Origin of the sequence: Methanobacterium sp., assembly GCA_039666455.1 — an archaeon.
Classification (GTDB): domain Archaea; phylum Methanobacteriota; class Methanobacteria; order Methanobacteriales; family Methanobacteriaceae; genus Methanobacterium_D.
The window spans coordinates 1-46,692 of sequence record JAVSLW010000005.1 but is presented as its reverse complement, the minus strand read 5'-3'; the positions used below and the strand labels follow the sequence as shown (position 1 = coordinate 46,692).

44 protein-coding genes are annotated in these 46,692 nt (G+C 35.6%); 29 read left to right on the top strand and 15 right to left on the bottom strand.

The features are described from left to right. Positions 1-641: 7-cyano-7-deazaguanine synthase QueC (gene queC, locus PQ963_01465; GenBank protein MEN4028340.1), on the top strand; the 641-nt coding region annotated here is incomplete at its 5' end. Positions 642-646: 5 nt separating this feature from the next. Here queC and PQ963_01460 read toward each other — a convergent pair. Both PQ963_01460 and oadA read right to left on the bottom strand, forming a co-directional pair. Continuing rightward, on the bottom strand, positions 647-1,336 hold the full coding sequence (locus tag PQ963_01460; protein MEN4028339.1) for a class I SAM-dependent methyltransferase: 690 nt from the start codon (positions 1,334-1,336) through the stop codon (positions 647-649). A gap of 84 nt (positions 1,337-1,420) precedes the next feature. Next, a complete protein-coding gene (gene oadA, locus PQ963_01455; protein MEN4028338.1) occupies positions 1,421-3,142 on the bottom strand; it encodes a sodium-extruding oxaloacetate decarboxylase subunit alpha in 1,722 nt (573 codons plus the stop codon). 486 nt (positions 3,143-3,628) lie between these two features. Here oadA and nifH point away from each other — a divergent pair, with 486 nt between their 5' ends. The 10 genes from nifH (at position 3,629) to PQ963_01405 (ending at position 13,716) form a co-directional block, all read left to right on the top strand. Beyond that, positions 3,629-4,456: a nitrogenase iron protein gene (gene nifH, locus PQ963_01450; GenBank protein MEN4028337.1), complete on the top strand. Its 828-nt coding sequence runs from the start codon at positions 3,629-3,631 to the stop codon at positions 4,454-4,456. 14 nt (positions 4,457-4,470) lie between these two features. Beyond that, on the top strand, positions 4,471-4,788 hold the full coding sequence (locus PQ963_01445; protein ID MEN4028336.1) for a P-II family nitrogen regulator: 318 nt from the start codon (positions 4,471-4,473) through the stop codon (positions 4,786-4,788). Between the two features lie 17 nt (positions 4,789-4,805). Continuing rightward, positions 4,806-5,174, top strand: a complete 369-nt coding sequence (locus PQ963_01440) for a P-II family nitrogen regulator (protein ID MEN4028335.1) — start codon at positions 4,806-4,808, stop codon at positions 5,172-5,174. A 26-nt stretch (positions 5,175-5,200) separates the two neighbouring features. After that, positions 5,201-6,637, top strand: coding sequence for a nitrogenase subunit alpha (locus tag PQ963_01435; GenBank protein MEN4028334.1), 1,437 nt, complete (start codon positions 5,201-5,203; stop codon positions 6,635-6,637). Further along, positions 6,634-8,025, top strand: coding sequence for a nitrogenase component 1 (locus PQ963_01430; GenBank protein ID MEN4028333.1), 1,392 nt, complete (start codon positions 6,634-6,636; stop codon positions 8,023-8,025). Before PQ963_01435 ends, PQ963_01430 begins: the two co-directional genes overlap by 4 nt. Before the next feature lie 105 nt (positions 8,026-8,130). Then, a complete protein-coding gene (gene nifE, locus PQ963_01425) occupies positions 8,131-9,705 on the top strand; it encodes a nitrogenase iron-molybdenum cofactor biosynthesis protein NifE (protein MEN4028332.1) in 1,575 nt (524 codons plus the stop codon). Position 9,706: 1 nt separating this feature from the next. Further along, a complete protein-coding gene (gene nifN, locus PQ963_01420) occupies positions 9,707-11,107 on the top strand; it encodes a nitrogenase iron-molybdenum cofactor biosynthesis protein NifN (GenBank protein MEN4028331.1) in 1,401 nt (466 codons plus the stop codon). A 28-nt stretch (positions 11,108-11,135) separates the two neighbouring features. Then, the gene (locus PQ963_01415; GenBank protein ID MEN4028330.1) at positions 11,136-11,447 is read left to right on the top strand and encodes a NifB/NifX family molybdenum-iron cluster-binding protein; all 312 of its coding nucleotides are present in this window, start codon (positions 11,136-11,138) and stop codon (positions 11,445-11,447) included. 55 nt (positions 11,448-11,502) lie between these two features. Further along, entirely contained in the window at positions 11,503-11,691 is a 189-nt protein-coding gene (locus PQ963_01410; GenBank protein ID MEN4028329.1) for a 4Fe-4S binding protein, read from the top strand. Positions 11,692-11,778: 87 nt separating this feature from the next. Continuing rightward, the gene (locus tag PQ963_01405) at positions 11,779-13,716 is read left to right on the top strand and encodes a molybdopterin-dependent oxidoreductase (protein MEN4028328.1); all 1,938 of its coding nucleotides are present in this window, start codon (positions 11,779-11,781) and stop codon (positions 13,714-13,716) included. A gap of 4 nt (positions 13,717-13,720) precedes the next feature. Here the strand turns inward: PQ963_01405 and PQ963_01400 are convergent, their stop codons facing one another. Then, positions 13,721-14,815 carry an inositol-3-phosphate synthase gene (locus PQ963_01400; GenBank protein ID MEN4028327.1) on the bottom strand — a complete coding sequence of 365 codons (1,095 nt, stop codon included), beginning with the start codon at positions 14,813-14,815 and terminating at the stop codon, positions 13,721-13,723. Between the two features lie 761 nt (positions 14,816-15,576). On the opposite strand from PQ963_01400, the gene metG reads away from it, so the two are divergent. The 3 genes from metG (at position 15,577) to PQ963_01385 (ending at position 19,702) form a co-directional block, all read left to right on the top strand. Beyond that, positions 15,577-17,562: a methionine--tRNA ligase gene (gene metG, locus PQ963_01395; protein MEN4028326.1), complete on the top strand. Its 1,986-nt coding sequence runs from the start codon at positions 15,577-15,579 to the stop codon at positions 17,560-17,562. After that, positions 17,543-19,159, top strand: a complete 1,617-nt coding sequence (locus tag PQ963_01390; protein MEN4028325.1) for a DUF530 domain-containing protein — start codon at positions 17,543-17,545, stop codon at positions 19,157-19,159. The genes metG and PQ963_01390 overlap by 20 nt, the downstream gene beginning before the upstream one ends. Positions 19,160-19,243: 84 nt before the next feature. Next, positions 19,244-19,702: a helix-turn-helix domain-containing protein gene (locus PQ963_01385; protein ID MEN4028324.1), complete on the top strand. Its 459-nt coding sequence runs from the start codon at positions 19,244-19,246 to the stop codon at positions 19,700-19,702. A gap of 2 nt (positions 19,703-19,704) precedes the next feature. Here the strand turns inward: PQ963_01385 and PQ963_01380 are convergent, their stop codons facing one another. Both PQ963_01380 and PQ963_01375 read right to left on the bottom strand, forming a co-directional pair. After that, a complete protein-coding gene (locus PQ963_01380; protein ID MEN4028323.1) occupies positions 19,705-20,196 on the bottom strand; it encodes a hypothetical protein in 492 nt (163 codons plus the stop codon). A gap of 57 nt (positions 20,197-20,253) precedes the next feature. Beyond that, positions 20,254-20,694, bottom strand: coding sequence for a hypothetical protein (locus tag PQ963_01375; protein MEN4028322.1), 441 nt, complete (start codon positions 20,692-20,694; stop codon positions 20,254-20,256). Positions 20,695-20,928: 234 nt separating this feature from the next. Between PQ963_01375 and PQ963_01370 the strand changes: the two genes are divergently transcribed. Then, a complete protein-coding gene (locus PQ963_01370) occupies positions 20,929-22,107 on the top strand; it encodes an amidohydrolase family protein (GenBank protein MEN4028321.1) in 1,179 nt (392 codons plus the stop codon). Between the two features lie 26 nt (positions 22,108-22,133). Here the strand turns inward: PQ963_01370 and PQ963_01365 are convergent, their stop codons facing one another. Further along, positions 22,134-23,315 (bottom strand): RNA-guided endonuclease TnpB family protein, encoded by a 1,182-nt coding sequence (locus tag PQ963_01365; protein MEN4028320.1) that lies wholly within the window; start codon positions 23,313-23,315, stop codon positions 22,134-22,136. Between the two features lie 259 nt (positions 23,316-23,574). Here PQ963_01365 and PQ963_01360 point away from each other — a divergent pair, with 259 nt between their 5' ends. After that, positions 23,575-24,129, top strand: coding sequence for a THUMP domain-containing protein (locus tag PQ963_01360; protein MEN4028319.1), 555 nt, complete (start codon positions 23,575-23,577; stop codon positions 24,127-24,129). A 40-nt stretch (positions 24,130-24,169) separates the two neighbouring features. Beyond that, complete coding sequence (locus PQ963_01355) at positions 24,170-24,403, top strand: DUF131 domain-containing protein (GenBank protein MEN4028318.1); 234 nt, start codon at positions 24,170-24,172, stop codon at positions 24,401-24,403. A 6-nt stretch (positions 24,404-24,409) separates the two neighbouring features. Here PQ963_01355 and galE read toward each other — a convergent pair whose 3' ends face one another. The 3 genes from galE to PQ963_01340 all read right to left on the bottom strand — a co-directional run bounded on the left by galE (position 24,410) and on the right by PQ963_01340 (position 26,748). Then, positions 24,410-25,384 carry a UDP-glucose 4-epimerase GalE gene (gene galE / locus PQ963_01350; GenBank protein MEN4028317.1) on the bottom strand — a complete coding sequence of 325 codons (975 nt, stop codon included), beginning with the start codon at positions 25,382-25,384 and terminating at the stop codon, positions 24,410-24,412. Between the two features lie 361 nt (positions 25,385-25,745). Continuing rightward, on the bottom strand, positions 25,746-26,048 hold the full coding sequence (locus tag PQ963_01345) for an Hsp20/alpha crystallin family protein (protein MEN4028316.1): 303 nt from the start codon (positions 26,046-26,048) through the stop codon (positions 25,746-25,748). Between the two features lie 121 nt (positions 26,049-26,169). Then, positions 26,170-26,748 carry a hypothetical protein gene (locus PQ963_01340; GenBank protein MEN4028315.1) on the bottom strand — a complete coding sequence of 193 codons (579 nt, stop codon included), beginning with the start codon at positions 26,746-26,748 and terminating at the stop codon, positions 26,170-26,172. On the opposite strand from PQ963_01340, the gene PQ963_01335 reads away from it, so the two are divergent. The 6 genes from PQ963_01335 to fen all read left to right on the top strand — a co-directional run bounded on the left by PQ963_01335 (position 26,726) and on the right by fen (position 34,006). Then, complete coding sequence (locus PQ963_01335) at positions 26,726-29,284, top strand: ribonucleotide reductase N-terminal alpha domain-containing protein (GenBank protein ID MEN4028314.1); 2,559 nt, start codon at positions 26,726-26,728, stop codon at positions 29,282-29,284. The two genes, PQ963_01340 and PQ963_01335, sit on opposite strands and share 23 nt — an antisense overlap. Positions 29,285-29,355: 71 nt before the next feature. Then, positions 29,356-29,907, top strand: a complete 552-nt coding sequence (gene cyaB / locus PQ963_01330; protein MEN4028313.1) for a class IV adenylate cyclase — start codon at positions 29,356-29,358, stop codon at positions 29,905-29,907. Positions 29,908-30,008: 101 nt separating this feature from the next. Continuing rightward, positions 30,009-31,184 carry a homocitrate synthase family protein gene (locus PQ963_01325; protein ID MEN4028312.1) on the top strand — a complete coding sequence of 392 codons (1,176 nt, stop codon included), beginning with the start codon at positions 30,009-30,011 and terminating at the stop codon, positions 31,182-31,184. A 13-nt stretch (positions 31,185-31,197) separates the two neighbouring features. Beyond that, complete coding sequence (gene hacA, locus PQ963_01320) at positions 31,198-32,445, top strand: homoaconitase large subunit (GenBank protein ID MEN4028311.1); 1,248 nt, start codon at positions 31,198-31,200, stop codon at positions 32,443-32,445. Then, the gene (locus PQ963_01315) at positions 32,442-32,981 is read left to right on the top strand and encodes a chorismate lyase (GenBank protein ID MEN4028310.1); all 540 of its coding nucleotides are present in this window, start codon (positions 32,442-32,444) and stop codon (positions 32,979-32,981) included. The genes hacA and PQ963_01315 overlap by 4 nt, the downstream gene beginning before the upstream one ends. Before the next feature lie 35 nt (positions 32,982-33,016). After that, positions 33,017-34,006 carry a flap endonuclease-1 gene (fen, locus tag PQ963_01310; protein MEN4028309.1) on the top strand — a complete coding sequence of 330 codons (990 nt, stop codon included), beginning with the start codon at positions 33,017-33,019 and terminating at the stop codon, positions 34,004-34,006. A gap of 14 nt (positions 34,007-34,020) precedes the next feature. Here the strand turns inward: fen and PQ963_01305 are convergent, their stop codons facing one another. The 4 genes from PQ963_01305 to thiC form a co-directional block, all read right to left on the bottom strand. Then, the gene (locus PQ963_01305; GenBank protein MEN4028308.1) at positions 34,021-34,632 is read right to left on the bottom strand and encodes a DUF2119 domain-containing protein; all 612 of its coding nucleotides are present in this window, start codon (positions 34,630-34,632) and stop codon (positions 34,021-34,023) included. A 27-nt stretch (positions 34,633-34,659) separates the two neighbouring features. After that, positions 34,660-35,910: an adenosylhomocysteinase gene (ahcY, locus tag PQ963_01300; GenBank protein ID MEN4028307.1), complete on the bottom strand. Its 1,251-nt coding sequence runs from the start codon at positions 35,908-35,910 to the stop codon at positions 34,660-34,662. Between the two features lie 143 nt (positions 35,911-36,053). Then, a complete protein-coding gene (locus PQ963_01295) occupies positions 36,054-36,758 on the bottom strand; it encodes a HEAT repeat domain-containing protein (protein MEN4028306.1) in 705 nt (234 codons plus the stop codon). A 577-nt stretch (positions 36,759-37,335) separates the two neighbouring features. Beyond that, complete coding sequence (gene thiC / locus PQ963_01290) at positions 37,336-38,610, bottom strand: phosphomethylpyrimidine synthase (protein ID MEN4028305.1); 1,275 nt, start codon at positions 38,608-38,610, stop codon at positions 37,336-37,338. Between the two features lie 145 nt (positions 38,611-38,755). Between thiC and PQ963_01285 the strand changes: the two genes are divergently transcribed. Then, positions 38,756-39,133, top strand: coding sequence for a CBS domain-containing protein (locus PQ963_01285; protein ID MEN4028304.1), 378 nt, complete (start codon positions 38,756-38,758; stop codon positions 39,131-39,133). 1 nt (position 39,134) lies between these two features. Here PQ963_01285 and PQ963_01280 read toward each other — a convergent pair whose 3' ends face one another. Beyond that, positions 39,135-39,965 carry a DUF2099 family protein gene (locus PQ963_01280; GenBank protein ID MEN4028303.1) on the bottom strand — a complete coding sequence of 277 codons (831 nt, stop codon included), beginning with the start codon at positions 39,963-39,965 and terminating at the stop codon, positions 39,135-39,137. A gap of 96 nt (positions 39,966-40,061) precedes the next feature. Between PQ963_01280 and gatD the strand changes: the two genes are divergently transcribed. From gatD to pscS, 4 genes are all read left to right on the top strand, one after another. Then, complete coding sequence (gatD, locus tag PQ963_01275) at positions 40,062-41,375, top strand: Glu-tRNA(Gln) amidotransferase subunit GatD (protein ID MEN4028302.1); 1,314 nt, start codon at positions 40,062-40,064, stop codon at positions 41,373-41,375. Positions 41,376-41,379: 4 nt separating this feature from the next. Further along, positions 41,380-43,254 carry a Glu-tRNA(Gln) amidotransferase subunit GatE gene (gatE, locus tag PQ963_01270; GenBank protein ID MEN4028301.1) on the top strand — a complete coding sequence of 625 codons (1,875 nt, stop codon included), beginning with the start codon at positions 41,380-41,382 and terminating at the stop codon, positions 43,252-43,254. Between the two features lie 51 nt (positions 43,255-43,305). Continuing rightward, on the top strand, positions 43,306-44,226 hold the full coding sequence (locus PQ963_01265; GenBank protein MEN4028300.1) for an FAD-dependent oxidoreductase: 921 nt from the start codon (positions 43,306-43,308) through the stop codon (positions 44,224-44,226). Positions 44,227-44,331: 105 nt separating this feature from the next. After that, complete coding sequence (gene pscS / locus PQ963_01260; GenBank protein MEN4028299.1) at positions 44,332-45,462, top strand: O-phospho-L-seryl-tRNA:Cys-tRNA synthase; 1,131 nt, start codon at positions 44,332-44,334, stop codon at positions 45,460-45,462. Positions 45,463-45,559: 97 nt separating this feature from the next. Here pscS and PQ963_01255 read toward each other — a convergent pair whose 3' ends face one another. Next, the gene (locus PQ963_01255; protein ID MEN4028298.1) at positions 45,560-45,700 is read right to left on the bottom strand and encodes a hypothetical protein; all 141 of its coding nucleotides are present in this window, start codon (positions 45,698-45,700) and stop codon (positions 45,560-45,562) included. A gap of 424 nt (positions 45,701-46,124) precedes the next feature. Between PQ963_01255 and PQ963_01250 the strand changes: the two genes are divergently transcribed. Beyond that, positions 46,125-46,475 (top strand): cobalamin-dependent protein, encoded by a 351-nt coding sequence (locus PQ963_01250; GenBank protein MEN4028297.1) that lies wholly within the window; start codon positions 46,125-46,127, stop codon positions 46,473-46,475. Positions 46,476-46,692: the final 217 nt, after the last annotated feature.

The following is a 46,692-nucleotide window of genomic DNA, read 5'->3' as shown; positions in this document are numbered from 1 at the left end:
TATCAGTCCTTTCAGGAGGTCTTGATTCAACAGTTGCAACAGCATATTTCAAGGATAAATATGATATTCATGCAATTACCTTTAACTACGGGCAGCGAAGTGCAGATATGGAAATAAAATCTTCAAAGGCAATATGTGAAAAATTAGGGATTGAACACACAATTGTAGAACTTCCGTGGCTTAAAAAGCTTGGAAAATCAGCGCTAACATCTGATACTGAGGTTCCAGAACTTAAAGCAGATGAACTTGATAATAAAGAAATATGTGATGAAACAGCAAGATGCGTATGGGTTCCAGGACGAAATGTAGTGTTTACGGCCATAGCAACCTCATTTGCAGAAGCAGAAGACGCAGAAATAATTATTGTAGGTTGGGACCTTGAAGAGGCAGTCACATTCCCCGATAATTCAAAAGAATTCTTAAACGCATTTAATGAAGTTTTAAAAATTGGCACACTTGATGGTGTTCAAATTGAAGCTCCTGTTATTGATTTAAATAAAGATGAAATCGTAAAACTCGGTGTTAAAATAAATGCCCCGTTTGATTTAAGTTATTCTTGCTATATAGGCGAAGAAGATCCTTGTGGAATTTGTGAGTCATGTATGAGACGTATAAGGGCATTTAAGAAAGCAGGAAGATAAAAAAATTACCTGTATCCTCCGTAAACTGCACCACCATAATACTTCCAAATTACATCAACATCCCTGAAACCTAAATCACGAAGCCAATCGAGATGATCCATTAATTTTGCCGGGTGATCTTCGTCTTCTGCAGCAGGTATCCATTTTTCATCTATTTCTCTCATGCTGACGCTTAAATTCATGAATTCTTTCCATTTACTTATGTATAGATCTTGAAGATATTCATTTGAGCCTAAAACCACGTCAGCATTATAAAACACGCCTCCATCATTTAAAGCACCATATATCTTTTTGTAGAATTCAATTTTATCGTCATCGGTTACAAGATGATGCAATGCTAAGGAAGAGACAATTGCATCATAATTTTCGGAAAATTCAAGGCTGTAAAAATCTCCAATAACATAATTTATATCATTATACTCATTTAATTTAATTTTAGCCATTTCAATCATGTTTTCAGCTAGATCTAAGCAAGTACACTGAGCATTAGGGAATCTTCCTTTAAGAGTTTTTGTTATATTGCCAGTACCGCACCCAAGATCAAGAACTTTTATTGAATCATCATTATTAAGTGGTATTGAGCTGATTAATGCATTTATCATATCTTTATACTGTGGAATTAATTTCAGGATGATTTCATCAAATTCTCTGGCTTCTTCTTCAAAATGAGCCTTTACTTTATTTGATTTTTTCAAAATAATCACTCCATAATTAAAAACTAAATAATTAAACGTTTTAAAAGAAATAAAATTTAATGAAAATAGAAAAAGCTACAGGTTTTATTTTATTACCATTAAAGTATCACCAGCGTTTACGGTATCACCTTCATTAATGAAGATTTCCTCTACAATTCCAGAGATTGTAGCATGGATATCATTCTCCATTTTCATTGTTTCAAGTACTGCAACCACATTTCCTTCATTTACCTTATCTCCTTTATCTACTTTGAGTTTAAGGATCATTCCCTGCATTGTGGCAGTGACTTCACCTTCAACAGGTCCTGAAGGTGTCTTAACAGCTTCAGCACTTTTAATTTCCATATATCCAACTGGAAGAACCTTAACATTGAAAACTTCACCGTCCACATCAACTGCGTATTCTGCGGGAACCATAGCCGGTGTTTCACAGGTATTTTCATTTGTAGGGGGCTTTAATTCTTCCTCTTCTGCTTCACCTTTTAAGAATTTAGGGGCAACTGCAGGGTAAAGGGCATAAGTTAAAATATCTTCTTCTTTTTTGATGATTCCTAATTTTTCTCCTTCTTCTTTATATTTTTCGAATTCGCCTTCAAGAAGGTCTCCCGGCCTTACAGTTACTGGTTTTTCATCACCAATAATTTTTTTCCGCACATTTTCATTAACTGGAGCAGGGGGCCTTCCATACAAACCTTTCAGATAATCTTTAACTTCCTTTGAAACATTTTTATATCTTTCTCCACCTAATACGTTCATAACTGCCTGAATTCCAACTATCTGGCTTGTTGGAGTTACAAGTGGAGGGTATCCAAGATCCTTTCTTACCTTTGGCACTTCTTCAAGCACTTCTTCATATTTATCAAGCGCATTCTGCTCTTTTAGCTGCGATACAAAGTTTGAAAGCATTCCACCAGGAATTTGATAGATAAGGACTTCAGTATCCACCTTTTCAGAGATGGGGTCAAGTATCCCGCTGTATTTCTGACGTATTTCTTCAAAATACTTTTTAATACGGGTTAAAAGTTTTAAATCAAGCCCTGTATCGTATGGAGTACCTTGAAGTGCAGCTACAATACTTTCTGTTGGGGGCTGTGATGCTCCCCATGATAATGGCGATATTGCAGTATCTAAAAGATCTACACCTGCCTCACAGGCTGCATAGTAACTCATAGGAGTCATACCGCTTGTGCAGTGGCAATGCAGATTAACTATTAAATCAGTTTCTTCTTTAAGAGTTTTAACAAGTTTATAAGTGTCATGAGGTGAAATTAATCCTGCCATATCCTTTATAGCTACTGAATTACATCCTAATTCTTCTAATTCCCGACTAAATTCCACATATTTTTCTAATGTATGGTATGGACTCACTGTATATGATATTACTCCCTGAACATGAGCATCCTGTTCATGTGCGACCTTAATGGCATATTCCATATTTCTAATGTCATTAAGTGCGTCAAATATCCGGAAAACATCAATCCCATTTTCATAGGACTTTTCAACGAATTTTCTTACTATATCATCCGGGTAGTGTTTGTATCCAACTAAATTCTGGCCACGAAGTAGCATCTGAAGTGGAGTCTTCTTTATATGCTCTTTAAGTTCTCTGAGTCTTTCCCATGGGTCTTCATTCAGGTAGCGTATGCATGTATCGAATGTTGCCCCTCCCCATGATTCCAGTGAGAAATATCCTACCTTATCCATCTCTTCAGCAATTGGCAGCATATCTCTTGTCCTCATTCTTGTTGCAAGTAGAGATTGATGTGCGTCCCTGAATGCTGTTTCAATGATCTTTATCTTTTTCATCTATGTCCCTCAAGTAATTGAATTGAAAATTAAATATCTCAATATATTTAGTCTTAACTGCCTTATAAATTATTTCCATTATTAATCGTGATGATTTCCACGTTTTAATTAACTGTACATGCCGTTGTTTAAATTAAAGTTTTAGAATTTCTAAAACTCATTGAAAATATGGTTTTCGGGCCTTAAAACCTCTGATTTTGTATGCAGCGAGAGATTCGCATGTTACATTTTGTAAACGCCAGAAATCTTTAAATTCTTGTGACGCTGTTTTATTAGTGTTTTATGGGTCAATTCATGATTAAAATCCAGAAAAAGTCTTTTTTTATTGAAACGCATATAACTGCGTTTCGTTTAAAAAAAAATCTTTATTTTCAGCAATTTCCATCGAAAAATTTATAAGGAATGAAAACCAAGTTAGTGTTGTCGGAAGCAGGAAGCATATTTCCGATTATGGAGAAAAAAAAACAAGAAATAGGGGGGTCTATTATGGTAAGAAAAGTAGCAATTTATGGAAAAGGTGGAATTGGAAAATCCACAACACAACAAAACACCGCAGCCGCCATGGCACACTTCCATGACCAGAAAGTCATGATTCACGGGTGCGATCCAAAAGCAGACAGTACCCGTCTGATATTAGGGGGTAAAATGCAGACCACCATGATGGACACATTAAGAGAAGAAGGAGAGGAAGCGTGTACTCCTGATAACGTCATGGAAACTGGATTTGAAGGAATAAAATGTGTTGAATCTGGAGGTCCTGAACCTGGTGTTGGGTGTGCTGGAAGAGGTGTAATAACCGCGATTACATTAATGGAAATGTATGGAGAATATGAAAAAGATCTGGACTTTGTATTCTTCGATGTTTTAGGGGATGTTGTCTGTGGAGGTTTTGCAATGCCTGTAAGGGATGGTAAAGCTGAAGAAATTTATATAGTGGCATCTGGAGAGATGATGGCACTTTATGCTGCAAACAACATCTGTATAGGCATGGTAAAATACGCTGAACAAAGTGGAGTAAGACTTGGGGGAATCATCTGTAACAGTCGAAACGTGGATGGTGAAAGAGAGCTTCTTGAAGAATTCTGTGAAAAAATTGGTACTCAAATGATTCACTTCGTTCCAAGGGACAACATAGTCCAGAAAGCTGAATTCAACAAAAAGTCAGTGATAGAATTTGACCCAGAATGCAACCAGGCTAACGAATACAAAACACTGGCTGATAAAATAATAAACAACAAGAGTTTCGTTATTCCAAAACCAATGACCATGGAAGAACTGGAAGAGCTGGTTGTAAAATACGGCCTTATAGATTAAATGGATGTGTAAAAATGAAAATGGTTAGAGCAATTATAAGACCAGAAAAAGCAGAAGAAGTGGTAGATTCACTGGCAGATGCAGGATACGTAGCGCTTACAAAAATGGATGTCGTTGGTAGGGGTAAACAAAAAGGAATTCGAATTGACAAGATTTACTACGACGAACTACCAAAAACAATGCTTTTACTTGTTGTGGAAGATGAAAATACTAACGCAATAATCGATATAATAAATGAATCAGCATTTACAGGTAGTTTTGGCGATGGAAAAATATTCGTAAGTCCTGTAGATGAGGTATACACTGTAAGAACAAGGAGCAAGGGTCTTTAAGACGTAGAGGTGTAAAGATGAAAGAAATTATTGCCATTATACGTCCGAATAAAATGACTCAAACAAAAGAAGTTTTAAGTGCCCTTGGATTTCCAGCAATGACTGCACACAGGGTCATGGGAAGAGGGAGACAGAAAGCAATAATAGGGGAGGTATCCTTCGACATAAATGAACAGGAACTTCTAAAAGAAGAAGGTAGCATGAGATACATGCCAAAACGGCTAATATCACTTGTTGTACCCGATGAAGACGCTTCTCTTGTAGTTGAATCTATAATGAGGGTTAATCAGACAGGGCAAATAGGTGATGGTAAATTATTTGTCTGCCCAATTGATGATTCTGTAAGAATAAGGACAAATGAACATGGAGAAGAAGCAATTTTATAGATTACAATTTATTAAGGGGAGTAGATATGCCTTACAAACTTTTTGAAGTTGATAAAGAAATTCCAGATAGAGAAAAACATGTTTATGTGAAAGATTCAGCAGATCCTGTGGAACATATCCCTAAATGTAATACTACGACCATTCCTGGATGCATGACCGAGCGCGGATGCTCATTTGCAGGGATCAGGGGAGTAATAGGTGGAGCCATAAAGGACGTTGTTCATATAGTTCATGCTCCTGTAGGATGCACTACTAACAGCAGTGGAAGTAAAAGGTACCCAACTTCACCTGATCTTCCAAACGGGGATAAAGTTCCAGTAGAAAACTTCAACCTGAAATACTGCATGGGTACAGACCTTAAAGAATCAGATGTGGTTTTTGGAGGAATGAAAAAACTCAGACAATCAATATTAGAAGCAGCTAAGGAATTTCCATTTGTTGGCGCTATTTATACCTACGCCACATGTACTACAGGACTTATAGGGGATGATATGGATGCTGTTGCAAAACAATTGTCAGAAGAACTGGGTAAAGATGTTGTGGCATTCAATGTCCCAGGATTTTCAGGCCCTACTCAATCTAAAGGACACCACGAGGGTAATATAACCTTCTTTAATCGCCTTGTAGGTACAAAAGAGCCACCTGAGACAACACCCTATGATGTGAACCTGATTGGTGAATATAACATAGATGGAGACAACTGGATCCTGGAACCCTACCTGAAGGAGATAGGTATAAATATACTCTCAAGATTTACTGGAGATAGCAGTCATGATGAGATATGCTGGATGCACAGGGCTAAATTAAGCCTGGTAAGATGTCAGAGATCTGCAAATTACATAGCTGACTTAATAGAGGAAAAATATGGCATCCCTTACATTAAAGTGGACTTTTTCGGCCCAAAATACTGTGCAGAAAACCTGATGGCTGTCGCAAAATATTTTGGCCTTGAAGAAAATGCTAAAAAGCTTATAGAACGTAAAATGAAAGAAATACAACCGGAGTTAGATTTCTATAAAGAAAAACTTCAGGGAAAGAAAGTATGGATGTTTTCTGGAGGTCCTAAAAACTGGCATTTTCCTGAACCATTAAAAGAAGAGCTTGGAATGGAAACAGTGGCAGTATCAACAATGTTTGAACACGAAGACGGATATGAGAAAATTAAAGCACGTGTAGGGGAAGAAACAGTCATAATTGATGATCCAAATTCACTGGAATTTGAAGAAATTCTTGAGGTCTATAAGCCAGATATAATCCTTTCTGGTGTAAAGGAGAAATACAAGGCCCATAAGTTTGGAGTGCCCGGTATTTTAATTCATTCATATGAAAACGGACCGTATATAGGCTTTGAAGGATTCCTGAACCTTGCCCGTGACATATATGCTGCTATTTACAGTCCTGTATGGAATATGATTGAATTTGAAGAAGAATTGGAAGAAAGTGAAGAGGAGGTAATAGAATGAGCTGTGCAAATGTAATTAAAAAAGAGAGAACTTCTGTAATTAATCCTCTTGTGACCTGCCAGCCAATGGGAGCAATGTATGCAGTTACAGGAATAAGAAGAGGACTTCCATTGGTACATGGTGCCCAGGGATGTTCTACATTTGTTAGATATGCTTTCGCCCGCCACTTCCGTGAACCCTCTGAAATTGCTGTAACATCACTTCACGAAGATGCTGCAGTTTTTGGTGGGAGAAGAAATCTGATATCTGGTATTGGAAATCTTGCAATGAGGTTCAAACCGAGTTTAATAGGGGCAATCAGTACATGTTCAAGTGAGATAATTGGAGATGACATGGATGGATTCATTAAAGTAGCCAAAAAAGAGATGAAAGAGAGAATGGGGGAGGAAGAGGCAGAAAAAGTAAAAATTGTGCCAATAAGTACTCCAAGTTTTGTTGAAACCCATTTTAAAGGTTATGACAATGCAATTAAAGCACTGGTTGATAATTTAGCTCGTGATCCAGGTGAATCTAATGACAAAGTTAATATAATTCCAGGAATTGTAAGCCCGGGAGATATACGAGAAATAAAACATATTCTTGCTTTGATGGGTATTGAAGGACTGTTTCTTACAGATATTTCAGATCCCTTTGATTCGCCTTTAAGACCGTCTGCAACAGAAATGAAACCATTCTATCCAAAAGGAGGAACAACAGTAGAAGAAATCTGTGATACTTCAAATAGTCTTGGTACAATCTCTTTATGTGGATATGCAGGTTCTGGTGCTGTATCACTGGAGAAAAAATATGATGTTCCTGCAGCAGTTGGCCCAATACCTATTGGAGTTCAAAACACCGACCAGTTCTTGAGGAATTTAAAGAAATTCACAGGTTTAGAAATCCCAGATGCAATCTTAGATGAAAGAGGACTGCTCATAGATTCAATGGCGGACATTGCATCAAGATATCTATTTGGACGAAAGGTCGCGGTGTTTGGAGATCCGGCAATAAGTTCAGGGATTGCTAGATTTGTCTCGGAATTAGGTATGATCCCTTCAGTGGTCTGTACTGGTGTTGAAAGCCCAGAATTTGTTGAAGAGATGAAAAAAGTAGCTAAAGAATCAGACGAACCTGTAGACGTATTGATAAGAAGCGACTTAAGGGACTTAGAAACACATCTACAAGAAAATCCAGTAGATCTTATGATTGGCCATTCTGATGGAAGATTATTCGCTAAATCACTTGATATTCCGCTTATAAGGGTTGGATTTCCTGTTTATGACCGAGTAGGATATCACAGAGTACCTGTAGTTGGATACAATGGTGGAGTTAACCTCATGGACAGAATAACAAATACAGTATTTGAAAAATGCTATGATGATAATGAATACTGGAAGCTCCAGCAATAGACTAAACTCTTACTAAATCCCTCAAAGCCATTTTAATAATCCAATTCAAATGGCTTGAATCACTATTTTTGAAAATAGTATGTTTTAAATGTATAGGGGTAAAAAATGCGGTTTTTTAAAGGTAAAAAAATGCAAAATGCAGTTAAATCTCCAAAAAACTCTGAAAAATCAGATAATAATGGAAAGATTATAAATTCATTCAATCAACCAGATATGTTACAAAATAGCCAACCATACTCATTAATAAAGGATTCATCGCCTGATAAAGCTTCTAATGGTGAGATTGTTGTTGATCATGTTCCTGAATCCATCATTAAGACTCTTGAATCTCGTCTGGATCACATGTGCATAAAAAAAAGCGAAGATGAAGGGGGGCCGTGTTGTAACACAGCTTCAGTACCGGGAATAGTCACCCAGAGGTCATGCGTTTACGGCGGAGCTCGAGTAGTACTCATGCCCATCACCGATGCCATACACCTTGTCCACGGACCTATAGGATGCGCATCATGCACATGGGATATTCGAGGTAGCCGAACTTCAGGAGAGGATCTTTATAAAACAGGGTTCTCCACCAACCTTGAAGAGAAGGATATAGTATTTGGAGGGGAGAAAAAATTATTCAGTACTATAATTGAGCTTAACAGCCTCTACCAACCCTCAGCCATATTTGTTTACTCTACCTGTGTTGTGGGTCTAATCGGTGATGATTTAAAAGCAGTTTGCAGAGAAGCTGAAAAAGTTACTGAATGCAGAGTTATCCCTGTGCAATCAGAAGGATTCAGGAGCTTCAACAAATCGTTAGGGCACCAGCTGGCCTGTGATGCCATGCTGGATTATCTGATAGGTACTGGAGAGATGGATAGTAAACTTAAGAGTGAAATCAGTACACAGCCAACCCTGAACATAGTGGGGGAATTCAACGTGGCTGGAGACCTCTGGGCAATTAAACCTCTCATAGAAAAGATGGGAGTAAAAGTTCTATCGGTTCTAACTGGTGATTCATGTGTTGAAGATATAGCTAAGGCACATCACGCTGATTTGAACATAGTGCAGTGCCAGAAATCATCCAACTATCTGGCCCGGCAGATGGAAGAAAAATACGGCATACCCTATCTCAAAGTGAACTTCTTTGGTATAGATGACACTGCTAAATCGCTTAAAATTATTTCTGAGTTCTTTGGGAATCCAGAAATGATTGAAAAAACAGATGAACTAATCAGAACTGAAATAGAAACAGTAAGATCCAAAATAAGCCACTATAAAAAGAAGTTAACTGGTAAACGAGTTGCAGTTTATGTTGGAGGTAATAAGGCATGGTCCCTTATTAGGGCTTTTGAAGAGCTTGGAATGAAGGTTATCATGACCGGTACTCAAAATGGCCTTCCTGAAGATTACGAACGCATTATGGAAACTGTAAGCGAAGGAACTCTTGTTGTAGATGATGCTAATTCCATGGAATTATCCAGACTCCTTCAAAAATATCAGCCAGATCTGGTCATTTCTGGTGCAAAAGAGAAGTATATGACTCATAAATTGGGAATACCATTTTGTGACTTTAACCATGACAGAATAACATCCTTTGCAGGTTTTAAAGGATTCATAAATTTTGCTAAAGAACTTGACAGGGCAGTATCAAGTCCTGTGTGGAAATTCACTCCAAAAAAATATCAGGGGATTTGAAATGAATGAAAATACAGGTGATGGCATAATCAAAAATTCAAGAATTTGTGGTGAAATTCACAGGCCAATCCCTAACAAACACTTTGCAGTTATCAATCCCTCCAAAATGTGCCAGCCTATGGGGGCAGTACAGGTTCTGCTTGGAGTTCGTGGTGCAATGCCTCTAATTCACGGCTCCCAGGGCTGCAGCACTTACATGAGGTTTCAATTATGCAGGCATTTCAGAGAGCCTGTAAATGTTTCTTCCACTTCCATGAGTGAAGGAACTGTGGTTTACGGCGGAGAAGCAAACCTTTTAAAGGCTCTGGAGACAATATGGAAAGAGTACAAACCTGAAATCATAGGTGTCACCTCAAGTTGTCTTACCGAGACTGTAGGGGATGATATGAGCCTTATAATCGGTAAATTTAGGCAGAAACATCCTGATGAGGAACTACCTGCAATTGTTCCAATATCCACTCCAAGTTATGCTGGATCCCATGTGGATGGTTATGATAAGGCGATTAAATCGCTTATAGAAAATTTAGCATGTCTTGACGAACCTAATGGTAAAATTAACTTCATAACTGGAAATATATCACCTGCAGATATCAGAGAAGTTAAAGAAATTCTGGAACTTCTGGACATTGAAAGTATAATACTTACCGATAGTTCAAAATCTCTGGATGCACCACATACTGATTCAGTTTCATTCCTTCCATCAGAAGGGACTGCTGTAGATGAAATAAAAGATGCAGCCAATTCAAAAGCTACCGTATCTCTTTGTAGACACGCTGATTCCGGGGCAAAATTCCTTGAGAAAAGATTTGATGTTAAATCTATTTCAGGATTTCTGCCTGTGGGATTACAAAGTACTGATAGTTTTATATCCTCAATTTGCAAGCTTAATGGATGTGAAGTTCCAGTTAAACTTGAAAAAGAAAGAGGAAGGCTTATAGATGCTATGGTGGATGCTCATCCATATAACTACGGACGAAAGGTCGCTATTTATGGTGATCCTGATGTGGTAGCAGCATTAGCCCGTTTTACAGCTGAATTAGGAATGATCCCTGCCATAGTCTGTACAGGGCCAAAAAGCAAACGTTTCCTTGACGATATGAAAATTGTAGCAGAAGAAAGTTGTTCACATCCCGTAGTTCTTGAAGGATGCGACCTTTATGACCTTCACCAGCAGATAAAAGAGAATCCTGTGGATCTGCTTATTGGAAATTCCTATGGTGCACGAATAGCTAAAGAGGAAAATATACCACATTTGCGAATGGGCTTCCCTATATATGACCGTTTAGGTGCCCAGAGAATGCCGATGGTTGGTTATAAAGCAGGGATTGGTTTGGTTGACACTCTGGCTAACATAATTCTAGAAAACTACTATGATGAGTCTGGACATGAAATAGAAACTTAATAATAAGGCTAAAAGAAGGAGATTAATTATGAAAATAGCGGTTGCCTCAAATAATGGTAAAACTGTAAATTTACACTTTGGGGATGCTTCTCATTGCCTTATATTTGAGGTTGATGGGAATCAGGTTAACTTCGTTGAACTTAGAGAAAAACCCAGAAAACCCATTAATGATCATTCCGACAGGTGGAGACAATCTCTGGAACTTGTAAACGATTGCCAGGTAGTTTTATGCAGTAAAATTGGACCTGAACCTAAAGAAGCACTTCAAAATGAAGGAATAGAGGCAATGGAACATCAAGGAGAAATTAGGGGAGCAATTAAAGATTATCTTTCAAAATAACAAAATAATATGAAGTTTTTCATTCAAATTTACTAAAAAACAAGGAGATAGACAAATGGGCAAAGTAAAATTAGATTATGAAAAATGTGATGGTTTAGAGTGTGGAGAATGCGTAGATGTTTGCTCAATGGAAGTTCTTGTACTTGAAGGCAAAAAGATAGTAATAAAATGCGAGGATGAATGCAGCTTATGTGAGATTTGCACAGATGTCTGTCCTAATGACGCTATAACACTTGAAGAATAAACCCACATTTTTTTTCATTTTTTTAAAATAAAATAATTATTTTTTTATAGATTTAGGCGCATATTATATTAATTGGAGGTAATTTTTTTGAAAACAGTAATTACAGCCTGTACTCGTGATTGTCCAGGCGCATGTAGTGTTGTTGCCCACGTGGAAAATGGAAAAGTGGTTAAATTAACTGGAAACAGGGAACACAAATTTACAGCAGGATTTTTATGTGCTAGTACTAAAAATTACCTGAAAAATAAACTTTACAGTCCAAAAAGGATCCTTCATCCTCTTTTAAAAGAAAATGGAGAATGGAAAAAGATTGAATGGGACGAAGCTCTGGATATTGCAGCAGATAAGCTTAAAGAAACTAAAGAAAAATATGGAAGCACATCTATTCTTTATTATCAGGGTTTTGGAGCTCGTACAGCACTTAGAATCCTTAACCGAAGATTTTTCAATGCATTTGGAGGAGTTTCAACCCTATATGGCACAGTTTGTGGAGGAATTGGCCAGGCAGGTCAGGAACTTGATTTTGGGGAAAGAATATCTCATGATCCTTTTGATCATTTAAACAGCAAAATTATCCTCATCTGGGGCAGAAATCCAGCAGTTACAGATATCCACTTATGGAAAATTCTTAAAAAAGCCCGAAAAAATGGAGCCAAAATAATTGCAATAGATCCAGTTAAAACAGAAACTGCAAAAAGGGCAGATATGCATTTTCAGCCATCTCCAGATTCTGATGCATTCCTTGCAATGGCATTATCTAAAATTTTACTTATAGAAGAACTTGTAGACCATGATTTCATAAATAATCATGCTGTAAACTTCAAAGAGTATAAAAAAATTCTTGATGAATTCAGTCTTCCTTATCTTGCATCTAAATGTGATATTTCAGTTAAGGAACTTGAAGAGTTGGCCAGAATTTATGCTGAAGGTCCAGGTAGTATAATTTTAGGCTGGGGGGTGCATAGATACTTGAAAGGCCATCAAACATTTCGGATGATTGATGCACTGGCTGCAATTTCTGGAAACATTGGTATTTCTGGCGGCGGTGTTAGTCAGGGTTTTGAAGAATTTGGATTTTTTGATAATTCACTGGAAGGCGCAGAACTTGCTGAATATACAAGGAAACTCCCTATGCCCACAATTGGTGATGCCATCTTAAAGGCACAGAATCCACAGATTAAACTAATCTTTATAAGTGCTGGAAACCCGGTTGCCATGAATCTAAATTCTAGAATGGTAAAAAAAGCATTTAAAAGTGCAGATTACATGATAGCTGTTGATCATATTTTGAATGATACAACAGAGCTTGCAGATCTATTTTTACCTGCAACCACCTTTCTTGAAGATGAAGATCTCCTTGGAAGCTATGGAAGTAACTATGTAACTCCAATAAATCCTGCAGTCGAACCTCTTGGTGAAGCTAAGTCTGAACTATGGATATTTCAACAACTGGCCATAAGACTTGGATTTGAAGAGGAGATGGCCGGAACTCCAAAAGAATGGCTTTTGAAACTGGCTTTACCTTTAATAAAACAGGGAATATCACTTGAAAAACTCCAAAATATGCCAGTCAGAGTACCTTCAGCTCCAAAAACTCCATATATGGACAGAAAATTTAAAACTCCCTCAGGTAAGTTTGAATTCATTCAAGAATTTGAATACAATGAATGCAATAATGATAAATTCCCTCTTCGTTTACTCTCAATAATGCCTAAAAGATGGATATTATCTGATATTCCTCGAAATGAACAGAAGCATGGTGTTTTGGAAGTTCAGGTACATCCAGATATTTTAAAAGAAAAAAAAATCGATGATGGAGAGGAGGCACTTCTTGAATCATCTGTTGGAAGCCTAATTGTAAAATTAATTGAAAATAAAGAGCTTAGAAAAGATTATGTTCTTACAAAAACTGGTGGATGGTTAAAATACAATAAATGCGTCAATGTTTTAACTGAAGACATGATAAGCGAGCTTGGAAATGGTACTCCTTATAACGAGACATTTGTCAGGCTTGAAAAACTTTAGGGAACTATCTTTCCCTTTTCCCTTCAATAAACTCGTTCACCATTTCATATGCTTTTTCATCTATAAACTGTTCTGGTGGATGTTTCATGGTGTAAGCTGAAATTGAAGTTAACTGGCCACCAATACCTCTTTGGAGGGCTAATTTACAGCATCGGATTGCATCAATCACACATCCGGCTGAATTCGGTGAATCTTCAACACTGAGCCTTAATTCGATGTTCATGGGAACATCGCCGAAGGTTTTACCTTCCATTCTAAGAAAACACAGCTTATTATCTTTTTGCCATGGAACGTAATCACTTGGGCCGATATGGATATTTGGGCCATCCAGTCTTTCAGCAAGCACTGATTGAACTGCTTCTGTCTTTGATTCTTTCTTTGAATCAAGTCGGTCTCTGTTTAACATGTTGAGGAAATCTGTGTTTCCACCAGTATTTAACTGGTAAGTACGCTCTAATTTAACTCCTCTTTCTCGAAATAAGGTAGCTAATGTTCTGTGAATAACTGTAGCACCAATTTGGGCTTTTATATCATCACCCACAATAGGAATTCCTTTTTCTTCAAATTTACTTGCCCATTCACTGTCACTTACAATGAAAACAGGCATGCTGTTTATAAATGCAATACCAGCATCAAGTGCACATTGTGCGTAGAACCTCGCTGCTTCTTCAGAGCCTACTGGGAGATAGTTTACAAGTATTTCTGCCCCACTTTCCTTTAAAATTCCTGTAATATCAAATTCTTCCTCTTCAGCAATTAAAAAAGTATAATCATTATCATATTTGTCCATATGGGGGGCAACACCGTCAAGTATTTTCCCCATAGCTACATTAACTCCTGTTTTTGGGATTTCGGGATAAAATACGGTTGTACAGTTTGGTTTTGCAAAAATAGCTTCACTTACGTCTTTTCCAACCTTTCTCCTGTCTATATCGAAGGCAGCAACCACTTCTATATCGCCCGGCGTAAATCCTCCAATATCCCAGTGCATGAGTCCAATGGCATCATCGCTATTTTTATCCCTGTAATAATGAATTCCCTGAATTAATGAGCTTGCACAGTTACCGATACCAACTACTGCTATTTTTATCTTCTCCAAATGAACACCTTCTAGCACTTTAAAAACGTTAATATGTATTTTAAATTATTTAAAATTAATATTATAATTTATTTTATTTATTCTGTTCTTATCTAATATTCTATTCTCTTTTAAAGAGAATTAGTTAATAATACTATTAAATGTTTCGATCAACTCCTGATTGTTTATTGGGTTTAATAACTATTTAAATTCAAAATATGTGATAAAATTTATTATCAGTACCTTCATAAAGTAGTTTTATTTCAAGCACGATTAATATCTCTCATCTAATTCAGGATTACGAAGCCTGTGTCTGATGGTTCTTTCTAAGGAGCACCATAACAGTTTGTGCATACCTGGTAAGTGTTGTATTTAAACTACAAGCATTAATAAGATGATAATGATGGTTTTTTGCCGTAAATTGTGTTTGGAGATGAATATAACATGTTTTTGATTATATCCTCTGAAAGCTTGCTGGCCCCGAAAAACCTCTGGCTTTTCGAAAGATTTAATATACCACCATTCAATAAATTATCATGCCAGTGTTTTTTGTTGCAATACTAAATATATTACACTGCACAAAAATATCATTCACTTTACGATCTTGTAATTAGATCCAGAAACTTTATATTTGTTCAGTAATTTATTCGTGCTTTCAAGACTGTTTAAACAGGACTTAATAATTATACAATAGCTTCTAAAGTGAATTTAAGCTTATTATAATTTAAATCACTGAATTTTAAAGTTAATGTTACTCATATTTTAGTAAGGAGGAATTAAATTTGAGTAAAGTATTTATTACCAGCGCACTCCCTTATGCAAACGGACCCTGTCATTTAGGACACTTAAGATCAACTTACATACCTGCAGATATTTATGCACGTTATAACCGGATGAATAACGTTGAAGTGCTTTTTGTTTGTGCCACAGATGAACATGGAACTCCAATTGCAGTCAGGGCAGAAGAAATAGGAAAGTCTCCTAAAGAAATTGCAGATAAATTTCATAAAATGATTAAAAACGATTTAAATGCGTGTAACATATCTTTTGATTACTTTTCAAGGACCACTGACCCTATCCATTATGAAATAGGACAAAATTTCTTTTTAAAACTCTATGAAAATGGATATATATATGAAAAAGCAATAAAACAGCCTTATTGTGAGGAATGTAAAAGATTTTTACCGGATAGATACATAGAAGGGATATGTCCTCATTGTAAAGGAGAAGGGGCAAGAGGAGACCACTGTGAATCATGTGGAAGACATTTGGATCCTATCCAGCTTGAAGAACCAGCATGTCTTATTTGCAGCTCCACTCCTGAAATTAAAGAATCTACACACTATTTCTTTAAATTAAGCCATTTTGAAGAATCTTTAAATGAATGGATAACTAAAAATAGGGAATTACCCTCAAATGTAAAAAATTACGCTCTCGGGTGGATTAAAGAAGGTTTAAAAGACTGGATCCTTACAAGAGATATGGAATGGGGAATACCTGTTCCACTGGAGGAAGCTGAGGGTAAAATAATATATGTGTGGGGAGAAGCGTTCCTTGGATACATATCAGCAGCAGCACAGTGGAGTAGAAATGAAAATAAAGCTTGGGAAGATTACTGGAATGATAAAGCTGTTCATTTTATTGGTAAAGACATTATATATCATCATGCAATATTCTGGCCTGCATTACTCATGGCATATGGATGTAAACTTCCAGCAAACGTGATTGCCGGGGAATATCTCTCACTTGAAGGCAGAAAAATGTCAACAAGTAAAAACTGGGTAATTTGGGCATCTGAATTTCTTGAAAAGTTTGAATCAGACATTCTAAGATATTACCTCGTTATAAATGCCCCTTTAAATCGTGACACTGACTTTTCATGGGATGATTTCAGGCGAAGGGTTAATGACGAACTTGCTGATGTTTTGGGGAATTTTTTACACAGAACTTTCTCATTTACAGACAGATTCTTTGAGGGAAAAATTCCAGAACCTGGTGAACTTGATGAATACGATGAAGAATTTAAAAAAAGAATAAAAGCAATTCCGGAGGTTGTTTCCAAGCTTATTGAAAATTTTAAGTTTAGAGAAGGACTTGTTGAAATAATCAGACTTGCAAAATTCGCTAATAAATATTTTAATGACCAGGAGCCATGGAAGGCTGTAAAAGAGAATTCAAAGAAAGCTGCAAACTGTTTATATCTATGTAATCAGCTTGCAAAAACCTTTGCTGTAATTTTAACTCCCTATATGCCAGTAAAAGCAGTCCAAATCGTTGAAATGATGAATTTAGAAAATTTTGAAACTTGTAGATGGATTAAAGCATCTGAATTTGTTCCTGCAGGTCATAAAATTGGTAAACCTGAACCATTATTTAAAAAAATTGAAGATGAGATAATAAATAAGGAAAAAGAAGAACTTTACAAAAATTTAAAGGACAATGAAAACATGAAAAACATTATAAGCATTGAAGATTTTGCTAAAATCGATTTAAGAATAGGTGAAATAGCTGGAGCTGAACGCGTAGAAGGCTCAGAAAACTTATTAAAATTAAAAGTAGATGTTAAAGAAAAGAAATTACAGATCGTTGCAGGTCTTGCTAAAAAATACTCTCCAGAAGAGATAACAGGACAAAAAGTAGTGGTGCTTGTCAATCTAAAGCCTGCTAAACTCTTTGGAATAAAATCAGAAGGTATGATCCTGGCAACATCTCGTAATTTAAGTGTTTTAAAAGCTTCAGACGCTGAAATTGGGGAAAAAATTAAATAAATACATTAATAACACCATGGAAATTGGAAATAAAATGAGCGAATCAGTTTTAATTGCACGGGCTGAGAAGTTTCTCGAGAAAATAAAGCGTCAAAGAGTCCAGGTAGATAAAATAAAGGACTTTGAAAGCTTTATTGTTATATATCATTATCTTAAAGATAACATGGAGGAACTATATGATTTTAGAGATACCATGGAGATAAAAGGATATAAAGCCCCATATCGTTCTCTAATTCGCCCTTCTCATTTTATTACAACTGAATTAAGGGCAGATGAAGTTCATGATATTTCCCGTCAAACACAGTACTTCAGAATGAAAGCTGCAGCTAAAAAAAACATTTTAGATAGAGTTAAATCATCCATAGCATCGCATAGAATTGCAATAGGACATCTGGAGGAATTTGCAACTATAAAATGTAAAATATGTAAAAAACAGTTTAAAAGACACCAGATTGAACTGGTCGAATCTAAAAAATGCACATGCGGAGCTACTGACCTGGTATTAGAGCAGAATAAAAATGGAGTATACAGATTAGACATTATAAAATACTTGCCATTATCTGGAGAATACATGCTTAGAATGTCTGATCTGCCCTCTTTAGGGAGAGAAGCATTCAGGAACATTGTTAGAATCCTTAAACACGAAAAAAGAGGCATAGTAAAAACACTTTCCCTTGTGGTGAAAGTTTTTGAAGACGGCAGATGGATTAGAAAAAGAGTGCACATGGATGCTGAAGATGATAAGAATTATGAGCGGGAAATTAGAAAGGAATATGGCCCTAATGCACGTATAGAATTTTTACAGTTCCACCGGAAAAAACCAGCTATTATAAATGATCGGCATGTTCAAACAGCTCTTTCAATAGCGTATGTGAAGTGTGCTGCTGAAATTGCAGATAGAATCATGGAAAATGTTCTGGATGTGGTTTTAAAAAATAAAGAAAAGGTTAAAATTTACGATGACTCACTTAAAAAAGCCGCTGCATTTGCTGCTTCAATAGTAGATGATGTTGAAGAAAGGAATTTATTGAAAGAAGATAAATTGATAGAGTTATTAAGAGAGAATAACCTTTATAATAATGTTATGGATAAAGAGCTTCAAGATGACATAGATACAAGAGGAAAAATAAAGAGGAAGCTTTTTATTGAAATGCCGAGGGTATTGATTTTATGGGACATCGCAAAGTACTATTTAACAACTTCATATGACCGGAGGAACAAATATTCTGGACCGTTTCCTAATCTACGTCCAAACCTTGATACAAATCAATTAAAGGCATTCCAGGATTTTGATAAGGAAGTTGTTGCTATTTTAAAGAAATATACTGATGAAAGAATTGAATATATTCTGGATATTAAAGAAGTGGTTGCCAGAAAGTTTGAAATTGAAAATAAGGTTAAAGGCCTTCATGTTAAATCGAACCCGCCTGCTTTAGGTGCAGCGATTTTAAATACTTCTGCTAATTTATCTATTGAAAAAGCAGCTTATTTATTCCATGTAAATAGTTCAAAAGTTTTAAAAGAGAGGGATAAAATTGAAACTTTCAGAAAACCAAGTAAAAAAGCAAAACAGTTCCTGAATCTTATCAAAAAATAATTTGACCTCTTAATTAACTTTTTTAACACATTCACAGTAAAATTTATCTTATTGTAATATCAAATTTACCTATATGGTGATATTTTGAGCCGTGAGATATATGTTAATAAACCATTATCTTCACAGGTAATCATGGAACTTCTGGATAAGTATCCTGATCTTAAGAAAATAAAATCCCCCCAGAGCCTTTATATCAGAACTTCAAAGAAGTATCTGGATGCACTCTCCGAACTGGGAATTGAAGTTGAGCCGGTGACAAAAAGAGGCAGGCCAAAGAAATACGGTGCTAAAGAAGCTCGAAAAATCCATGACATGTTAATGGAAGGGTTTATCCCCAAAGAAATATCCCAAAAGCTGGATATACCACTGAAAACTGTTTACTATCTAAAAGATATGGAATTAAAGCGTGGGAGAAAGCCTAAATATTCTAAAGAAACAGAAAATGAGGTTAAAAAATTACATGAAGAGGGGTTTTCAGCAAAAGAAATATCCCAAAAGCTGAATATTCCATTAAGGACTATTTACGACCTTATTAAGCGTTGATTTTATATCCATTTTACATCCCGAGTTGTGAAAACATACCTGTTTGAAAATGAAGGGTTATAAACAATATTGGTCTGGTCTGATGTTCCAAATGATTCGCTTATTCTCTTTCGAGCATAATAATTAATACGATCGCCTAATGGATTTTTGTCGTGGTTCTTTAGGGTGGGGCCGGAAGCAGTAATACGAAGCTGAATCCAGGTTTTGTTGTAGGTTGCATTAAATCCACGATTTTCATATTCTACTTTTATAATTTTAACATTACCAGGATTAAGAAACCATGGACGTTCTTTATTGTATTTATCAAAAGCATCTTCAGGATAAATAGCAAAACTATTAACATTTGCACCTTCTATTGCCCCACTTCGTGCTGCAGCCATGGCCTGATTTAATTCAACATCCTCACTCAGGTAGGAGGTGATTCCCATCACCAGTACCATGATAAAACCTGTTAAAAAAACCAGTTCTATGCTTACCTGGCCCCGGGCATCCATGAATCATTACTGGTTATTAATATTAATATAATTATCCTTAATAAAGCACTGACTAACTTAAATTGTAGAGATAACTATCCAGCTGTTTCCATCAGAACCCTTAACATTTCTAATAGTGTAATTCTGATTCCCCTTCATTGAAACTGTGTTTTCTATTAATCTATCGCTGGATGAGATTTTTTTAGGACTTATAAATGATTTACCAGTATCTCCATCAATTAGAATAAAAACACCTGAAGAATTGACCCTGATATCATAACTTTCACCTGAAATATTTGCAGGTAAACTTAAAGTTACTGCATGGCCATTCCCTCCGTTATAAACTTTATTAATGGCTCCTGCAACATATTCTACAATCATACGAGCATTTCCAAGCTCATCAGTAGTTGAGGCAGCATCAATTCTCTCTGATGCAACTGATATGATACTGCTTATAATTACAAGAATTATAATGGATGCAAAGATAAGGTCAGTGCTGATAATTCCTCTCCTGTCCATAAGTTTGATATCTCTGTAAAACTACTTAAAAATTGCGGTATTGATGCTTTAGCATTTCTTTGTGTTAATTAGTACATTCTAACGAACTTCATGAGTTACATTTAAACTATACAGAACATGAAGGATTCTGGCACAGTAGATTTTTCCAGCGATTAAGGTCCTCCATAATCTTTATAACCTGTAGAGACAACATATCTCTAACAACTGTCTTTAAACCTAACATCCTTATAAACCATGATAATCTACAATGCACAAATTCTTTATGGGCCTAACTTCGATTTAATCAAAGGATACATTAAAATCGAAGAGGGAATAATAACTGAAATTGGAAAGGGAAGTATTAAAGGAGATTTAGATGCTAAAAACTCAATCATAATGCCTGCACTGATAAATGCACATGTACACATTCTTGATTCACCTGCAAAAGAGAAAATTGGATCAATGTCCCTGGATGAGCTGGTCAGGCCTCCTGATGGACTTAAACAGCAAATTTTAAGAGAAACTCCTTTTACAGAACTTCTAAAATCTGCAACAGAAGTTGTAAATGAGATGTTATCAAATGGAATCCTCAGTTTTTTTGAATTTTCAAATAATCCAGATATATCAAAACAGGCAGATATCTACAAAAAAGCTAAAATCTATTATGAACCACCGATTGCTCAAACTGACTTGGAAATAGAAAAAAATGAATTTAATCAGCAGATCATAGATTCCGTGTATGAAAATGCCAGAAAATGTGACGGTGTGGGATTAAGTGGAGTGGGGGAGTTTTCAGAATCTGTATTAAAAGAAATAGAAAAATTAAACCTTCCACAGGTGATCCATGCAGGGGAGCATGTTATATCACAAAACCGATCGCTTAAAATTACAGGAAAAACTGAAATAGAAAGAGCAATTCAATTAAAACCTGAATTTATTGTGCATGCCACCAACCTGTTTGAGGGAGATATTGAACATATAGTTAAAAATAAAATACCTGTTGTATGCTGCCCCAGATGCAACTCTATTCTTGGAGTGGGAGTTCCACCAGTGAAAGAATTTCTTGAAAGAGGCGTGCCTGTTGCACTTGGAACTGATAATGTTATGCTTAACTCACCAGATCTATTTAGGGAGATGGAATTTACCCTAAAAATTATGAATGTTACACATAAACGTGTTGATACAATTTCTCCAAATGAAATTCTTAAAATGGTTACATTAAACCCTGCAAAGATATTGAATCTTAATTCAGGAGTTATACAGGTTGGTAAAGATGCAGATCTATTATTTATCCGGCCTTTAAGAAATATGAATCCGGTTAATGATGCAGTATCTGCAATTGTAAACAGGGCAGATGCAAGAAATGTATGGAAAATTTTAAACAAAGGAAGTATTGTTTATGAGTGTGGTGTGGGGGGATACAATAGTGTATAGATTTGAACTACCATGACCTGAAGAGGTCAATGGATTCCTAATCCACCAGTTATTTTACTGGTTTTACCAAAGGCAATCCCCGTAGTTCCTACGGTTAGAAAAAACCTTGAATGACGTTGTTTGTCATTCAAGGTTTTCATATTGCGTGCAGCATTAACATCTCTATCATGGTCACAACCACAATCAGGACATATCCATCTGCGAATATTCAAATCCAAAACTTCTGTAACATATCCACAATTACTGCAAGTTTTAGAAGTGTATTTTTCATTAACAACTCTGAAATGTTTATCATACCAATCAGACTTATATTCTAATTGTCGCTTGAACTCAAACCAGTGTTGATCTGCTGTAGTTCTTGCTAAATACTTATTTTTCAATCCTAACTGGCTGTTCACATTTCCAACATAGATTTTATCAAATTCTTGTACTATTCGTGTTGTTGTTTTATGTAGAAAATCATTTATAATATTCTTTTTCTTCCAGTATAATTGGTTAAGCTTGGTTTTCGCTTTCAGCCAATTACACCCATTCTTAACTCTTTTACTTATGATTTGATTATATCTCCTTATTTTGTTGTCAACCTCTTTTAAATGGATTTTACCTGTTTTAAAGCCGTTACTAAATGTTGCCAGATTTTTTAATCCAAGATCAATGCCCACTACTTGATTAGTTTTCTTTAATTGTTTAACAGGACTGTTTTTAACATTGAAACTTACAAAATATTGGTTAGAGTTGTTTCTACTGATGGTTGCAGTTAATATGTCTCCACGAACTTTGCGACTGTACTTCATAGGGATTAGGCTCTTAATTTTGGGTAATTTCAATTTCCCCTCCACTATTTTAGCGTTTAAGGTTCTGAATGATTGCACAGGATTTTTACGGGATTTGAATTTTACCCATCCATTTCCTTTACCCATCATTTTATAGGCATTGAGGTTATCATATGCTTTTTGAAGGGCTGTGCTGTTAGCTTCTTTTAAAAATGGATGATGCTTCTTTAAATCATTTAATATGTTATTAAACAGTTTCCTGTTTGCATATACTGGTTTTAAACCATATTCCACTGCCTGTTTTCTATATACTTCATACATGACTTTAACATGGTTGAAAACAAAGCGTGCGCTGCCCATGTTAAATTCTAATATATCCTGTTGCTCTTTATTCGGATATATTCTATATTTATAGGATTTGGTCACGGTTTTCATCGTTTTTGTCTAATTCTGGTTTCATTATTTATTATAATACATGTTTTCACAGTATTTAACCCTTTGATTTAAGTATTAATCTGAAAATTCATCTAATGACTTATAGAAATCATAGTACTCTTTCAGAAATTAGATAAATTGTAGAATGCGTCCAGCACAGAAGCTGAAAGCCCCCATATTGTAAAACATAACAAAGTTTTAATATCTCCGGGTTACATATATATTGATATAATTTTTATTGGTATATTAATTTGGGGGTGTGTATATTAAACCAATAGATAGCTTTAATCTCCTTGTAACCCTTCAAGGTCATAAAGATTCTTATACTGGTGAAGAATTAATTGGAATAGAGGAAATAGAGCTTGCTCTTTCAAGTTATGAGCCCGTTCTCTATATAAAAGAATCTCAGTATCCTAACGTGGTCCTTGTGGAATTAACAATGGATCCAGAAGAAGCAGTGGCAATATTAAGCGAAACTCCAACAACAGTTATATCTAAAGTTGTCCCTATCGATGTGGTGGTAAAAACAAACATTGACACTATTTTAGAGAAAGCATGGGTCATTTCCCGGAAAAAAATGAAGCCTGGCGATTCATTTGTAGTTAGAGCTGACTTAAGAGGAAGGAGGCATATAAAATCAAAAGAAGAATTAATTGATGCAGTTACCAATGAACTCCTTGATAAATTAGACGAATCTCTGGATCCTCAATCTTTAGAGACTGAAAATCCTGATTGGGTTGTTCAAATTGAAGTAGTTGGTGATGATACTGGAATAAGTGTTCTAAAGCCGCATCAAATTTTAAAAAAAAGGTAGGCTCAAAGTCAAAAATTCAGGTGATACCATCAATACCAGTATGCTGATAATAGCAGGAATTATTGCTGTATTCATTGGAATAATCATTATATTTATAGGATCGGTGCTGCAATCAACTTCAAAAACAGAGGAAGTACATATTGGTGGAGTAATAATGATAGGGCCCATTCCAATCATTTTTGGGAATGATAAACGTTTAATTATTATTGGTGTAATTTTTGCAATTATACTAATGGTTTTATATTACATATTGTTTTACAGGGGCGGCTCTTAGAAAAATTTAGCTATTGTTCACCTTCTTATGCCATTTCCATGCAGTTTCAATTATCCTGGAAAGATCATGGTACTTTGGTTTCCATTTCAGTATTTCCATGGCCTTTTTTGAACTTCCAATTAAAACTGGGGGATCTCCAGGTCTTCTCTCCACTTCAACCTCTTTAATCGGTTTACCAGTTATTTCCCGAGCTGTTTCAATAACTTCTTTTACAGAAAAGCCATTACCATTACCCAGGTTAAAAATGTCACTTTTACCTCCTTTTTGAAGGTATTCAAGGGCTAAAATATGGGCATCAGCCAGATCAGTTACATGGATGTAATCCCTGATACATGTACCATCAGAAGTATCGTAATCTGTCCCAAAAATTTTTATATCCTCTCTTTTGGAGGAAGCCGCATCTAAAACCAGAGGAATAAGATGAGTTTCAGGGTCATGCATTTCACCAATTTCACAGTCTGGATCTGCCCCTGCAGCATTGAAATACCTCAAAGAAGCATATTTTAAGCCATAAGCATCACTGTAATCTTTCAGTATCTCTTCGACAATTAATTTACTCTTCCCATATGGATTTATTGGATTTTGAGGATGGTTTTCAGTTATGGGTATTCGGGCAGGATTTCCATAAGTTGCACATGTTGAAGAAAACACAAAATATTTTACATTTTCTTCAAGCATCACCTGAAGGAGGTTCAACGTATTTTTAACGTTGTTCATGTAGTATTTTTGAGGGTCTTCTACAGACTCTCCCACATAAGTGAAAGCAGCAAAATGCATCACTGCCTCAATTCTGTACTTCTTAAAAACTCTTCTTATATCTTCAATATCTCCAAGATCTCCCCGCTCGAAAATTCCCCATTTTACGAATTTTTCATATCCATAACTTAAATTATCAAAAACAACGGTTTTATAACCTTTTTTACTGATTTCTTTGTTTAAATGAGAGCCTATGTATCCTGCTCCACCTACTATAAGTATCATTATTTTACCCCTGATTTTTTCTATGAATCAGCTTCAAATTATTTATAGAAAAACCATAAATTTATAACTATGGATTTAAAGAAAATTGACTGGAAAGAGGTTGCAGTTGGTTTAATTACAGGTATTATATTAACATTGCTTCTTAAAATGAGATATAATCCCTGACCATAGCTAAAAATAATATTTAATCTGTTTGGGGCCATAATGAAATCGGGAGCACTTATAACTGGAGTTATAGTTTTATGTACATCCTTCCCTCTGAATTTAATCCCTGTTCCTGGACTTAGATTTTAATTCCTTTAAATAAATCTTTGATTTTCGAATGCATCAAAAAGCAGAGCTTTTGAAACTGTTCGACGGTTTAGTCTACTGGAACTTTTTTACTTTCTTTTGATTCTACAATAGGAACTCTAACAGTTAAAAGACCATTTTCAAAGGATGCACTGCTTTTATCAGCATTGAATTCGTGGGCCAAAACCCAGCAGCCAGTATATTCCATGTTTTTTCTTGGTGCACGAACACAAAAGGTATTTTCTGTTATTTTAACATCAATTTCATCTTTATTTACTCCTGGAAGCTCTATTTCCATGATGTATTCATCTTCAGTATGATAAATAAATGCTGCAGGAGACACAGGAATTTTTTGCTTTTCTTCTTCAACCATAAAATCACCAGATATTACTTTTATTAAAACAAGTATTTAAATATTTTTATAATCATTGCTACTCTTTAAATCAAAAAACGGGTTATACATCCTTATTAAATAATATAGAGACATAATATAGTTACAAAGAATAATATTCACCATCTTTCATCTGTATTTTTTTAATCAGGCCTTTGTTTTCAAGTTCAATAATCAAATGATACATTTGAATGTTGCTGAGTTTCAAATCGCCATAAAGAAGATTTCCCTCTAAAACATATCTTGAAATAAGCCCATTTTTTGACTTATTTTTAATTATTTCAAATGCTTTTTTTCCAGTTTGGTTTAAATCTTCTTTTAATACTTCTGCCTGTGAATCAACAACATTAATTTTAGATTCTGTTCCTTTTGTAAGTATATAATCGTCAGATTTAGAAATAAGATCTTTATTCTCTAAATTCCCAAGAATATCTCTTAAATCAATTTCAGATAAATTTGAATCTAATTTTAAAATATTATAAGGAACACCATTGCAGTATTCTGATTGAAAATATTTAATTTGATTTAAAACTATATTCTCTTTTTTAGTAATGGTAATCATATATAATAAGATTGCATTTAGATAACTTATTTTTAACTGAAGAGGTAAGGAGGAGTAAAAAATTAAGTTCTCCCAATCAGCTGAAATGGATGATAAATTGAAATTTTCATTAAATACCATGAAAATTCTTCAAAAAAGATATTTACTTAAAGATGAAGAAGGTAAAGTGATTGAAACGCCTGAATATATGTTTAAAAGAGTTTCAAATGCTGTATCCAGTGCAGATAACTTATATAAAGACGCTGATGTGGACAAAACAGAAGAAGACTTTTATGGTGTAATGTCCAGACTTGAATTTCTCCCTAATTCTCCAACCCTTATGAATGCTGGTACTCCTATTAACCAGCTTTCAGCATGTTTTGTCCTGCCTGTAGAGGACTCGATAGAGGGAATATTCAACGCCCTTAAAAACATGGCAATTATCCATAAATCAGGTGGAGGCGTGGGATTTTCATTTTCAAATCTTAGGCCAAAAGGAGATATTGTAAAATCAACAAAAGGTGTGGCTTCAGGGCCAGTATCATTTATGCGGATTTTTGATGTTGCAACAGATGTTATAAAACAGGGAGGAAGAAGAAGAGGCGCAAATATGGGGATACTGGATGTCAATCATCCCGATATAATTGAGTTTATTACTGTAAAGGAACAGGAAGGTGTTTTAAATAATTTTAACCTTTCTGTAGCAGTCAGTGATGAATTTATGAAAAAAGTAGAAAATGATGAGAAATACAGGTTAATAAACCCAAGAAATGGAAACACTGTAAAAAAACTACGTGCCCATGATGTATTTGAACTGATAGCCAGAACTGCGTGGAAATGCGGAGATCCTGGAATTATATTCCAGGATGAAATAAACAGAAAAAACACAGTCCCTTATGCAGGTAAAATCCAGGCTACAAATCCCTGCGTTACTTCAGATACATGGATAATGACTGAAAAAGGTCCACGACAGGTCAAAGAACTAATTGACAGAGGTTTTACTGCTATTTTGAATGGTGAAAAATGGAATGCATCAGGGTTTTTTTCGACTGGAAAAAAACCTGTTTATAAATTAAAAACAAAAGAAGGTTTCAAGTTACGCCTCACCGAGGATCATAAGGTCTTGAAAGTGAATGGATTAACAAAGTACAGGATGAAAACTGAATGGGAAATGGTTAAAAATCTTAAAAATGGAGATAAGATTGTTTTAAACAATCATAGAAATTTTAATGGTTGGATGGGAGAGTTCAGCGAAAAAGAAGGGTATTTAATCGGTTTATCTGGAAGAAAAACAGTCCCCGAAAAGATGGAGAAATCATCTTCCAGGTTTTGTAAGGGCCTGATTAAAGGATTATTTGATGCAGATGGTTCTCTGGATGAAAGTGGAATTGAAGGAGTCAGCATAAGATTTCAAAATGATCCTGAAATTCTTAAATCAATTCAGCGTATGCTTTTAAGATTTGGAATAATCTCAAGAATTTCACAGCATGAAATCATAATATCCGATGAAAATATGTTCTATTTCCATGATCTAATTGGTTTTGATGATCCGGATAAATCAGAGAGGCTTAATAGAGTTATAAATAGCTGTAAAAGAAAAATGAAGCCCGGATGTTTTACTGCAACTGTAGATAAAATAGTTCCAGATTGCATAGAGGAAGTTTACGACATCCAAATTCCGGGAATCAATGCATTTGATGCAAATGGATTTTATATCCATAATTGCGGTGAACAACCCCTTTTTAATTATGAATCATGCAATTTAGGCTCTATTAATCTTGTAAAAATGGTTAAAAATAATAAAATTGATTTTGATAAGTTAAAAAGAACTGTTAAAACTGCGGTGCACTTTTTAGATAATGTAATTGATATTAACAGTTTTCCCCTCCAAAAAATAGAAACTGAAACCCTTAAAAACCGGAAAATTGGTTTGGGAGTTATGGGATTTGCAGAAATGCTTATAATGCTTGGAATTCCTTATGATTCCCAGGATGCACTTGATACAGCAGAAAAAATAATGGAATTTATTAATTTTCATGCTAAAGAAGCCTCTGTCAAATTTGGAAAGAGAAGAGGCTCTTTTCCAAATTTCAAAGGAAGTAAATACGATAAAGAAGGTATATCTACAATGAGAAATGCAACAGTAACTACTATTGCCCCCACAGGCACTATAAGCATGATTGCAGGCGTAACAAGTGGAATTGAACCTCTCTTTGCTGTTTCCTTTGTTCGTGATGTGATGGAAGGCGAAAAGTTACTGGAGGTTAATAAGCTTTTTAAAGATCTAGCAAAAAATAAAGGATTTTATAGCAAGGAATTAATGGCTAAAATCGCTAAAAAAGGCAGTATTCAAGATATTAATGAAATCGATGATGACATAAAAGAAATATTTGTAACAGCACACGATATAGAACCAAAGTGGCACATAAAGATGCAGGCTACCTTTCAAAAGCATGCAGATAATGCTGTTTCAAAAACAGTGAACCTGCCACCAGATGCAAGCCCTGATGATGTAAAAGAAATTATTTTACTTGCCTATAAACTTAAATGTAAAGGAATTACTGTGTATCGATATGGGAGCAAAAGAAAACAGGTTCTGTATTTAAATAATAAAAAATATTTAAGCGCAGGTTCAGAATATTCTGGAGGATGCCCCTCATTTAACTGTCCCTATTGATATGATTACATAAAATCCCATAATAGATTATAATGCTAAATACAGTCAATAATTTAATTAAAGGCGATTAAATGATAGAAGTAGAAGTTAAAGCTAATGTTAACAGTTTCAATGAAGTTGAATCTAAATTAAACGAAATTAATGCAATAAAAAGTAAAACAGAGCACCAGATTGATACATATTTCAACAATCCATTATTAAGAGATTTCAAAAAAACTGATGAAGCATTGAGAATACGAAAAACCACCATTAACAATGGAGACTCTGAAATAATTCTTACCTATAAGGGCGCTAAAATAGACAAAGTGAGTAAAACACGTAAAGAAATAGAAGTTAATGTCAAAGATTCCAAACTAATGGGTTCAATTTTAGAAAATCTTGGATTTAAAGCTGTAGCTGATGTTCAAAAAGAAAGGACTACCTATCTATTCAATGAATATGTAATATCACTGGATCATGTGCTTGAAGTTGGAAAATTTGTAGAAATAGAAAGGGACATTGAAGAAGGAGAAGATTTTAAAGATGCCCTTGAGGAAATTTTCAGGTTATACAAAAAATTAGGTATCGAAAGCGGATTTGAACGGAAGTCCTATCTGGAACTGATGGGCGTTTATAAAGATTGATCACATCCTGTAAAACCATATAATTTGAATGTTAAATTTATACTATTAAATGAATATAAACTAAAATAATTAAAACTTAAAAAAAGCAGGGTGGAATCAGTTTGAAATATTTTGTAAGTCCTTTTAACAATTCTTTTGATTTAAAGTTTCCGAGAAATATAACCATATACGACACAACCATGAGAGACGGAGAACAGACTCCTGGAGTATGTTTAAGGACCCCAGAAAAGTTAAAAATAGCAAGAAAGCTTGATGAACTTGGAATACATCAAATAGAGGCAGGGTTTCCCATTGTTTCCAATGAAGAAAAGAGGTCAGTTAAAGCTATTGTAAATGAAGATTTAAATGCTGAAATACTGGTTTTATCCAGAACAAAAAAGGAAGATATTGAAACTGCCATTGATTGTGGTGTTGACGGTATAATAACTTTCATGGCAACGTCTGACCTTCACCTGAAGCATAAGCTCAAAATAACTAAAGAAGAAGCTTTAAATATCTGCATGAAATCCATTGAGTATGCCAAGGACCACGGCATTTTTGTGGCATTTTCGGCGGAAGATGCTACCCGAACAGATATAAACTTTTTAAAGGAAATTTATAAAAAAGCAGAAGATTACGGTGCTGACAGAGTACATATAGCTGATACAGTAGGTGCAATTAGCCCTCAAGGAGCAGATTACCTTGTGAGGGAATTAAGAAAAGACATATCAACGGAAATAGCAATGCACTGTCATAACGACTTTGGAATGGCTCTATCAAACTCAATTTCAGGGCTTCTTGCAGGTGCAACAGCAGTATCAACCACTGTAAACGGAATTGGAGAAAGGGCTGGAAATACCTCCCTGGAAGAGATTGTAATGGCTTTAAAGATAATTTATAATATTGATTTAGGATTTAACATTGAACACATCTATGAACTTTCTAAAATTGTGGAGGAACTTACAAACGTTAAGGTTCCTGACAATAAACCAATTGTTGGTAGAAATGTGTTCAGACATGAATCTGGAATTCATGTAGATGCTGTAATTGAGGAACCACTAACCTACGAACCATTCTTACCCGAAATGATCGGACACCACAGAAAAATAGTTCTTGGAAAGCATTCTGGATGCAGGGCAGTTAAAGCAAAACTTGATGAATGTGGAATAGAAGTTACAAAGGACGAATTATGCAAAATCGTTGAACAAATTAAAATAAGCAGGGAAAAGGGCAAATATATTAACGACAAGCTCTTTAACCAGATCGTAAGATCTGTACGTGGACTTGCAGATTTATAAGGGTTTGATTTAGATGAATATCACAGAAAAAATCCTCTCACGGGCTTCCAAAAAAGAAGTACATCCTGGAGAAATCATTGAAGCTGATGTAGATTTAGCGATGACACATGATGGAACATCACCACCCACCATAAAAATCTTCAGTAAAATTGCAGACAAGGTCTGGGATCCTGAAAAAATCGTCATTGTTTTTGATCACAACATTCCTGCAAATAATATAGGTTCTGCAGAATTTCAAAAAATAGCAAGGAAATTTGCAAAAGAACAGAAAATAAAAAACATATACACTCATGGCGAAGGAATATGTCATCAGGTGCTTCCAGAAAAAGGATACATTAAACCTGGAAGTGTTGTAGTAGGTGCAGATTCTCACACCTGCACTTACGGCGCTTTTGGAGCATTTGCAACAGGAATGGGTGCAACAGACATTGCGATGGTATATGCAACCGGCAAAACATGGTTTATGGTTCCTGAAACATTAAAAATAAATGTAAACGGTGATTTAGATAAATATGTAAGAGCTAAAGACATTATTTTAAATATAGCTGGAGAAATAGGTGCTTCAGGTGCAAATTACAGAACTCTAGAATTTCACGGCGAAACAATAGATTCAATGGATGTTTCAGGGAGAATGACCATCTGCAACATGGCCATTGAACTTGGCGCTAAAAATGGGATAATGGAGCCAAACAAAAACACGCTTGACTACCTGGAAAATAGAGGAGTTACTGATTTTAAAGTTGTAAAGTCAGATAAGGATGCAAATTACTTTAAAGATTATTTCTTTGATGTAACAGGTATGGAACCTCAAATAGCGTGTCCACACAACGTAGATAATGTTGTGGGAATTTCCAGGATTGAAGGAACATCAATAGATCAGGCATTCATTGGGTCCTGTACAAATGGGCGTCTTGAGGATTTAAAAGACGCAGCAGAAGTTTTAAAGGGAAATAAAGTTCATGAAGATGTCAGGTTGATCGTAGTTCCTGCATCAGCTGAAATATACTCTGATGCACTGAGGGAAGGAATTATTGAAACCATTGTAGATGCTGGAGCCATAATATGTAATCCTGGATGCGGACCATGCCTTGGAGCACATATGGGTGTTTTAGGAACCGATGAAGTATGTATTGCCACTACAAACAGGAACTTCGTTGGTAGAATGGGAGATCCAGAATCCTTTTTATATCTTGCAAATCCAGCAGTTACCGCATATTCTGCAATAATGGGTGAAATACGAAATCCACAGGAGGGAATATGAACATAAATGTAATGGAAAAAATAAACGAATTAGAAAAAAAAATTGGTAATCTTTCCAGTGCTCAAAAGATACTTCTTGCAACTGATGGATCAGTAACAACAATACTTGACGTCCTTAAAGGGCATATTAAGGTCAATACACTTATTCAGGAATTTCGAGAATCAGATGATGAGTCTACCAGAGATTTAGGAATCAAAAAAGGAGATATTATTAATTACAGGGCCGTTATTATGAGTAGTAAGTTTGAAGAGCCACTTATACATGCCATATCATTAACTCCAGTTAAAAAACTTGATAATAACTTTAAAGAAGACCTTTTAAAGGCAGATATTCCAATTGGCCGAATTTTGAAGAAATACAACATTGAATCAAGAAGGGAAATAACACATATTGGTGCTTTTAAGCCTGATGACGAACTTAAAAAAATATTCAATACAGATTCAATAATGCTTACACGATGCTACAATATAATCTACCAGAGAGAAGTTTTAATCAGGATAAAAGAAACATTTCCCTATAGTTTGTTTAGAGAATAAAGTTAATCCACATATACCTATAGCCGGTGATAAAAATGGGATTGAAGTTCAAAGACATCGTATCTTCTCATGAAATAAAGCTAAACGATTTAAAGGGTAAAATTGTGGCGTTAGATGCTTCAAATACGATTTATCAGTTTTTATCAAGTATAAGACAGGCTGACGGAACACCTTTAATGGATCACGAGGGAAACATCACCTCTCACTTAAGCGGCATTCTTTACAGGACTTCATCACTTGTTGATAAGGGAATTAAACCCGTCTATATTTTCGATGGAAAACCTCACCTTTTAAAAAAGAACACTCAGACTGAAAGACGGCAGATAAGGGAAGAAGCTGAATTAAAATGGAAGGAAGCCATTGAAGAGGGGAGAATTGAAGATGCACGTAAATTTGCAGTTCGATCATCCAGAATATCTGCAGAAATCATTGAAGGATCCAAAAACCTGCTTGAATTAATGGGAATTCCCTATATTCTGGCTAAATCTGAAGGAGAAGCCCAGGCATCATATATGGTATGTAAAGGAGATGCATGGTGCGTTGCTTCACAGGATTATGACTGTCTACTCTTCGGTGCACCGAGAATGCTCAAGAACCTGGCTGCACGTGGCCAAAGATATCGTTTAGAGATGATTTACCTCAAAGAAGTTTTAGAAAATAACGGACTAACACGTAAACAGCTAATTGATGTTGCAATCCTTGTTGGGACTGATTTTAATGAGGGAATAAAGGGAATTGGACCTAAAAAAGGACGGAATTTAATTAAAAAACATGGCGATGTTTACAGTGTTTTAGATCATCTTAAAACTGAAATGGATGTTGATCCCAGGGAAGTTAGAGATATCTTTTTAGACCATGATTTCATTGAAGATTATGAAATCAGATGGAAAAAGGTAGATAAAGAAGGAGTAATTGATTTTTTATGCAAAAAACATGATTTTTCAGTTGATCGTGTTGAGGGAGCACTGGATAAGCTTAAAAAGTTGAACCCTGCTCAAAAAAGCCTTGAACAATGGTTTGGTTAGGTTTCCAATGGTTTTTATAGAGGAGGATAATTATCCCAATAAAGCTCCACAGCATATCTGGCAGCTGTTTCAACCTGTTTAGGATAATCAGCCCGCAATTTATCCAGCAGTTCATGTTTATCATTTGATGTTGCAACTGCTTTAATTACCTTTAAATAAACATCCATAGATTCTTTTGCTGGTTTACAGGGAATTTCAAGCGTTATACAAACATCCCACTCTTTAAAAAGAGAAGTCCTGATATAAGGCGATATTGATCCAATTAAAACTCCTTTTTCAAGATGTATAAGCGGCGGGACTCCTGTTCGTTCCTTTCTATTTAAATCTGTTAATTTTTCAAAGCTGTTGGAGTTATAACAGTGTAATTCCACATACATTTCTGGTTTCAAATCCCTGATTATGGTTATAATCTTTCTTCCAAGTTCTGTATTATAATAATGCCTGTCAATGGTACTTACATACTGGCTTTCATCGAAATTGTAGATTGTGAGGCTGCCGCTCTTTACATCCTCCTTAGAAATCTGAGAGAGGGCTTCTATAGTTGTAAGTCCCTCTTTACCATGTACGCCCCCCATAAAAAGGCGTACTGGCTCATCACCCTTTTTAATTTCTTTAAAATAAGTCATCCAGGATCATGTGTTTTGGGAGAAGATTCAGGTTCCTTCTTCCCAGTTTTCAAGATAATTGATTTGTCTCCTTGTTAAACTGTCAATTTCTATATTCATTGCCTTTAATTTAAGTTCTGCCACATTTCTATCTATTTCTTCTGGAACCACGTAAACATCATTTTCTAATTTGCTTTCAAGTAAATATTTTGCAGATTGAGATTGAAGAGCAAAGCTCATGTCCATAATTTCAGCTGGATGTCCCTGACCACGTTCGGATGCCAGATTAACAAGTCTTCCTTCAGCAAGAAGATACAGCTTTCTTCCATCTTCCATGACAAACTCTTCTATGTCTCCTTTTATCTTTTTTTGTTTGACAGCCATTTTATCAAGGTCATTTCTGTTTATCTCCACATTAAAGTGCCCTGAATTTGCAAGAATGCACCCATCCTTCATGTATTTAAAGCTGTCTCCTGCTACAACATCCACATTTCCGGTGACTGTCACCAAAATATCTGCATATTTAACTGCGTCCTGGACTTTCATAACTCTAAATCCATCAAGTTTAGCTTCTAACGCTCTTACTGGATCTATTTCTGTTACAATAACATTTGCACCAAGCCCATGGGCCCTCATGGCTATTCCACGACCACCCCATCCATATCCACCAACCACAAATGTTTTACCTGCAATTAAGATGTTGGTTGCGCCCATTATAGCATCAAGTGTGGACTGGCCGGTCCCATATCTATTATCAAATAAATACTTTGTATAGGCATCATTTACAGCGATAACCGGAAATTTGAGCGCATTATCCTTTGCCATGGCTTTTAATCTGTGAATTCCAGTTGTAGTTTCTTCACATGCCCCCAATATATTTTCAAGTAGTTCGGGCCTTTCCCTGTGTAAATGAAATATCATATCTGCCCCATCATCGATTATAATGTCTGGTTCATGGTCAAGCACGCGATTAATATTTTCATAATATTCTTTGTTGGTCTCTTCTCTCCAGCCATACATATTAAGTCCCATTGAAGCTCCTGCTGCTGTAGCATCATCTTGAGTAGATAAAGGGTTACATCCAGTCATTGCTACTTCTGCACCACCTGCAAGAAGTGTTAACCCTAAATTAATTGTTTTTGGTTCAAGATGCAAGCATGATCCAATGGTTATTCCTTTAAATGGCTTTTCCTTTTTAAATTCTACTTTAATATGTTCCAATACAGGCATGTGCCTTTGTACCCATTCTATTTTCTTTTTGCCTTCCGGTGCAAGTGACATATCTTTTACATTACTCATTATTTCACCTGAATTAAATTTAAAAGTTTAAACTGTATTTAATCATTAAGAATTCTTTATTTAGACTTATACCATTAAACAGTTTCTCCACAGCTTTATTACTATTCAATACTACTTAGAAGTGGAAAAATCAATGTTAAAAATTATTTACGTGCTTTTATCTTTTCAATTGCATTTTTAAGAGCATTTTCGAATTCCTGGGATTCACCTTTTGAATTTTCCAGGGAAGATTCAAGATAAGGAAGTGCTGATTCACTCCCAATCATTCCAAGAGCATTAGCTGCATGAACCCTTACAAAATAGTTTTCGTCGTTTAATGTTTTTGCCAGAGACACTATTGCCTTATCATCTCCGAGCTTACCTAAAGAATTTACAGTACATGCCCTTAAAAGGTAATCCTTTTCATTTAATATTTCCATTAACGGCTCTACAGCCTTTTTATCACCTAAATCTCCTAAAACATCCACAACTTCACATTTAACGTTTAGACATCCATCTTTTAATGCCTGAATAATAGGTTCAACTGCGCGTTTATCACCTATTAAACCAAGAGACATTGCTGCTATTTCCCTCACATGCCAGTAGTCATCCCTTAAAAGACATATTAAATGTTCTACAGCTTTTTCATCTCTAATCCTTCCAAGAGCAAGTGATGCAGCCTTACGGACAGGCCAGCTATCATCGTTTAAAACACCCAATAAAGCATCAACAGCACTTTTATCACCCAAATCTGCCAGAATATATGCTGCATTTTCTCGGGATTTAGGATCATCATCATTTAAAGCTCTGATTAAACCTTTAATATCTTTTTCATCCCTCATTTTTTCCAGTTCTTCCTCCAAAATCATGCTAATCCCCTGTTATTTAACACATTTTTTTATATCCTATTAATGATTTATATCTACAAATATTAATCTGTTTACATCAGGGTTATTAAAACATCCAGTTTTAATCAAATGCTCCAGTATTTCTTTATATATCTAACAAACCATTTATATTGTTATTTAGTAATTTTACTAACATATAACTTAGTATTAATAATATAAAGTGATTTAAGGAGAAAATGAATATAATTCTCTTTTAGAATCTGGATATCAAAAAGAGAATACTTCGTTAAACTACCTTTGGGTCTTAATCATTAAAGTTAGATCATGAACTTCGTTATAGTTCCCTATAACGAAGTAAATTTTTTGCTTTAATTGACTGAATTGGTATAGAGATAAATTTACATATGTGTAATAAAAACAACGTATTTTACAGGTGATAACTGATATAAATAAACATGAAGAAAGTTTATGAATTGAAAGAAAGTCCTAAAAGAAGAAAATACCAATAATAATTTGATAAAATAGAAATTGCAGCTTAAATTTTCTTTTTTATAAAATTGGACTTTAAATAGACTAAATAGTGTTTAAATAAGGGATTTTAACTCAAATTATCCCTTACAATCCTTAAAGCGCAGAATTCGCCGCACATGGTGCACATATCGCGGGGAATGGCTTTACTTTCCCTGTATTTGCGTGGTGTTTCATGATCAAATGCCAGTTCAAACTGTTTTTCCCAGTCAAAACATCTTCTGGCTTTAGCCATTTCAAGCTCATTTTTCCAGGCACTTTTTACTCCATTTGCAACATCAGCAGCCTGTGCAGCAATTTTAGATGCAACAACACCTTCTTTTACAGCTTCAACATCAGGAATGGAGAGGTGCTCTCTTGGAGTAACATAGCAGAGGAAATCAGCACCTGAAGAGGCAGCTATGGCCCCACCAATTGCAGAAGTTATGTGGTCGTATCCTGGAGCAAGATCAGTTACTATTGGACCTAAAACATAAAATGGAGCGCCTTTACAGACTGTTTTTTGGATTTTCATGTTGGCCTGAATCTGGTCAATTGGAACGTGTCCTGGACCTTCTACCATCACCTGAACTCCTGCTTCTCTGGCCTTTTCAACAAGCTGGCCAAGTGTAATGAGTTCCTGAATCTGGGGGATGTCTGAGGCATCTGCAAGGCATCCCGGCCTTAAACCATCGCCTAAACTGAGTGTTACATCGTATTCTTTTGCTATTTCCAGTAAATAATCATAGTTTCTGTAAAGTGGATTTTCTTCTCTATTTTGAAGTATCCATGCGGCTAAAAATGCTCCTCCACGGCTTACAATGCCCATGATCCTTTCAGATTTCTTTACTTTTTCCACGGTGTCTTTTGTAATTCCGCTGTGGATGGTCATAAAATCAACGCCTTCTTTTGCCTGACTTATTATGGCATTGAACATATCATCTTCATCCATATTTATAACAGCGCCTTTTTCTTTTGAAGAGTCTACTGCAGCTTCATATATGGGTACAGTTCCAATGGGAACATCAATGGATCGCATGATCTTTTCACGAACTTCTTTTAGATTAGGGCCTGTACTCAAGTCCATTACTGCGTCAGCACCGTATTCTACGGCTATTTTCGCTTTTTGAACTTCTGTTTCCATATCCTCTATTTCTGATGATGATCCTATATTTGCATTTATTTTTGTGGTTAATCCTTTACCAATGCCTTTTGGAAGGCTTTTACCCTTTATATTCTTTGGAATAACTACATATCCCTTTGCTACTCTTTTGATAAGCTTTTGAATGTCAATATTTTCTGTTCTGGCAACTATTTCCATTTCGCCTGTTATTTGACCTTTTCTGGCGGATTCTAATTGAGTCACTTTTTATCCCTCGTAATTAAAAATTATAGATAACAAATTCATTAATTGTTTTCTCTGTGTTAATATAAGAATTTAAATAAATTAAGTCTGTCACCTGGTGATCAATTATTTATATTAATATATAACTTTAGATAAAATAAGATTCATGATCAGGAAGCTCAGTGCTAAAGACGTAATGATAAAAGAAGTTCAAATAACTTCTCCAGACGACCTTATTGCCGCCGCTAAATTGAAAATGATGAGATGTAATGTAGGGGGGCTTCCAGTAGTTGATGATAAGAAACTTATAGGTATTATAACTCATAGAGACATCCTTTTAGCTGGTGGAGAAGCTTTGGGACTTAAAGTGGGAGATTTAATGAGTAAAAACCTTTATGTGGTCAATAAAGAAACTCCTGTACTTGAAATAACTAAAGTTATGGCAGATAAGGGCTATCAACGGATTCCTGTGGTTGAAGATGGAAATCTGGTGGGCCTTATAACTCAAAGCTCCCTTATTCGTGCTCTTGCTGGCCTGGAATAATCTAAATTAAAGGATATGGTATTTTAGCTTCTTTTTTATCTTTTAGTCCTCCAATTTTTTCAATTCTTCTTTTTAAAAAGTTTTCTCCTGTCTCGGTTACTCCATAAATGGGTATGGAAGCGCCTGCCTTGAATACCCCTCTATTTTCTCCTACTTCTCTTACATATTTAGATGCACATCCTGTTATAATGTCTGCACATTCAAATAGTTCTTCTGCATCTTCTTTAGATATTTCACTTACATGAGCAGCGAATATATAAATATTAACACCTTCATATTCGTTTTCAATATCTCTAAGCTTTTTTGCATCTTCTGCAGATATAACCGTAACTGCTATCTTTTTGTAATCCATCTCCACGGCTTTTAAAACCCCTTTAACCTGGTTAATTTCAGCGTTTTCAGGATCAAGGACATTTTGAACCCCTACTGTATCTATGATTTCTGTAATTGGCGATGTACTTAAAATAGCTGATATTCGACCAGCCATGCCTTGAACAAACTCAGATTCAGTTAAAATTACTGTGCCACACCCTTCGGTAACGATAACTGCACAGTCAATCATATTTTCGTCAAGAAGAGTTCCCAGAGTTTCTGACACTCCAAAGGATAAAAAATCCTTCATTTGGAGCGTTCTTTGAGGAGTACACATTCCAAAGTCCTTAATTCGAAATTCAATATTTTTTTTCACTGCTTCAGGCGTAATTTCTTTAATTCCTCTGTATTTATCAAAAAGGGGACAGTATTCGATCTTAGGCTCTCCAATTTCTGCAACCTTTCCTTCTCTTACTATGATTTTCGTTTTTCCAAGTGCCTCTATCACATGTTCGTCCATAAAATCACCTTGAAGTTGATCATTTTATAATATGGAAAGTTTAAGATATAATTACTTTGATGCATTATTTTAGAGAATTCAAATAACGGTGATTTTATGACTTACATTGGAATTTCCAGGGAATTTTTAGAATCTGCAGGAATATCAATTGGAGACAGTGTTAAAATTACAAAAGATGATATTTATTATGAGGGAATGGTTCTGGATAGGGCTGAAGATGCTGATGAATTTCATGTGGTTTTAAAGCTTAAAAATGGTTATAATGTGGGCCTGGACATACAGGATGCAAAAATAGAACTTCTTGAAAAGGGTGAAAAGCCAAAAATTAAATTAGAACACCTTGAAATTCAAAAGGATCCAGGTAAACATGATATATCTATTATATCCACAGGAGGGACTGTTGCTTCAATAATTGATTATAAAACTGGTGCTGTCCACCCGGCATTCACGGCAGACGACCTTTTAAGGGCCAATCCAGAGCTTCTTGAACATGCAAACATCCGGGGCAAGGCTGTTTTTAACATACTAAGTGAAAACATGCGGCCTGAGTACTGGGTTGACCTGGCACATTCTGTTGCAGATGAAATAAATGAGGGTGCCTATGGAGTGGTGGTTGCACATGGAACAGACACCATGCATTACACCTCAGCAGCTTTAAGTTTTATTCTGGATACTCCTGTGCCTGTAGTTCTTACCGGAGCTCAAAGAAGCTCAGACAGACCTTCATCTGATGCATATTTAAATCTCATGAATTCAGTAACTGCAGCTAAATCCGACATTGCAGAGGTTATGGTCTGTATGCACGCCACAGAAAATGACGATTCTGGCCTTTTACACAGAGGTACCAAGGTAAGGAAGATGCACACCTCCAGAAGAGACACTTTCAGGAGTATAAACATTTCTCCTATTGCAAAGGTTCAAAATGGAAATTTAAAAATCCTTGATAAAGAATTAAAATACAGAACAAGGAATGATGGCGAAGTAAACTACCGAGATGCCATAGAACCGAATGTTGCATTTATTAAAAGCTATCCGGGGATATCCGGAGAATTAATTGATTATCATATTGATAAGGGATATAAAGGAATTCTTTTAGAGGGAACTGGTCTGGGGCACTGTCCAGAAGGTATCATATCATCAATAGAGCGTGCAGGGGATGAAAAAATTCCTGTGGTAATGGCATCCCAGTGTCTGTACGGGATGGTAAACATGCATGTTTACAGCACTGGAAGGAAGCTCATCTCTGCCGGGGTGATTTCTGCAGGAGATATGCTGCCTGAAACTGCATTTGTAAAGCTCATATGGACTCTTGGACAGACAGATAACATGGATGACGCCCGAAAAATCATGCAGACAAATATTGCAGGGGAAATTCAGGATAAAATGTCTTTAAAATATTTTTTACGGTGATTTAATGCTTGACTATGAAAAACTTGGACTTAAAATGGGTCTTGAAGTACACCAGCAACTGAATACTAAAAGAAAGCTTTTTTGCCCATGTAAATGTGATTTAACCAGTAAAAATCCCGAATTTAAAGTTTTAAGGAATCTAAGACCAACTCAAAGTGAACTTGGAAAAATAGACAGGGCTGCCTTTGAAGAAGCAAAAAGGAAACTGAATTTTATTTATGAAGCTTATACTCACGAAACATGCCTTGTTGAGGCAGATGAAGAGCCGCCTCATCCTTTAAACATGGAAGCACTTGAAATATCTCTTATACTTGCAAGCTTACTTAACATGCATGTTGTGGACGAATTCCACGTCATGAGAAAACAGGTTATTGATGGAAGCAACACTGGAGGTTTTCAAAGAACAGGACTTGTTGCAAGTTGCGGAATACTTGAAACAGAGTACGGTGATGTTGTAATTGAAAACCTTTGCCTTGAAGAAGACGCTGCAAGACGTATAGGGCATGAAAAAGGCATGGTTACATTCAGACTGGACAGGCTTGGAATTCCACTTGTAGAAATAACCACAGACCCTTCCATGAAACATCCAGAACAGGTAAAAGATGTAGCCTACCAGATCGGCCAGGTATTAAGAAGCACCAAAGTTAAAAGGGGACTGGGAACCATACGTCAGGATCTGAATATTTCCATAAAAGAAGGAGCAAGGGTAGAGATAAAAGGGGTTCAGGACCTTGATCTAATACCTGAAATGGTTGATAATGAAGTTATGAGGCAAATAAACCTTTTAAAAATAAGAGATGAGCTGATTAAAAGATGTGCATCAGTTGAAGATAAACTGTACGATGTTGCAGGAGTTTTAAGCAATTCAGGTTCTTTGATCATAGAGAAAGCTGAAAGCGTCTTTGCAGTTAAACTCAAAGGATTTAAAGGATTAATTGGAATGGAAATACAACCTGGAAGAAGATTTGGAACAGAGTTAGCAGGATATGCTAAAAAAATGGGAGTATCAGGTCTTTTCCATACAGACGAGCTACCTGCATATGGGATTACAGGGGCTGAAGTTAAGGCTTTAAACCAGTTTTTAGGAGCAGATTTAAATGATGCGTTTATTTTAATAGCAGATGATAAGGAAAAAGGGATTAATGCTCTGCAAGTTGTTCAAAGAAGAGCTAAAATAGCTTTAGGAGGAGTACCTGAAGAAACAAGGAAAGCAACTCCTGATGGAAACACTGAATACCTGCGACCTCTCCCTACAGCAAGCAGGATGTACGTTGAAACTGATATTCCTGCAAAAAGCATATCTAAAGATTTACTGGAGCATATTAAAGCTAATTTACCTGAACTTCCAGAAGAAAAGAAGGCAAGACTAATTAAAGAGTACAGTTTAAGCGAAGACCTTGCAGCACAGCTTGTAAGAAATGATAGGGCAGATAGTTTCGAAGAAATTAAGCAACAGGTAAATGCAGATTCCACAACACTTGCATCAACACTTGCTTACACCTTAAAGGAATTAAAAAGAGAGGGGTATGATACAGAGAAATTGAATAAGAGTGTAATGATTGATCTTTTTAATCTTTTGGTGGAAGGTAAAATTTCAAAAGATGCCCTCCCACAAATCATGGAAAATATATGTAAAGAAGATAATTCGCCGCAAAAAGCAGCAGAAAGCCTTAATTTAATTATGCTGTCTGCAGAGGATGTGGAAAAGATAATTGCAGAGATTGTGGAGTCAGGTAAGGAAATGATCAGTAATCGGGGGATGGGGGCAATGGGACCTCTCATGGGAATGGCCATGAAAAAACTTAAAGGAAAGGCTGATGGTAAGCTTGTAAATAAACTTTTGAAGGATAAAATACAGAATATTAAAGGGAAGACTTAAATAAGAAATATTCAAGTAACCGGTTGGACAATAAAGTATTATGGTGATACAATGGATGAGTATGATGTTATTATTATTGGTTCAGGACCTGCAGGATTAACAGCAGGTATTTATGCTGGAAGACAGGGATTAAAAACATTGATCCTGGAAAAAAGTATAATTGGAGGGGCAGCACTGATGGTTCCCAATATGGAGAATTACCCTGGCTTTGAATTAATTCCTGGCAGGAAGCTTATAGAGTACACCAAAAAACAGGCATTAAAGTATGCCAAAATCAATGAACTTGAAGAAGTTAAAAAACTCGAGATCATCGATAATAGCCAGATACTGGTATCATCTCAAAAAAAGGATTATAAAGCTAAAACAGTTATATTATGTACTGGAACCACTCATAGAAAGTTAGGCGTGCCTGGAGAATCAGAATTTCTTGGAAAAGGAGTATTTTATTGTTCAATTTGCGATGGCCCCCTGTTTATGGATAAAAGGATTTTAGTAGTGGGTGGAGGAAATACGGCAGTTCAAGGAGCCCTGTATCTTGATACCATTGGTTGTTATGTGGGTATTGTTCACAGAAGAGATGAACTCCGGGCAGAAAAATATTTACAGGAAAAGTTAAAGGAGAAGGGGATTCCAGTAATCTGGAGCACAGTTTTAGATGAAATAAAAGGCGACAAGTTCGCAGAAAAGATAGTACTGCACCACTTAAAAAAAGATATCAAAAAAGAATATGATATAGATGGAATATTCATAGCAGTTGGAGAAGTACCATCTAATAGTTTAGCATATGATATTGGGGTTGAAATGGGCAGAGGCGGTTATATTACCACAGATAAAAGTCAAAGAACAAATCTGCCAGGAATATATGCTGCAGGGGATATCACTGGCGGAGTTAATCAGTGGGTGGTGGCCTGTGGGGAAGGTGCAGTGGCTGCACTGTCTGCATATGAAGATTTACAGAAAAAGGGACTGTAAACTTTTTCACCTCAAAAGGTTTTGTCCTAAAAAGTGAGTGGAACGCATCCAGCCGCATGACAGTCCCAAATAGTAAATTAGAATCCAATAACTATGGTGAATCATATGAAATGCCAGGATTACGCATTAACAAGAAGCACAGAAAGAGATAATTTAAACTTAAACCCTCTCCAGCGTGGAGGAGTACTACCAGTAGAAGCAAGAAAAGCGCTGATGGAGTATTCAGATGGCTACAGTGTCTGTGATTACTGTGCAGGAAGGCTCGATCAGATATCAAACCCTTTAATAACAGGATTTTTAGATGATCTGGCTAAATTCATTAACGTTGATGAGGTAAGAACCACACATGGAGCCAGAGAAAGTAAATTTGCCATAATGCATGCTTTGTGTGAGCCCGGTGACACCATAATTGTGGATGGAAATGCCCATTACACAACCCATCTTGCTGTTGAGAGAAATAAGCTGGAAATGATTGAAGTTCCAAACAGCGGACATCCAGAATATAAAATAACGCCTGAAAAGTATCAGGAAACCCTTGAAAATGCAGTTGATAAAGGAATAGATGTAAAATTAGCTTTACTTACCCATGTTGATGGTAATTACGGTAACCTTACCGATGCAAAGGCAACCGGTAAAGTTGCACAGGAAGCGGGAGTTCCTATAATTTTAAACTGTGCATATTCAATGGGAAGGCTTCCAATAGATGCTAAAGCACTTAATATGGATTTTGTGGTTGGAAGCGGTCATAAAAGTATGGCGGCGTCAGGGCCTATCGGTGTAATTGGAATGAAAGAAGAATATGCTAAAAGTGTGCTTAAATTATCTAAAAGACATGCAGTTAAAGAGATTGAGATGCTTGGATGTACAAGTAGAGGTGCACCAGTTGCAACTTTAATGGCATCACTTCCTCACGTTGTAGAGAGAGTCAAACATTGGAGAGAGGAAGTTCAAAAAACACGTAGATTTGTAAGGAAAATGGAAGAAATTGAAGGCATTACACAGGTGGGGGCACGGCCTAAGGAACATGACCTCGTCAGGTTTGAAACTCCAGTTTTCGATGAAATAGCACAAAAACACCCAAGAAGGGGATTTTTCCTTTATGAAGAGCTTAAAAAGAGAAACATTGTTGGAATAAAACGTGGTCAAACTAAATGGTTTAAATGCAGTGTCTATGGATTCAGTGAGGAACAGATAGACTATATTGCAGATTCATTTAAAGAAATTGTGAATATGTAAATCTATTGATGGAAGATGAGGTTATTAGAACCGATACTGTCAAAATCATGGATTCAACACATGCAAAATTCATAGAATTTTAACGGATTTAATATATTTACCTGTAAAATCCATAAAATTCAGCACAGTATGCACATATAGGATACTTTCCATGCCTGTAATAACTTTCATCGTCTTTATTTATGTCAAATTTTTTATGGCAGATGAAACAGACCTCAATTTTTTCTTTTTCAATCATGTTAACGACCTTAATTTATAAATTAACCTTAAATTCTGGATTTAGATATTATTTTTTTAATCAACTTAATTACCAGTATTTTATCTGATTTAACTTAAATTTTTTTAACACTTAAAAACAAAAAAATATTATATTTTAAGACTCTGTGAAAACTTGGGAGTTTTTGAAAATTCATGATTGACCAACAAATAATTCTATTCCTGTTTAAAATCATTATTTTTGAGTGTTTCAGTAAATTTGTGATTAAAAATGGAGTTAAATAAAAATTTATTTTTTTTTTTGATAGAGACGTTGTGAAAGCTAAATTCAAAACCAGAAACAACTTTTTGACATCCAACCCTCAGTTCTTGACAGCCCCATTGTACAAAAAGTTTATATTACTAAAAGTTTATATAAATTGTGTATTATTAGTTAGAGGAATAGTATGAAAATTAGATTCCTTTTTGTAGTTGATCCCTTCCAAGAGCATGAAATACACCCTCCTTTGGGTATTGGATATCTCGTCAGTAGTCTAAGAAAACATTTTGGAGAGAGAGCAATTGAGTTTAAAGTCATAGATAATAATGTAGAACAAGAAATAAGGAGCTTTAAACCAGATATTATTGGAATTAGTTCGATAAGTCAAAACTACAATAAAGCAATTACACATGCAAGAATAGCGAAAAAATATAAACTACCTGTAATATGCGGAGGCGTGCATATTTCAATGATACCCTCTTCATTAACGCCTGATATGGATGTGGGAGTTATAGGTGAAGGTGAAGAAACCATATGAGATTTATTTGAGTTATTTACAAGAAAGCGAAAGTTTGTCCAGGATGATTTAGGCAAAGTTAGAGGAATAATATATTGGAACAGTGAGGGTAGAATCGTGGCTACAGATAAACGAGAGTTAATATATCCGCTGGATAAACTTCCGTTTCCTGCACGAGATTTATTTGATATTCAGCCAGACACTTACATGTTTACTAGTAGAGGCTGTCCATATCGCT

Coding starts and splice junctions, on each gene's coding strand:
- PQ963_01315 (MEN4028310.1), top strand. CDS start 32,442: ATGAACATAAATGTAATGGAAAAAATAAACGAATTAGAAAAAAAAATT.
- gatD (MEN4028302.1), top strand. CDS start 40,062: ATGACTTACATTGGAATTTCCAGGGAATTTTTAGAATCTGCAGGAATA.
- PQ963_01375 (MEN4028322.1), bottom strand. CDS start 20,694: ATGGACAGGAGAGGAATTATCAGCACTGACCTTATCTTTGCATCCATT.
- pscS (MEN4028299.1), top strand. CDS start 44,332: ATGAAATGCCAGGATTACGCATTAACAAGAAGCACAGAAAGAGATAAT.
- ahcY (MEN4028307.1), bottom strand. CDS start 35,910: ATGAGTAATGTAAAAGATATGTCACTTGCACCGGAAGGCAAAAAGAAA.
- nifH (MEN4028337.1), top strand. CDS start 3,629: ATGGTAAGAAAAGTAGCAATTTATGGAAAAGGTGGAATTGGAAAATCC.
- nifE (MEN4028332.1), top strand. CDS start 8,131: ATGCGGTTTTTTAAAGGTAAAAAAATGCAAAATGCAGTTAAATCTCCA.
- PQ963_01370 (MEN4028321.1), top strand. CDS start 20,929: ATGATAATCTACAATGCACAAATTCTTTATGGGCCTAACTTCGATTTA.
- galE (MEN4028317.1), bottom strand. CDS start 25,384: ATGATACTTATAGTAGGTGGAGCAGGATACATAGGCTCTCATTTAAAC.
- PQ963_01345 (MEN4028316.1), bottom strand. CDS start 26,048: ATGGTTGAAGAAGAAAAGCAAAAAATTCCTGTGTCTCCTGCAGCATTT.
- PQ963_01430 (MEN4028333.1), top strand. CDS start 6,634: ATGAGCTGTGCAAATGTAATTAAAAAAGAGAGAACTTCTGTAATTAAT.
- oadA (MEN4028338.1), bottom strand. CDS start 3,142: ATGAAAAAGATAAAGATCATTGAAACAGCATTCAGGGACGCACATCAA.
- cyaB (MEN4028313.1), top strand. CDS start 29,356: ATGATAGAAGTAGAAGTTAAAGCTAATGTTAACAGTTTCAATGAAGTT.
- PQ963_01340 (MEN4028315.1), bottom strand. CDS start 26,748: ATGGTATTTAATGAAAATTTCAATTTATCATCCATTTCAGCTGATTGG.
- PQ963_01355 (MEN4028318.1), top strand. CDS start 24,170: ATGCTGATAATAGCAGGAATTATTGCTGTATTCATTGGAATAATCATT.
- nifN (MEN4028331.1), top strand. CDS start 9,707: ATGAATGAAAATACAGGTGATGGCATAATCAAAAATTCAAGAATTTGT.
- fen (MEN4028309.1), top strand. CDS start 33,017: ATGGGATTGAAGTTCAAAGACATCGTATCTTCTCATGAAATAAAGCTA.
- PQ963_01305 (MEN4028308.1), bottom strand. CDS start 34,632: ATGACTTATTTTAAAGAAATTAAAAAGGGTGATGAGCCAGTACGCCTT.
- PQ963_01440 (MEN4028335.1), top strand. CDS start 4,806: ATGAAAGAAATTATTGCCATTATACGTCCGAATAAAATGACTCAAACA.
- PQ963_01250 (MEN4028297.1), top strand. CDS start 46,125: ATGAAAATTAGATTCCTTTTTGTAGTTGATCCCTTCCAAGAGCATGAA.
- hacA (MEN4028311.1), top strand. CDS start 31,198: ATGAATATCACAGAAAAAATCCTCTCACGGGCTTCCAAAAAAGAAGTA.
- PQ963_01445 (MEN4028336.1), top strand. CDS start 4,471: ATGAAAATGGTTAGAGCAATTATAAGACCAGAAAAAGCAGAAGAAGTG.
- PQ963_01280 (MEN4028303.1), bottom strand. CDS start 39,965: ATGGACGAACATGTGATAGAGGCACTTGGAAAAACGAAAATCATAGTA.
- PQ963_01380 (MEN4028323.1), bottom strand. CDS start 20,196: ATGGATGCCCGGGGCCAGGTAAGCATAGAACTGGTTTTTTTAACAGGT.
- PQ963_01265 (MEN4028300.1), top strand. CDS start 43,306: ATGGATGAGTATGATGTTATTATTATTGGTTCAGGACCTGCAGGATTA.
- PQ963_01255 (MEN4028298.1), bottom strand. CDS start 45,700: ATGATTGAAAAAGAAAAAATTGAGGTCTGTTTCATCTGCCATAAAAAA.
- gatE (MEN4028301.1), top strand. CDS start 41,380: ATGCTTGACTATGAAAAACTTGGACTTAAAATGGGTCTTGAAGTACAC.
- PQ963_01365 (MEN4028320.1), bottom strand. CDS start 23,315: ATGAAAACCGTGACCAAATCCTATAAATATAGAATATATCCGAATAAA.
- PQ963_01295 (MEN4028306.1), bottom strand. CDS start 36,758: ATGATTTTGGAGGAAGAACTGGAAAAAATGAGGGATGAAAAAGATATT.
- PQ963_01435 (MEN4028334.1), top strand. CDS start 5,201: ATGCCTTACAAACTTTTTGAAGTTGATAAAGAAATTCCAGATAGAGAA.
- PQ963_01410 (MEN4028329.1), top strand. CDS start 11,503: ATGGGCAAAGTAAAATTAGATTATGAAAAATGTGATGGTTTAGAGTGT.
- PQ963_01415 (MEN4028330.1), top strand. CDS start 11,136: ATGAAAATAGCGGTTGCCTCAAATAATGGTAAAACTGTAAATTTACAC.
- PQ963_01285 (MEN4028304.1), top strand. CDS start 38,756: ATGATCAGGAAGCTCAGTGCTAAAGACGTAATGATAAAAGAAGTTCAA.